General features: G+C 67.3%; 43 protein-coding genes (1 of these 43 running past the window's edge). 12 read left to right on the forward strand and 31 right to left on the reverse strand.

From position 1 onward, the window contains the following. The 4 genes from ACSFBL_RS27095 to gtdA all read right to left on the reverse strand — a co-directional run. Window positions 1–279, reverse strand: the beginning of a protein-coding gene (locus ACSFBL_RS27095; protein ID WP_435518918.1) for a Bug family tripartite tricarboxylate transporter substrate binding protein. It extends 705 nt beyond the left edge of the window; 279 of the gene's 984 nt are visible here — the first part of the coding sequence; the start codon lies at window positions 277–279; its stop codon lies beyond the left edge, outside the window. Between the two features lie 48 nt (window positions 280–327). Then, window positions 328–1548: a 3-hydroxybenzoate 6-monooxygenase gene (locus tag ACSFBL_RS27100; protein ID WP_435518919.1), complete on the reverse strand. Its 1221-nt coding sequence runs from the start codon at window positions 1546–1548 to the stop codon at window positions 328–330. A 25-nt stretch (window positions 1549–1573) separates the two neighbouring features. Next, entirely contained in the window at window positions 1574–2278 is a 705-nt protein-coding gene (locus ACSFBL_RS27105) for a fumarylacetoacetate hydrolase family protein (protein ID WP_435518920.1), read from the reverse strand. Window positions 2279–2357: 79 nt separating this feature from the next. Further along, complete coding sequence (gene gtdA / locus ACSFBL_RS27110; protein WP_435518921.1) at window positions 2358–3428, reverse strand: gentisate 1,2-dioxygenase; 1071 nt, start codon at window positions 3426–3428, stop codon at window positions 2358–2360. Window positions 3429–3561: 133 nt separating this feature from the next. Between gtdA and ACSFBL_RS27115 the strand changes: the two genes are divergently transcribed. Together ACSFBL_RS27115 and ACSFBL_RS27120 are read left to right on the forward strand one after the other, a co-directional pair. Next, entirely contained in the window at window positions 3562–4476 is a 915-nt protein-coding gene (locus ACSFBL_RS27115; RefSeq protein WP_435518922.1) for a LysR family transcriptional regulator, read from the forward strand. A 44-nt stretch (window positions 4477–4520) separates the two neighbouring features. Further along, window positions 4521–4967 carry an acyl-CoA thioesterase gene (locus tag ACSFBL_RS27120; protein ID WP_435518923.1) on the forward strand — a complete coding sequence of 149 codons (447 nt, stop codon included), beginning with the start codon at window positions 4521–4523 and terminating at the stop codon, window positions 4965–4967. Between the two features lie 153 nt (window positions 4968–5120). On the opposite strand, the gene ACSFBL_RS27125 is transcribed toward ACSFBL_RS27120, so the two are convergent. From ACSFBL_RS27125 to ACSFBL_RS27155, 7 genes are all read right to left on the reverse strand, one after another. Next, window positions 5121–5597 (reverse strand): type II toxin-antitoxin system VapC family toxin, encoded by a 477-nt coding sequence (locus tag ACSFBL_RS27125; RefSeq protein WP_435518924.1) that lies wholly within the window; start codon window positions 5595–5597, stop codon window positions 5121–5123. Next, window positions 5594–6367 (reverse strand): hypothetical protein, encoded by a 774-nt coding sequence (locus ACSFBL_RS27130; protein WP_435518925.1) that lies wholly within the window; start codon window positions 6365–6367, stop codon window positions 5594–5596. Before ACSFBL_RS27130 ends, ACSFBL_RS27125 begins: the two co-directional genes overlap by 4 nt. A 78-nt stretch (window positions 6368–6445) precedes the next feature. Beyond that, window positions 6446–7720, reverse strand: coding sequence for a fumarylacetoacetase (gene fahA / locus ACSFBL_RS27135; protein WP_435518926.1), 1275 nt, complete (start codon window positions 7718–7720; stop codon window positions 6446–6448). Further along, window positions 7717–9018 carry a homogentisate 1,2-dioxygenase gene (hmgA, locus tag ACSFBL_RS27140; protein WP_435518927.1) on the reverse strand — a complete coding sequence of 434 codons (1302 nt, stop codon included), beginning with the start codon at window positions 9016–9018 and terminating at the stop codon, window positions 7717–7719. Before hmgA ends, fahA begins: the two co-directional genes overlap by 4 nt. An 18-nt stretch (window positions 9019–9036) precedes the next feature. Further along, window positions 9037–9228: a DUF2783 domain-containing protein gene (locus ACSFBL_RS27145; protein WP_435518928.1), complete on the reverse strand. Its 192-nt coding sequence runs from the start codon at window positions 9226–9228 to the stop codon at window positions 9037–9039. Window positions 9229–9232: 4 nt separating this feature from the next. Further along, a complete protein-coding gene (locus tag ACSFBL_RS27150; RefSeq protein WP_435518929.1) occupies window positions 9233–10915 on the reverse strand; it encodes an FAD-dependent oxidoreductase in 1683 nt (560 codons plus the stop codon). A 125-nt stretch (window positions 10916–11040) separates the two neighbouring features. Further along, window positions 11041–12000, reverse strand: coding sequence for an MBL fold metallo-hydrolase (locus tag ACSFBL_RS27155; RefSeq protein ID WP_435518930.1), 960 nt, complete (start codon window positions 11998–12000; stop codon window positions 11041–11043). Between the two features lie 119 nt (window positions 12001–12119). On the opposite strand from ACSFBL_RS27155, the gene ACSFBL_RS27160 reads away from it, so the two are divergent. Next, window positions 12120–12947 (forward strand): IclR family transcriptional regulator, encoded by an 828-nt coding sequence (locus tag ACSFBL_RS27160; protein ID WP_435518931.1) that lies wholly within the window; start codon window positions 12120–12122, stop codon window positions 12945–12947. Here the strand turns inward: ACSFBL_RS27160 and ACSFBL_RS27165 are convergent. The 10 genes from ACSFBL_RS27165 to ACSFBL_RS27210 all read right to left on the reverse strand — a co-directional run bounded on the left by ACSFBL_RS27165 (window position 12889) and on the right by ACSFBL_RS27210 (window position 22065). Further along, on the reverse strand, window positions 12889–13395 hold the full coding sequence (locus tag ACSFBL_RS27165; protein WP_435518932.1) for a GFA family protein: 507 nt from the start codon (window positions 13393–13395) through the stop codon (window positions 12889–12891). The genes ACSFBL_RS27160 and ACSFBL_RS27165 overlap by 59 nt on opposite strands. After that, window positions 13395–13745 (reverse strand): GFA family protein, encoded by a 351-nt coding sequence (locus tag ACSFBL_RS27170; protein WP_435518933.1) that lies wholly within the window; start codon window positions 13743–13745, stop codon window positions 13395–13397. The genes ACSFBL_RS27165 and ACSFBL_RS27170 overlap by 1 nt, the downstream gene beginning before the upstream one ends. Window positions 13746–13757: 12 nt before the next feature. Further along, a complete protein-coding gene (locus tag ACSFBL_RS27175) occupies window positions 13758–14399 on the reverse strand; it encodes a LysE family translocator (RefSeq protein ID WP_435518934.1) in 642 nt (213 codons plus the stop codon). Window positions 14400–14457: 58 nt separating this feature from the next. Further along, on the reverse strand, window positions 14458–15930 hold the full coding sequence (locus ACSFBL_RS27180) for a DUF1501 domain-containing protein (RefSeq protein ID WP_435518935.1): 1473 nt from the start codon (window positions 15928–15930) through the stop codon (window positions 14458–14460). Window positions 15931–15941: 11 nt separating this feature from the next. Then, a complete protein-coding gene (locus tag ACSFBL_RS27185) occupies window positions 15942–17795 on the reverse strand; it encodes a DUF1800 domain-containing protein (protein WP_435518936.1) in 1854 nt (617 codons plus the stop codon). A gap of 187 nt (window positions 17796–17982) precedes the next feature. Then, window positions 17983–18807 carry an orotidine-5'-phosphate decarboxylase gene (gene pyrF, locus ACSFBL_RS27190; RefSeq protein WP_435518937.1) on the reverse strand — a complete coding sequence of 275 codons (825 nt, stop codon included), beginning with the start codon at window positions 18805–18807 and terminating at the stop codon, window positions 17983–17985. A gap of 32 nt (window positions 18808–18839) precedes the next feature. Beyond that, window positions 18840–19643, reverse strand: a complete 804-nt coding sequence (locus tag ACSFBL_RS27195; RefSeq protein ID WP_435518938.1) for a uracil-DNA glycosylase — start codon at window positions 19641–19643, stop codon at window positions 18840–18842. A gap of 142 nt (window positions 19644–19785) precedes the next feature. Next, window positions 19786–20370: a ribosomal protein S18-alanine N-acetyltransferase gene (gene rimI / locus ACSFBL_RS27200; protein ID WP_435518939.1), complete on the reverse strand. Its 585-nt coding sequence runs from the start codon at window positions 20368–20370 to the stop codon at window positions 19786–19788. Beyond that, a complete protein-coding gene (gene tsaB, locus ACSFBL_RS27205) occupies window positions 20367–21056 on the reverse strand; it encodes a tRNA (adenosine(37)-N6)-threonylcarbamoyltransferase complex dimerization subunit type 1 TsaB (protein WP_435518940.1) in 690 nt (229 codons plus the stop codon). The genes rimI and tsaB overlap by 4 nt, the downstream gene beginning before the upstream one ends. Continuing rightward, entirely contained in the window at window positions 21049–22065 is a 1017-nt protein-coding gene (locus tag ACSFBL_RS27210; protein WP_435518941.1) for a DMT family transporter, read from the reverse strand. Before ACSFBL_RS27210 ends, tsaB begins: the two co-directional genes overlap by 8 nt. Before the next feature lie 225 nt (window positions 22066–22290). On the opposite strand from ACSFBL_RS27210, the gene dacB reads away from it, so the two are divergent. Both dacB and ACSFBL_RS27220 read left to right on the forward strand, forming a co-directional pair. Beyond that, window positions 22291–23721, forward strand: coding sequence for a D-alanyl-D-alanine carboxypeptidase/D-alanyl-D-alanine endopeptidase (gene dacB, locus ACSFBL_RS27215; RefSeq protein WP_435518942.1), 1431 nt, complete (start codon window positions 22291–22293; stop codon window positions 23719–23721). 108 nt (window positions 23722–23829) lie between these two features. Next, window positions 23830–25374 (forward strand): alpha/beta hydrolase family protein, encoded by a 1545-nt coding sequence (locus tag ACSFBL_RS27220; RefSeq protein WP_435518943.1) that lies wholly within the window; start codon window positions 23830–23832, stop codon window positions 25372–25374. A 9-nt stretch (window positions 25375–25383) separates the two neighbouring features. Here ACSFBL_RS27220 and ACSFBL_RS27225 read toward each other — a convergent pair whose 3' ends face one another. Genes ACSFBL_RS27225 through purE form a run of 3 tightly spaced genes read right to left on the reverse strand, consistent with a single transcriptional unit; the run spans window position 25384 to window position 28096 of the window. After that, entirely contained in the window at window positions 25384–26385 is a 1002-nt protein-coding gene (locus ACSFBL_RS27225; RefSeq protein WP_435518944.1) for an L-threonylcarbamoyladenylate synthase, read from the reverse strand. 5 nt (window positions 26386–26390) lie between these two features. Beyond that, window positions 26391–27557, reverse strand: coding sequence for a 5-(carboxyamino)imidazole ribonucleotide synthase (locus ACSFBL_RS27230; protein ID WP_435518945.1), 1167 nt, complete (start codon window positions 27555–27557; stop codon window positions 26391–26393). Beyond that, window positions 27554–28096, reverse strand: a complete 543-nt coding sequence (gene purE, locus ACSFBL_RS27235) for a 5-(carboxyamino)imidazole ribonucleotide mutase (protein ID WP_435518946.1) — start codon at window positions 28094–28096, stop codon at window positions 27554–27556. The genes ACSFBL_RS27230 and purE overlap by 4 nt, the downstream gene beginning before the upstream one ends. 36 nt (window positions 28097–28132) lie before the next feature. Between purE and ACSFBL_RS27240 the strand changes: the two genes are divergently transcribed. Both ACSFBL_RS27240 and ACSFBL_RS27245 read left to right on the forward strand, forming a co-directional pair. Further along, complete coding sequence (locus ACSFBL_RS27240) at window positions 28133–29053, forward strand: tetratricopeptide repeat protein (protein WP_435518947.1); 921 nt, start codon at window positions 28133–28135, stop codon at window positions 29051–29053. A 22-nt stretch (window positions 29054–29075) separates the two neighbouring features. Continuing rightward, window positions 29076–29573: an META domain-containing protein gene (locus ACSFBL_RS27245; RefSeq protein WP_435518948.1), complete on the forward strand. Its 498-nt coding sequence runs from the start codon at window positions 29076–29078 to the stop codon at window positions 29571–29573. Window positions 29574–29606: 33 nt separating this feature from the next. Here ACSFBL_RS27245 and ACSFBL_RS27250 read toward each other — a convergent pair whose 3' ends face one another. The 7 genes from ACSFBL_RS27250 to ACSFBL_RS27280 form a co-directional block, all read right to left on the reverse strand. After that, a complete protein-coding gene (locus tag ACSFBL_RS27250) occupies window positions 29607–30182 on the reverse strand; it encodes a Crp/Fnr family transcriptional regulator (RefSeq protein WP_435518949.1) in 576 nt (191 codons plus the stop codon). A 120-nt stretch (window positions 30183–30302) separates the two neighbouring features. After that, a complete protein-coding gene (locus tag ACSFBL_RS27255) occupies window positions 30303–30974 on the reverse strand; it encodes a helix-turn-helix transcriptional regulator (protein ID WP_435518950.1) in 672 nt (223 codons plus the stop codon). Window positions 30975–31090: 116 nt separating this feature from the next. Then, window positions 31091–31996: a phosphoribosylaminoimidazolesuccinocarboxamide synthase gene (locus ACSFBL_RS27260; RefSeq protein WP_435518951.1), complete on the reverse strand. Its 906-nt coding sequence runs from the start codon at window positions 31994–31996 to the stop codon at window positions 31091–31093. A gap of 102 nt (window positions 31997–32098) precedes the next feature. Further along, window positions 32099–33163, reverse strand: coding sequence for a class II fructose-bisphosphate aldolase (gene fba, locus ACSFBL_RS27265; protein WP_435518952.1), 1065 nt, complete (start codon window positions 33161–33163; stop codon window positions 32099–32101). Between the two features lie 391 nt (window positions 33164–33554). Next, window positions 33555–35003: a pyruvate kinase gene (gene pyk / locus ACSFBL_RS27270; protein ID WP_435518953.1), complete on the reverse strand. Its 1449-nt coding sequence runs from the start codon at window positions 35001–35003 to the stop codon at window positions 33555–33557. A gap of 177 nt (window positions 35004–35180) precedes the next feature. Further along, a complete protein-coding gene (locus ACSFBL_RS27275; RefSeq protein WP_435518954.1) occupies window positions 35181–36371 on the reverse strand; it encodes a phosphoglycerate kinase in 1191 nt (396 codons plus the stop codon). A gap of 84 nt (window positions 36372–36455) precedes the next feature. Next, on the reverse strand, window positions 36456–37364 hold the full coding sequence (locus ACSFBL_RS27280) for a LysR family transcriptional regulator (RefSeq protein WP_435518955.1): 909 nt from the start codon (window positions 37362–37364) through the stop codon (window positions 36456–36458). A 91-nt stretch (window positions 37365–37455) separates the two neighbouring features. On the opposite strand from ACSFBL_RS27280, the gene ACSFBL_RS27285 reads away from it, so the two are divergent. The 5 genes from ACSFBL_RS27285 to ACSFBL_RS27305 are packed head-to-tail and all read left to right on the forward strand — an operon-like array spanning window position 37456 to window position 41899. Next, window positions 37456–38016 carry a VOC family protein gene (locus tag ACSFBL_RS27285; protein WP_435518956.1) on the forward strand — a complete coding sequence of 187 codons (561 nt, stop codon included), beginning with the start codon at window positions 37456–37458 and terminating at the stop codon, window positions 38014–38016. Further along, window positions 38009–39130: an alpha/beta hydrolase family protein gene (locus ACSFBL_RS27290; protein WP_435518957.1), complete on the forward strand. Its 1122-nt coding sequence runs from the start codon at window positions 38009–38011 to the stop codon at window positions 39128–39130. The genes ACSFBL_RS27285 and ACSFBL_RS27290 overlap by 8 nt, the downstream gene beginning before the upstream one ends. A gap of 17 nt (window positions 39131–39147) precedes the next feature. After that, window positions 39148–40806, forward strand: coding sequence for an FAD-dependent oxidoreductase (locus ACSFBL_RS27295; RefSeq protein WP_435518962.1), 1659 nt, complete (start codon window positions 39148–39150; stop codon window positions 40804–40806). Further along, the gene (locus tag ACSFBL_RS27300; protein ID WP_435518958.1) at window positions 40803–41021 is read left to right on the forward strand and encodes a DUF2783 domain-containing protein; all 219 of its coding nucleotides are present in this window, start codon (window positions 40803–40805) and stop codon (window positions 41019–41021) included. The genes ACSFBL_RS27295 and ACSFBL_RS27300 overlap by 4 nt, the downstream gene beginning before the upstream one ends. After that, window positions 41018–41899 carry an MBL fold metallo-hydrolase gene (locus ACSFBL_RS27305; protein WP_435518959.1) on the forward strand — a complete coding sequence of 294 codons (882 nt, stop codon included), beginning with the start codon at window positions 41018–41020 and terminating at the stop codon, window positions 41897–41899. Before ACSFBL_RS27300 ends, ACSFBL_RS27305 begins: the two co-directional genes overlap by 4 nt. The last annotated feature ends 81 nt before the right edge of the window (window positions 41900–41980 follow it).

Consider the following 41980-nt stretch of genomic DNA (forward strand, 5'->3'; position numbering starts at 1 on the left):
GAGCAGCGTGTAGCCGTCCGGTGCTGCGCGGCGCACCTGCTCGATGGCGATGAAGCCGCCGCCGCCCGGCTTGTTGTCCACCAGCACGCGCTGATTCCACAGCCGGCCGAGCTTGTCCGAGATCAGGCGCAGCACCGCATCGGGCCCGCTGCCTGCGGCAAAGGGCGTGACGATGGTGACGGGCTTGCTCGGAAAGTCCGAGGCCGGCGACTGCGCGGAAGCGGTCACGGCAAGGAGCGCCGCGGCGGTGCCGGCAATCAGCGAGAGGATGGATTTCATGACGGGATGTCTCCAGGATCGGGATGGGAAAGCTGCGCAGTATCGCGGTCAGGCGCCTGCGAGGCGGGCGTCGGCGAGACACTGCGCTGGATTCCACGCATACAGCCACTCGACCGCGTCGTAGAAGCGCTCCGGCGAGCGGCCGGTCCAGAGGCCGTTGCGAACGAGCCGCTCGACACCCTTCGCATGGTAGAGACGCCCCATCTCTCGCACCGACAGCACGACGCGCGCCGTGCGGGGAATGCGGGCCGCCGCATAGAGACGGAAGGCGGCCGGCAGGTCGAAGTCGCAGGCTTCGACGGCCTTGCCGAGCGTCACCGCATCCTCCAGCGCCATGCAGGCGCCTTGCGCGAGGTACTGCATCATCGGATGCGCCGCATCGCCCAGCAGCGTGGCGGGACCTTCGCTCCAGTTCGCCACCGGGTCGCGGTCGGCGGTGCTCCAGCGGCGCCAGGACGTGGGCCGGTCCAGCAACTGCCGCGGCCTTTCGTGAACGCCGTCGAAGTACGACAGCACCTCCTGCTTGCTGCCATCGCTCACGCCCCACTGCTCGCGCTCGCGGCTGTGGAAGGTCACGACCAGGTTGTACTGCTCGCCGTGGCGCAGGGGGTAGTGCACCAGGTGGCAGTTGGGTCCGGCCCACACCACAGGCGCATTCCAGCGCAGGTCCTCCGGCATGTCGGCTGCCGGCACGACGGCGCGGTAGACCACATGGCCCGACACCCGCGGCGTATCGCCGATGAGCTTGGCGCGAACCACTGACTTGACGCCGTCGCAGCCGACGATCGCATCCGCGCCGAAGCGCCGGCCGTCGCGCGTGACGGCCGTCACGCCGCGGGCGCCGATGTCCAGTGCCTCCACGTGCGCCGACGTGTGGAAGCGGATCATCGGATGCGCCTTGACTGCGTCGTGGATCGCCCCATGCAGGTCGGCGCGGTGGCTGACCGCGTAGGGGTTGCCGAAGCGCGCCCTGAAAGCCTCGCCGACGGGCACCGAAGCGACCTCGCTGCAATCGACCGCATCCATCATCACGAGCCGGTCGGTGAACACGGACCCGCGCCGCACCGCCTCCCCGACGCCTAGGGCATCGAGCGCGGCGAAGGCGTTGGGCCCGAGCTGCAGGCCGGCGCCGATCTCGCCGATGGCGGCGCTCTGCTCCAGCAGGTCGATCGACATGCCGAGCCGCGCGAGCGCGAGCGCGGCAGCCATGCCGCCGATGCCCCCGCCGACGAGCAGCACGGTGGGTCTTGCGTTGGATGTCGAGCGCATGATGCAGGCCTCCGATGGAGAGAGATCAGTCGACGCGGACGGCGATGGACTCGAGCCCATCGATGCGCACGCGCAAGGTCTGCCCCGGCTTCACCGCGCCGACCCCTTCGGGCGTGCCCGTGAAGATCAGGTCGCCAGGCTGCAGCGCGAACAGGGTCGACAGGTTGGCGATGACTTCTCTCACCGACCAGATCAGGTTGCGGATGTTGCTCTTCTGGCGGACTTCGCCGTCGACTTCGAGCACGATCTCGCCGTCCTTCAACTCGCCCATCGCCGCACGCGGACGCACCACGCCCACCGGCGCCGAAAAGTCGAAGGCCTTGCCGATCTCCCACGGCCTGCCCTGCTCGCGCATCTTCATCTGAAGGTCGCGGCGCGTCATGTCGAGGCCGACCGCGTAGCCGTAGATGTGGTTCACCGCATCGTCAACGGCGATGTCGCGGCCGCCCTGCCCGATCAGCACGACCAGTTCGGCCTCATAGTGGTAGTTGGCGGTCTGGCCCGGGTAGGGAATGCCCACGGCCTCGCCGGCAGGCACCGGCACGATCGAGGCGTCGTCGTTCGGCTTGCAGAAGAAGAAGGGCGGCTCGCGGTCGGGATCGAAGCCCATCTCGCGGGCATGCGCCGCATAGTTGCGGCCGACGCAGTAGACGCGACGGACGGGAAACCGATCGGACGAACCGGCGACGGGCAGGCCGACGATGGCCGGAGGGGAAATGACGAAAGACATGGAGGCTCCTGCCGCGGCGTGCGGCACGTTGATCAGGAAAGGCAGGGCGAAAGGCAGGCCGCCGACGGCGGGCCGCGCTTCACCCCTCGTCGAGAAAGGCTTCGCGCAACACGCCCATCGCCTGCTGGACGGGTCGGTCCGAAAAACTGAACAGGACGGTCTCTTCGCTCGCCGAGAGGCGCAGCGGCGCCCACGACGGGACGACGAAGGTGTCGCGCGGACCGAAGTCGAAGCGCTGCCCGCCGATCTCCGCGACGCCGCGGCCTTCGACCACGCTGTGGATGGCGCCGTCGGTCGCGCGATGCGTCCTGCCGGCAAAGCCCGACGGCAGCAGCTGCAGGTTGGTCGCGATGGTCGGCATCGGAGAACCACCGGTCAGCGGGTTGATGTAGCGCAGCTTGTGGCCCAGCCAGGCGTCGGGCGCCTCCTGCTTCTGCAACTGGGCGAGGGCCTCGCGGCTGCGCGCATAGGGGTAGTTGAAGATCGGCGACGTCGGCGCGTGGTGGTCGTGGCGCACCGGCACCATGTTGTGGCCGAAGCGCGCCAGGCTGTGGCCTTCGGGCCGCGCGACGTGCTGCACCTTGGCGTCGTCGTTCTCGGCGAAGCCGGCGTCGAAGAAGCGAATCATCGGGATGTCGAGGCCGTCGAGCCAGACGACGGGTTCGGTCACGCCTTCGATGCCCTCGTTGCCGTGGTCATGCCAGGCCCAGGACGGCGTGATGATGAAGTCGCCCGGGTACATGGTGGTGCGCTCGCCGCCCACCGTGGTGTAGGCGCCCTTGCCGTCGACGATGAAGCGCAGCGCGGACTGCACATGGCGGTGCGAGGGCGCCACCTCGCCCGGCATGATGAGCTGGAGTCCGGCATAGAGCGACTGCGTGATCGACGAGCGGCCCGGGATGGCCGGGTTCTCCAGCACCAGCACACGGCGAACCGCTTCCTCGGCGGTGATGAGTTCGGCCGATTCCATCAGGAGCGGGCGGATCGCGTCGTAGCGCCACAGCGCGGGCACGCACGGCGTCTGGGGTTCGCGCGGCACCAGGGCGTGAAGCGACTCCCATAGGGGCGTGAGGTTCAGCGGACGAATCCGGTCGTAGTAGGCAAGGCGTTCGGCGGCGTCGGTGCGTACGGCCTGCGAGGCGGTCTTCATGGGGCTTGTCTCCTGGCGGTGGGCCGCCGATGAGGGTGATTGTTGGACGCCCCCACTATTTGTTCAAGACCCGCAGCCAATACCCGGAATATCGTTTTTCGATAATGGGCGTCGTAGTCCCCAAGGAAATCCGATGTCCAAGCTCGATCTCGAATGGCTCGCCGTGTTCGACGAGGTCTACAAGACCGGCAGCGTCTCGAAGGCGGCCGACCGGCTCGGCATGGCCCAGGCGGCGGCAAGCACCATGCTGAACAAGCTGCGCGCGCACTTCGACGACCGCCTGTTCGCGCGCACGGCGCAGGGCATGCAGCCCACGCCCTACGCCCAGCGGCTGGTCGTCCATGTGCGCGAGGTGCTTTCGCAGCTCGACCAGGCGCGCGGCAGCCGCAGCGCCTTCGATCCGGGCGAGGCGAGGCGCAACTTCCGCATCTGCATGACCGACATCAGCGAGGTGGTGCTGCTGCCGGGCCTGCTCGACCACCTCCGGCGCGTCGCGCCGGGCGTGCACCTCGAGACCGAGATAATTTCCACCGAGAGCGGCCGCCGGCTGGAGGATGGCGAGGTCGACCTGGCGGTGGGCTTCATGCCGCAGCTCGACGCGGGCTTCTACCAGCAGACGCTCTTCATGCAGAACTTCGTGTGCCTGGTGGCGCGGAACCACCCCCGCATCGGCGCGCGCCTCACGCGCAAGCGTTTCGAGGGCGAGGCGCATGCGGTGATCTCGTCCTCCGGGACCGGCCATGCCATCGTCGACAAGACGATCGCCCGCCTGGGGCTGCAACGCAACGTGGTGGCGCGACTGTCGAGCTTCCTGAGCGTGGCGCGTATCGTCGCGCACACGGAGCTGGTGGTGATCGTGCCGCGCATCCTCGGCGAGGTGCTGGCCACGCAGGAGCCTGTCCGGCTGCTCGACCTGCCCTTCTCGCTGCCGCCCTACGCCGTCAAGCAGCACTGGCACGAGCGCTTCCATGCCGACGCCGGCAACGTGTGGTTGCGGCGCACCGTGGCGCAACTCTTTGGGCCAAAGACCGGTCCCGCGCTCGCATAATTGCCACGGGCGCCCCACCGACCAACTCCTCGCCCAGGCAACTCATGTCTTCGATCACATTGCGCTTCCTTGCCGAGCCCAGCACCGTCAATTTCGGCGGCAAGGTCCATGGCGGCACCGTCATGAAGTGGATCGACGAGGCCGGGTACGCGTGCGCCACCAGTTGGTCCAAGCGCTACTGCGTCACCGTTTTCATCGGCAGCATCCGGTTCCACCGCCCGATCATGATCGGCGACCTGGTCGAGGTCGAGGCGCGGCTGGCCTACACGGGCAACAGCAGCATGAACATCTCCGTCGAGGTGCGCAGCGGCGACATGAAGGGCGGCGAGATGCAGAAGACGACCGAGTGCCTGGTCGTCTTCGTCTCGGTCGATTCGCATGGCCGCACCCTGCCCGTCGACGCCTTCACGCCCGGCACGCCGGGTGAAATGGCGCTGGCCGAAAGGGCCAGGGCGCACCTGGAGGCCTCGCGCGCGGCGGCCGGGAACTAGTGAAGCTCGACCTGACCGGGGGTGAAAGGCTGGCCGCGCCCCCGCAGCGGCCATTCGGCCCAAGCAGTGTCGGAGAAGCTTTCGCGCCAAGACCAGCCTGACGAACCTGCGCGCCTTCGGGCGAGCCGCAGATCCTTTTGGCAACGAAAGACGCTACGGTATCAAGCGGCTCTGTCCGTTTTCGAACCAACTGGCGTCAAAACCGTCCTTCAACAAGACGACGCTGGTCCATCCAGGGCCCGGTCGGCTTGTTCTGCTCATGTACTTTGCGAGGGTCCCTGCGTCCTCGCTCAGCAAATGCGTAATGCCCTCGCACTGGCATTGCGCAATCAGCTTGAAATCGTCTTTCACCCGGGCTCGATCGTCGGCCGCGTCCCGCGAATTGGCTCGCAACAACAATCCGCAAGCCATCGCATGGTCAACGTTGAAAGGGAGCACGACGAAGTTTCGCAAAGGCAGATCGTTGATCGCCTGGCGAACCTGAAACTCTGAAATTGCGATGGTCGACAGGAATAGCGGCACTTCGCGCTGAACGCATTCCCTGTAGTAGCGCTGCGCGGTAGCGTGATGTGTTCGAGTGGGGTCGCTGAACGAAATAAGAAAGCTGGTATCCAGCAGAACACTGTTCAATCTGTCCCTCCGCGCAATTCATCGACCCACGAAGTCGCGTCGGGAATATCCTTCCACGCCTGAGCACCTCGCTTGGTCAATCGCGCCAGCTCTTCTTCGTCAATGCTGGGGGCGTACTCAACGAACTCGACAAGTCTGGCGTCGCGCAACTCCCGAGTAAGCACGTTGTACTGCGCTCTCACGCGCAGCATCGCCATCTTGTAGAGCCGGTTCACCTTGTCGTTGCGGAGCAGGTCTCGATCTGTAGAAACCTTGAGGGAGCTGCCATCAGGAAGGCGAATGTGCGCATTCGCCTTTGTCACGCCACCAAGATCCTGAATCTCTCCGCGGACATAGCGTTCCACCTGCACCCATTGATCGGCGTCATCCGCCCGGTAGTCGCTTTCGAGGCTGACCACCACGGGCTTCGGAAGAAAAGGTGCAGTGATTCGGAATGCAATGTCGCCTGCGCCGCGGGCCACCTTTTGCCAGCGTTCAATCACTTCACGGCGCCTGCGGTCCACCGTGTCGAGCAACTCTGAACTCAACAGGGCGCTCAAATCCGCGAACAGGATCGGAGCCGAGGGAATGGGCGCCGTCTGTATGGCGATCGAGCCGGCAACAACGGACACATCCAATTGGCCCGGATCAACCTCTCGGGCTTCCCCGCGGAGAAACGCTTCCACGTCCGCCGCGAAATTCGCCAAGGTACTCAGCTTGACCCGATCCGGGGTCGCCTCAAATCCCGCCGAACGGTCGACTAAAGCAACGGTAATTCGCTGAGCTTCCATGATCCGAATGATTGTAGAGACGCCGGCTTTCGTCTGCCCATCTTTCACAAAGCGGCCCGTGGCGATGCCGTCATCGCTTCAATTCGAAGCCAACACCGTCCCGCTCACCTCGCCCAAGCCGATGCGCACGGCCCCGTCGCGCTCGCAATACCCGCGCAGGCTCAGCGTGTCGCCGTCTTCCAGGAAGGTGCGGCGCTCGCCGTTCGGCAAGGTGATCGGCTGCTTGCCGCCCATCGTGAGTTCGAGCAACGATCCTGCTTCGTCGGCCTTCGGTCCCGACAGCGTGCCGGAGCCGAGCAGGTCGCCCGGCTGCAGGTTGCAACCGTTCACGGTGTGGTGCGTGATGAGCTGGCCGGCGGTCCAGTACGCCGCCTGCGTGGTATTGCCACGCGTGAGCCGCACCGCGCCCTCCCCGGCCTCGCGCATCTTCGCGGTCTGCAGCCAGACTTCGAGCGTGATGTCGAGCGCCCCGGCTTCGCGGTTGGCGGGCGAATCGAGATAGGGCAGGGGTTGGGGATCGCCGGCGGCGCGCTCGAACTTGGCGCGGAAAGGCGCAAGCGCCTCCATCGTCACGATCCAGGGCGACAGCGTGCTCGCGAAGTTCTTCGACAGGAAGGGGCCGAGCGGCTGGTACTCCCAGGCCTGCAGGTCGCGGGCGGACCAGTCGTTGAGCAAGGTCACGCCGAACAGGTGCCGTTCGGCATCGCCGATCGCGATCGGCTCGCCGAGCGCATTGCCCTGGCCGACGACGAAGCCGAGTTCCAGCTCATAGTCCAGCCGCTTCGACGGTCCGAAGCTCGGCGATTCGGCCTCGGGCGCCTTGGTCTGGCCCTGCGGGCGCTTGAAGCGCTGGCCGCTCACGGCGATCGACGACGCGCGGCCGTGGTAGCCGATGGGCACCCACTTGTAGTTGGGCATCAGCGGCTGGTCCGGACGGAACAGCTTGCCGACGGTGGTGGCGTGATGAATGCCGGTATAGAAGTCGGTGTAGTCGCCGATGCGGCAGGGCACGGTCATTTCGACGGCCGATTGCGCAAACAGCGCCTTGCTCCAGGCGGCCTGCTTCGCGCTGCCTTCGCGCAGGCCTTCGGAAAGGGCCGAGCGCAGCGCCTGCCGCTCGCCGGCGCCTTGGGCCAGCAGCACGTTCATGTCATCGGTGTCGACGACTCCCGCGGCCTTCAGGTCGAGCACCTGTTCACCGATGGCGACGCCGATGCGGAAGCCCTCACCGCTGCCGGCAGGACGAAAGCGCCCGAAGGGCAGGTTCTGGATCGGGAAGTCGCTGCCGACTTCGTTGGCCGAGGCCACCCAGCTGCGCAGCTTCGGATCGTGGGTTGCGTTCAATGTGTTCATGGCTTGTATTTGTCTTGCAGGCCGGCCCAGCAGTCGGCGTAGTTCTGGTCGAGCGCGGGGCTTTGCATCGCGAACTCGGTGGGGATGAAGCGGTAGCGGCTCTCGAACATGAAGGCCAGGGTGTTGTCCAGCTTCTGCGGCGCGAGCTTGGCGTTGCTGGCCTTGTCGAAGGCTTCCTCGTCGGGCCCGTGCGGCACCATGCAGTTGTGCAGGCTGGCACCACCGGGCTTGAACCCGCCGGGCTTGGCGTCGTATTCGCCGTAGACCAGCCCCATGAATTCGCTCATGAGGTTGCGGTGGTACCAGGGCGGACGGAAGGTGTCTTCCATCACCAGCCAGCGCGGCGGGAAGATCACGAAGTCGCAGTTCGCCGTGCCGGGGGTGTCGCTCGGCGAGGTGAGCACGGTGAAGATCGACGGGTCCGGATGGTCGAAGCTGATCGAGCCGATGGTCATGAAGTGCGCCGTGTCGTACTTCACCGGCGACAGGTTGCCGTGCCAGGCGACGACGTTGAAGGGCGAATGCCGGGTCGGTGCCGACCAGAAGCGGCCGCTTGCCTTCTTGATCAACTCGTAGCCAACGCTCGCATCCTCGAAGGCCGCGACCGGCGCCTGGAAGTCGCGTGAATTCGCAAGGCCATTGGAGCCGATCGGCCCCAGTTCGGGCAGGCGGAACTGCGCGCCGTAGTTCTCGCAGAGGTAGCCGCGCGACAGGCCATCGGGCAGCCCCACCTTGAACACGACGCCGCGCGGGACCAGCGCGATCTCGCCGGGCTTGACTTCGAGCACGCCCATCTCGGTGGTAATGACCAACCGCCCCTGCTGCGGCACGAAGAGCATCTCGCCATCGGCGTTGACGACGGCGCGGCGCTGCATCGAGCGGCTCGCGAGGTAGACGTGCGCGGCCAGACCGGTCTGCGCCTCGGCATCGCCATTGGCCGCCAGCGTATGAACGCCGTCGATGAAATCGACGTCGGCGTTGTCCAGCGGGATGGGTGCCCAACGCAAGGGCTCGGGGGGTAGCGCGATCTCGCGGTCGGCGCCGGTCTTCCAGCTCGACTGCGCGTAAGCCTTGTAGCGGCCGGAGACCACCGAAGGCTGGCGCCGGTACATCCACGTGCGGCGGTTCTCGTGGCGCGGCGCAGTGAAGGCGGTGCCCGAGATCAGCTCCGGATACAGGTCAAAGGGCGCGCGCTGCGGGCTGTTGCGGCCCTGCGGCAAGGCACCGGGGACGGCCTCGGTGGCGTACTCGTTGCCGAAGCCGCTCTGGTAGCGGAGGTCGGCGGATGCATTCTTCATGGTGTCCTCTCTTGAATTTCAGCGTGATGGCGCAGCGGCTTCGAAAGCCTGGCGCAGCACGGCGGTCGAGCCGATGTGATTCGCCAGTACGAGCACGAGGCGCGCGTTGAAGGCGTGGCTCTCTTCGGTCGAAAGGCCCTGGTGCGCTTCGATCAGCGCCTCGTAGAAGTCGTCCGGCGCTTCGAGGTTGGGCGTGGTGATCAGGTCCATCGCTCTATGCCTTTGCCAACGCACGGTCGTACGCGGCGCGCACGGCCTCCGGAGTGGGTTGCCGCCAGCGAGCGCACACGTGCTGGTCGGGGCGCAGGAGGTAGACGGTGCCGGGCTGCGCGTCGTAACGCTTCGCCGCGAGTTCGCCCTCGCCGGTGGCCGCGACACGCACGATGTGCAGCGGCACGTCGGCTTGCGCCAGCATGCGCAGACTTCGCTCCGCGGCGTTGCCTTCGCCGAAGACGGCGGCCGTGAAGCGCGTCTCGGGCTCGCCGGTCGACGCCGGGCAGAGTTCACGGAGCAGCCAGCCAGTGTTTCCGTCAGCCCGAACGACGGGCGCATCGGCCGCCGGTGCACCGGGCACCATCGCGCCGGCGAAGGCATCCACATCGACCGTGTTCAGCGCGGAGCGATGCAGCGTGCTCGGAACCGACAGGCGGCCGCTGTTCACCAGTGCGCGTGCGAAGGCGTGGCGCTTCGAGAGTTCGAGCACCGCGTTGCGGAAGACGCGGCTGATCTCGCTCTTGGGCGTGATGAAGTCGGTGGCACGGGTCGAGTGGCGGATGTTTTCGTCGGCCGCGTATTCGCGCTCGCTCGCATAGCTGTCGAGCAGCGCATCGGGCGCTTCGTGCCGTAGCACGGCGGCGAGCTTCCACGCGAGGTTGTCGGCATCCTGCACGCCGGAGTTCGCGCCGCGCGCGCCGAAGGGCGAGACGCCATGCGCCGAGTCGCCCGCAAACAGCACCCGCCCGTGGCGGAAATGTGCCATGCGCTGGCACGCAAAGGTGTAGACGCTGGCCCAGCCGATCGTGAACTGCACCTTCTCGTGGCCGATGCTGTCGAGCAGGGCCCGCACGCGCGGGATGATGTTCTCGTGCTTGCGCTCTTCCACCGGATCGGCGTCCCAGCCGAGCTGAAAGTCGACGCGCCACATGCCGTCGGCCTGCTTGTGCAGCAGCACGCTCTGGCCGGGATGGAAAGGCGGATCGAACCAGAAGCGGCGCTCGGTCGGCAGGTCTGCGTCCATGGTCACGTCGGCGATCAGGAAACGGTCGCGGAACACGCGGCCCTTCGCCTCCTGGCCGAGAAGCTGGCGCATGTTCGAGCGCGAGCCGTCGCAGGCGGCGACGTAGTCACCGGCAAGCCGGTAGTTGCCGTCCGGCGTCTCGATGGTCAGCAGCGCGTGGTCCGCGGCCTGCTCGACGCCGACCACCTTGTTGCTCCAGCGCAGGTCGATCAGCGGCAGCTCGGCCGCGCGCTCGGCCAGGTAGCCCTCGACGTAGTACTGCTGCAGGTTGACGAATGCCGGCCGCTCGTGCCCCGCCTCGGGCAGCAGGTCGAAGTTGTAGACCTGCTCGTCGCGGAAGAACACCCTGCCGACCTTCCACGAGACGCCCTTGGCCACGATGCGGTCGGCGCAGCCGAGGCGGTCGAAGACTTCCAGCGTGCGCTTGGCGAAGCAGATGGCGCGCGAGCCGGTCGAGAGCGTGCAGTCGTTGTCCAGAAGCACCACGGGGATCTGCCGCTGCGCGAGGTCGATCGCGAGGGCGAGGCCCACCGGGCCTGCGCCGACCACCACGACCGGACGGCGCGCCGGCGATGCGGCGTCCTGGTCCGCGTGGCGGCGGTAGTCGAAGCGCAGCGACTGGTAGTCGGTCTGCGCGGTGCCAGTTGCGAGTGCGTCCAAGGTCTTGTCTCCTGTCTTTCTCCTTCCCCCTCCGGGGGAAGGCCGGGAAGGGGGGCCGGCGGTCGATGTTGGCGCCGCGTGCCCCCACCCCAGCCCTCCCCCAGAGGGGGAGGGAGCAAATGGGGTCAGCCTTCGAGGGCCTTCCACATCTCGATGTCGCGCTCCGCCGTCCAGATGCGCGGGTCGGCATGGCCCGACGCTTCGTCGTAGGCGCGGCTCACGTCGAAGGGCATGCAGTGGTCGAAGATGACCCACTGGCTGTACTTGGGCTTGAGCCTGGCGTAGGTGTCGTTGTAGACGGCGTTCAGGTCGCGGCCTGCCTTCACGCCCTCCTGCACGCTGCTGTAGACATCGGCGATGAAGCTGCGCGTGCCTGCCAGTCCCTTGGCGACCTCGTCCGGCGTGGTGAGCGCGGCGCCGCGGCCGGGGACGAGCGCGGCCGGCTTCAGCGCGGCGATGTTGTCGAGCGTCTTCGGCCAATCCTGGAAGTAGGCGTCGCCGGCATAGGGCGTGGCGTCGAACTCCACCAGGTCGCCCGAGAGCAGCGTTCGCTCCTGCGGCAGCCAGACAACCGTGTCGCCCTTGGTGTGGCCGCGGCCCAGCTGGATGAGCTGCACTTCGAGCTTGCCGAGCCACAGCGTCATCTTGCCGGTGAAGGTCATGGTCGGCCAGGTGAGCCCCGGCGGCACGGTCTCGACGTTCTGGAACAGGCGCGGGAAGCGGCCGATCTCGCTGGCCTTGTCCTGCTCGCCGCGCTCGACGATGAGGTCGCGCGTGTCCTGGCTCGCGATGATGTGCTCGGGCTTGTAGCCGGCGGCGCCCAGCACCCGCACGGCGTGGTAATGCGTGAGCACGACGTACTTGATGGGCTTGTCGGTCACTTCGCGGATGCGGCGCACGACGTCGGCCGCCATGGCCGGCGTGGCCTGGGTGTCGGCAACGAGCACGCAGTCGTCGCCGATCACGATGCCGGTGTTGGGGTCGCCTTCGGCCGTGTAGGCCCACGCGTGCTCCGAAATCTGGCTGAAGGTGATCTTCTTTTCTTCCAGGTCGGCTTGGCTGGCGAACTTCTTGGTCTCTGACATCGTGGGTCTCCTTGATTCGTCTAACGTGAATTGATTTGCATGGAACGAATGTGCGAAGTGTAATTCGGCAATCAGTTAATGTCTAATGTCTTCTGCATGAACGAACGACGGGCACGGCCATGAACACTGAAACCGATCGCGCCCAGCGCGGCATCCAGAGCATCGAGGTGGGCGGCCAGCTGCTGCGCGCGCTGGTGCACCACGGCCGGCCGATGGCCCTGAAGGACCTCGCCCGCGAGGCCGAGATGTCCCCCGCCAAGGCGCATCCCTACATGGTCAGCTTCGGCCGCCTCGGGCTGATCGAGCAGGACCGCACCAGCGGCCACTATCTGCTCGGACCGCTCGCGTTGCAACTGGGGTTGATCAGCCTGCAGCAGGCGAATCCCGTGCACGTCGCGACGCCGCTGATCGCGGAACTGGCGCAGCAGATCGGACAGACCGTGGCGATCGCGGTGTGGGGCGACCGGGGCGCCACCATCGTGCGCATCGCCGAATCGCCGGCGCCGCTGCACGTGAACATGCGGCACGGCACGGTGTTCTCCCTGACCAACACCGCGTCGGGCCGGCTGTTCGGCGCCTACCTGGACGCCTCGGTGGTGAAGCAACTCCTGGAAGAGGAGCGCCTGCGCGAGCAGAAAGGCGCCGCCGTGGCGCCGCGACGTGGCATGCCCCCGGTGCAGCCCCTACCGAGCTGGAAGGCCTTCGAGGCGCAGTTGCACGAGGTTCGCACCCACGGCCTCAGCCGGTCCGAAGGCGAGATCCTTCCCGGCGTGAGCGCGATGTCGGCGCCGGCCTTCGATCACACGGGCGCCATCGTGCTGGCCATCACCGCCATCGGGCCATCCGCCATCTTCGATACGCAATGGGACGGCGAGGTCGCGGTGCCGCTCAAGGCCTGCGCTGCCCAGGTGTCGGAGCGGCTGGGGGCCGGCCCTTCAAGGCCTTGAGCCGTTCGATGCTCTCGGCCGGCCAGTAGTCGGAGCGGCTGTAGTACGCGTCCACCGCCGGGGTGCCCGGTGGCAGCACCACCCAGGCCTGCTTCGACGCCGTGAAGATGTGGATGTCCGGCGGCAGCGAATCCGGTGTGTCTAGCGTGCCGACACGGACGAACTTCACCGATTCACCGGCGCCGGCATAGTGGCTCCAGAGTGCGACGTGGCAGCGGGGGCAGCGCGCGATCTTCTGGCCCTTGCCGCTGAGCGACGGCGTATCGACCAGTTCGACCTCGCCCTGCAGGAGTTCCACGCGGTCGCTCTCGATCATCGCGTTAAGCGCGAACGAAGCGCCGGTTTCGCGCTGGCACCAGCGGCAGTGGCAGCAGTTCACGAATAGCGGCTTCGTCGCCATCCGATAGCGCACCGCGCGGCAGGTACAGCCGCCGTCCAGCGGGAACATCAGTGCGATCGCCCGTCGTAGTGCTTCACCGGCACGGCATCGAGGTCGATGCCCTCCAGGCAGCGGATGTTGACCGCGATGGTCGGCACGCCCTTCGGGTCGGTGGCCTCGGCAAACGGCTGGATGCCGCAGGTCTTGCAGAAGCGGTGCCTGATCGCATGCTTGTTGAAGAGATAGGTCCCCATGTTGTCGTCCTCCGGCGTGAGCAGCGTGAACTGCGTGCGCGGAACGAACCACAGCAGAGAGCCCTTCCGCTGGCACATGGAGCAGTTGCAGGCCAGTGCGCCCTGTATCTCGCCCTCCGCCTCGAAGGCGATCTTTCCGCAATGACAGCTACCTTCGTATTTCATGCAAGTCCCCTTTCATGCGCGATGGGCCGAAGCCAGTAACCGAAGGCCCAAGGACACCATGACCGCACCCGCCAGTCTGTCGGCCCACGCCTTGTATCGCAGGTAGGTCTTTTGCGGTCCCTTGGCGGAAAGGGCAAGGGCGACCAATGCGTACCAGCTGGTCTCGAGCACGAACACCACGGCGACGATGCCCAGCCCGAAGGCCAGTGAGGGCGAAGGCGGCAGGAAGGCCGCGAACACGCTGGCATAGACGATGGCCGTCTTGGGATTGCTCACCTGCGTGGCCAGCCCGAGGAGGAACGCCCGGCCCGCGTGGCGCCGTGCGCCGCTCGCATCGGCCACCGGCGCCGCCATCGACAACGGCTGCCGCGCCCCCAGCCAGATCCGCACGCCAAGGTAGGCCAGGTAGAGGCCGCCGGCGACCTTGAGAACGATGAAGAGCGTCGGGATGGCAAGCAACAGCGCCTGCAGGCCGGCCAGCGCCGCGAGTGCGAAGCAAGCACCGCCGAGCCCCATGCCGAAAGCAGCGGCCACGCCCTCCGGGCGCGACTGCGACACCGCGGTGCGCGCGACCATCACGAAGCTGGGGCCGGGACTGACCACGCCCACGGCCAGCGCGCCGGCAATGCCCAGCAGCGGAAGCAACTGATTCAACTTCGTCTCCTTGCCCTTGTCGCCCTCGGAACGGGGCTCGGAGATTACTCCAACGGCCTCAGGCCATGAAGCCCACGTTCTTGGGGTAGTCGATCCCGTTGACGTTGCCGCCGAAGTTCTTGAGGTTGGGCAGGATGCCCGGCAGGTCGGCATCGGGCACGCCGAACCACTTGGCGAGCGTGGCGCCGTACTGGTCGACCGAGGTCGAGGGAATCAGTCGCCCCTGCCCCACGTGGCCGTCGTAGCCGTCGAGCTTCGCGTCGTTGTTGATGCTGACGACCTGCGGCGTGCCGTAGAGCTGCTTGCCCTTGACCGCGCCGCCGACGACGAAGTGATGGCTGCCCCAGCCATGGTCGGAGCCGTCGCCGTTGCTGGCCAGCGTGCGGCCGAAGTCCGATGCCGTGAAGGCCGTGACCTTGTCGGCGATGCCCAGCGCGGCGGTCTGGCGGTAGAACGCGGTCATGGCGTCGCTGAGCTGCTGCATCAGGCCGGGCTGATTGGCGATGAGGTTGTCGTGCAGGTCGAAGCCGCCCATCGACACGAAGAACACTTGCCGCTTGACGCCCAGCGCTGCACGGCCGTTGATGAGACGGGCCACCATCTTCAATTGCTTGGCCAGGCCCGTGCTCAGGGTGCCGAAGGAATCGACAGGCAGCGCGGGCGACAGCGCACCGGTCACGGTCGTCTCGGCTTCCACCGCACGCTTGGTCACCCGGTTGTATTCGTTCTCCAGCACGTGGCTGCGTGCTTCCTGGACGAGCTGGCCCATCGCGGACTTGACCGAGGCCGACACGAAGCCGCCGGTGCTCTTCACGCTGTTGATGCCGACCGCGCCGTTGGTGCTCACCTGGTATTGCAGCGCCTGGTCGCCCGAGAGAAAGACCGCATTGCCCGCGACGGACATGCAGGTGAAGAGCGAATTGGTGTTCTGCGACAGCGCCAGGTCGCCGAGATTGCCGCCCCAGCCGACGGTCGAGCCTTCGGGCGAGGACGACTGCCAGGTCGATTGCTGGTCGTTGTGCGAGAAGAGCTTGGGCGGCTGCGGATAGAGCTTCTTGTTGCTGTTGTTGTACTGCGCCCGGTTGAGCGGCACGACCAACGGGCCGACGTTGAGCTGCACCGCCATCTTGCCGTCGACATTGAACAGATTCGCCAGCTGGCCCATTGCCGGATGCAAGGCGTACTGGCGTCCGTTGGGCAGCGGGATCGTGGGTGCCAGCACCGTCTTCGCGACATCCATGTCGTTCTTGGCGATGGCGATGCCGCCGGTGGCCTGGGGAAGGCGGATGCCGCTGTAGAGGTTGTAGCTGGGGTCGTCGTAGGTGATGACGGTGTTGGCGTAGTCGTTGCCGCCGAAGAGGAACACGCACACCAGCGCCTTGTAGTCGTCGCTCGGCGCGGCCTGCGCGGCGGCTTCGCCCATCGCGGCGAGGTTGAGCGCGAAAGGCAAGGCGGTGCCGGCCATCGCGAGCTGGCCGGAGCGGCGCAGGAAGGCGCGTCGGGTGTGGGCTGCAGGATCGATCAGGTACATCGCGCGGTCCCTTATTTCTGGATCAGGTAGGAGGGCGAAGCCATCGCCATCAGCACCGCGGCGTACACGCGGTTGAGCTTGACGGCGTCGGTGCTGGTGGCGGTCACGGCCGGCGTGCCGAGTGCGTTGGTGATCAACGCCTGCGTGGCCGCCGAAAGCTGGTTGCCGGTGAGCAGCAGGTTCAGCCGTCGCACGAGGGCCGCGGGGTCGAGCACCAGCGCGAGCTCGCTCGCATAGCTCGCGTTCACGTCCTTGGTGTTCTTCGGCAGCGTGTTCTGCATGTAGTTCAGGTAGCCGCCGACGCTCGTTTCGTTGACCACCTGGAACTCGGGCGCGACCATCTTCGCGGTCGCGATCGCCGTCGAGGGCGGGACGTAGCCGGGGCGGAAATAGTTGAAGACCGAGGGCGAGCGCAATGGGCTCTGGCCCAGCTGGTCGTTGGGACGGGAGAGGTCGCCGATCTTCCAGTTGCCGGACGTCGAGCCGACGCCGAAGGTGCGCCCCCATTGCACGAAGCGCAGCATCGGCTCGCGCAGGCGGCCGAAGTTGGGATCGCCCAGGCCGGCCGGGCTGCGGGCCTCGTTGTCGAGCAGCACGGCGGCGAAGACGCTTTTCATGTCGCCGCGCACGCCGGAGCCGTTGTCCGCGAACACATCCGATACGCGCTTCACGTAGGCCGGGCTCGGGTTGCTGGTCACCAGGCGCTGGATCAGCTGCTTGCAGATGAAGGGGCCGACGTTCGGATGGTTGAACAGCGTGTCGAGCGCGATCTTGAGCGCTGCCTTGCCCTCGGTGCCTGAGGGCACGGTCGCGCCGAGGAACTTCGCTTCGAGCGTGGAATGGCGCGAGGCGGTGAGCGCCATCGGCCGCGTGGTCCACCCGTTGCCTTCGACGGTGTAGGTGGCACCCGGCGGGGTGAAGGCGCCGGCGGTTCCCGTCTTCTCGTCGGCGCGGATGTCCAGGTCGTAGCCGGTAAAGACGCGCGCGAGGTTGGTCACGTCGTCCAGGGTGTAGGTGTCGAGCGGCGCGCCGTCCGCGCCCGTCTTGAGGGTGCCGTCGGGGTTGAGCTGGTAGAGCCCGATGGTCATGAGCTGCATGACCTCGCGCGCATAGTTCTCGTCCGGCTGGCGGCCCTGCGCGTTTTCCTTCTGGTTGCCCTTGGTGTTGAGGTAGTAGCCCATCGCCGGGTTGAGGGTCACGTCTTCCAGCAGCTTGCGGAAGTTGCCGGTGACGCCCCCGACCAGCGTGTCCCAGTACTGGGCCATCATGTGGTTGGTCCAGTTCGAGCCGATGTCGTTGGCCGACACCACAAAGATCTCGGTGAACGCCAGCGCCATGCGCTTGCGGAAACCGTCCGGCGCCGTCATGAGCTGGTTCCAGATCATGTCGTCGGCGTTGACGGTGTTGTAGGGCTTGCTCGAGATCCAGTCCCAGCCCGTCTGCGTGGCTTGACGGTCGACCTGCTCTCCCAGCCAGGGCAGATAGCCTTTGCTGCGAACGTCTGCGATCTCGGCATCGGATGCGGAGAACTGCGACTGCAGGAGGAAGCGCGCCGCCTCGTCGTCGGACTTCGCCTCCGTGTAGACGTAGGTCTGGGCGGTCGGCGTGGCGGCCAGCGGGGTCAGGGACCCGGCCTGCACGCCGGTACTGGTTCCAGTGCCGGTTCCCAGGCCTGGGAAGGCTCCGCCGCCTCCACCACCTCCACCGCCGCAGGCTGCGAGCGCAGCCGCCGCGGCCGCGGTCAGGGAAAGCGCGAGCGTGCGCGGGATGTGCGGCTCGGTTGCCGCAGCTGGCAGGGATGCCGGCGCAACGCGCACGAGTTCCTCTGTCGCCTCGGCGCGACCGGTTGCGATGTCTTCCACCATGGACTCCTCACTCCTCGGCGCTCAGGCGCCGGTGTGTTCAGGCAAATGCCATGCCCGAGCCTTTGCAGTTTTTTGCAGTAGCAGAAAGACTACAACCGAGGAGTCGGCGAGACACAAATGCTAAAAAGTGTGACTTTTTCCGTCACTTCACCATCGCGCCGGCTGGCCGGATGGCGAGAAATGTCGCTCAGGACTTGGCCGCTTCGAGCCCGTCGCGCGTCCGGATCGCCTCCCGCCGGGCGACTTCGGCGAAGTCATCGCCAGACGAGGCGTAGCAGATGGCGCGCGAGGAATTGACCACGATCGGCGCGTCCGGACGCCAGCCCGCGCGAACGGTCGCGACCGCATCGCCGCCTTGTGCGCCGACGCCGGGGATCAGCAAGGGGACGGTGGGCGCCAGCGTCCTGACCCGTTCGATCTCGGCCGGATAGGTCGCGCCGACGACCAGCCCCAACTGGCCGTTCAGGTTCCAGGGGCCCTGCGCGAGGCGGGCCACGTGCTCATACAGGAAGGGCTCGCCTTCAAGACCGGCCAGACGCTGCCCCTGCAGATCCGAGCCGCCCGGATTGCTGGTGCGGCAGAGCAGGAAGGCCCCCTTACCCTCGTGGCGCAGGTAAGGCTCGACCGAATCGAAGCCCATGAAGGGCGAGAGCGTGACGGCGTCGGCGCCGTAGCGCTCGAAGGCCTCGCGCGCGTACTGCTCGGCCGTGGATCCGATGTCCCCGCGCTTGGCGTCGAGGATTGTCGGAACGTGCGGGGCGTTGCGGCGCATGTGCTCCATGAGCTGCTCCAGCTGCCCTTCGGCCCGGTGCGCGGCGAAGTAGGCGATCTGCGGCTTGAAGGCGATCACCAGGTCGGCCGTGGCGTCGACGATGCGGGCGCAGAAGTCGTAGATCTTGCTGGCGTCGCCCTTGAGGCGGGCGGGGAATTTCGTCGGTTCGGGGTCGAGGCCGACACACAGCAGCGAGCCGTTTTGGCGCTCGGCGGCGCGCAGCTTGTCCAGGAAGGTCATGGGGCCGAATTTTAGGCCGGCGCGCCGCGGGCTCAGTTCGCCCTGGAAGCCTCCTCGGCCGCCAGGCAGAGGTCGGCCCACGCGCGGCCCTTGTCGGCAGGATTGCGCAGCAGGTAGGCCGGGTGGTAGGTGGCGACGACCGGCGGACCGTCCTGCATGCCCGGCAGGATCGCCACCGGCATCGCGCGGCCGCGCAGCTTGCCGAGCGGATCGCCACTCTGCAGAAGGCTCTGGGCCGCGAGCGGGCCCATGGCCAGCACCAGGCGTGGCGCCAGCGCGGCCGCATGCTCCGCGAAGACATCGACGATGGGCCGAGGGCTCTCCGGCTGGCCCGATGCCACACCGCGATGCGTGCGCATCAGGTGCACGGGCGTTTCGCCGGCATCCAGTTGGAGGGCCCGCAACATGTTGTCGAGCAGCCGGCCTGCGTCGCCCGCAAAAGGTTCGCCGTGACGCCCGTCGAGCTCGGGCGGCACGTCCGCGACGATCAGCCAGCCGCCTTGCGGCGCGGCCGCGTCGCCGTAGAGGCGGCGTGGCGCATCGACGAGGATCGAGGCGCCGTGGGTCACTGCCACAGGCGCGCGAGGCGCCATCGCGGGTGACCCCGACGGTTCGGGCGTCGCAGGACGCACCGGCGCCGAGGGCGCGCGCTGCACCACGGGTGCTTCGGCCGCAGGCCGGGATTCCATGGTCGTGTCGCCCGCAACGGAAGCGCGCGAGGCCGGAACCGCTTCCGGTTCGGCCGCTTCGTCCTTGGGCCACCAGAAGAGCTTGACGCCCATCTCATCCAGCATCGCGCGCTGCCGCGCATCCAGCATCAATCCGCCAGTCGTCATATCAAAAGACCCAAAACCCGCAGGCCGGCGAAGCCAGGCCCACTCGTGAAACACCGCGGATCCGGCTTCGCCGGTCCGCCGGTGTTGCCCCCTGCAAGGGGGTAGGAGAAGCGACACGAAGTGCGCGAAGCCTGGGGATGCTTCACCTGAGTCCTCCCCAGGCGCTGCTGGATTCCTGCAATCGCAGGCTCATCACCACGGCATCCTCGCGCCGGCCGCCGTGTGCCGGGTAGTACCCCTTGCGCATGCCGACACGGCGAAAGCCGTTGCGTTCATAGACCGCGAGCGCGCGCGCATTGCTTGCCCGCACCTCGAGCCACAGCCACTGCGCGTTCTGGCCGCGCGACCAGCCTGCCAGCGCCTCCAGCATCAGCGGCGCCCATCCCTGCCGCTGGAAAGCCGGCGCGACCGTGATGTTGAGCAGATGGACTTCATCGACGCCCTTCATGGCGACGAAATAACCGATCAGCGTTTCGCCTTCGGTGCGGCTCACCGCCCGGCTCCACAGGGAGCGGATGCCGCTGGGCGCGGGCGCTGCGCTCTCGGCTTCGGCGGCTGGCGCGACGAGGCATTGGCAGTGGTAGCCGGCCGCCAGCGAATCGGTGAAGTTGGCCTGCGTCCAGGGATGCGTGAACGCCGTCTGCTCGATCGCGCAGACGGCGGGAATTCGCTCGATCGTGATCGCTTCGAGACGGGCTTCACGCGGCTGTTGCAGGACTGCGCTCATGATGGCTGGGTGCCCGCCGCCTTGATGGCGGCGCGCTCTTCGGTTGTCTGCGCCACTTTATCGCGAACGTAGAGCGGCCATGCATCGGCCGGCGCAACGGTGCGGCCGGCGGCCAGCAGCGCGGGCGCGAGGCGCAGCATCGCCGAGGCGGTGGGAAGCACCTCGTGGCGCGCCGCCGCTCGCGGCAGGCGCTCGCCGTACGCGGCGAAGGCATTGCCCGCCAGCGCCCAGCCGGCCGGGACGGCGACGGCTTCGGGCGCCAGCAATTCCGCTTCGCTGGCCATGACCTCGACGCCGAAGTCGTAGCTCGCCGTGTAGACCTGTTCCATGCGCGCATCGAGCACGGCGACCACCTTCTGGACGCCGAAGCGATGGCGGGCCTCCTCGGCGACGGCAAGCAGCGTGTCGATCGGCAGCAAGCGCACGCCGGCGCCGTAGCCCAGCCCCTGCGCGACGGAGCAGGCGGTGCGCAATCCGGTGAACGAGCCGGGGCCCCGACCGAAAGCGATCGCATCGAGTTCGCGGAGCGTCAGGCCGGCTTCGGCCAGCAGTTGCTGGATCAGCGGGATCAGCGTCGACGACGACTGCGCGCCGCCGATGCCGCTGTGCTCGAACTGCACGTCGCCGTGGCGGACGGCGATAGACAAGGCCTCGGTGCTGGTGTCGAAGGCGAGCAGCCTAGACATCGGCGCCTCCTCTCGCCGCCGCGGGCATCACGGGGGCCGCCGCTTTCACGACGGCGCCACGGTTGCGCTGGACGCCGAACAGGATGCCCGCCGTGACGAGCAGCAGGCCCGCGATCAGGTTCCAGTACAGCGGCTCGTCGAGGAAGATCACCGCGCCAAGCGCCGAGAGCCCCGGCACCAGTGCCGTGATCATGGCCGTACGGACCGGGCCGAAATACTGGACCATTCGCGTGAAGGTGATGCCCGAGATGACGACCGAGCCGATGCCCTGGAAGAACATCTGGAAGGCGATTTCTCCGACAGGCGCACTGTCGAGCCGGCTTGCCAGCACGCCGAACGCCGCCAGCAGCGCATAGGCCGGCACGTAGGTCATGAAGGCGAACACCGTGATCGCGATGGTCGCGCGCACGGCCTCGAGCCCGTGCTTGCGGACCACCACGCTGTAGCAGGCCCAGCAGAAGGCCGCGCTCATGAAGAACAGGTCACCCTTCCAGATCGAGCCGCCTTCGAGGGCATGAAGCAGGCTGGCGCCGCCGACGAAGAGATCGCCCAGGACGATCAGCGCCAATCCCAGGGCGCGTCCCGGCGTGATGCGGTCGCGAAGCACGAGGGCGGCAAGCAGCGCGGTCCACAGCGGCAGGCTGCCTGGCATCAGCACGGAGGCGTGCGTGGCCGGTGCGAAGACGAAGCCGCTGTAGGCCAGCAGTGCATAGGCCAGGCCGCCGAAGACGCCGGCGATCGCGGTGAGGCGCAGTGGGACCGGCGACAGGCCGAAGAACGAGCTTAGGGCCGAAGGATCGCTGGCGCGCGCGCGCATCACCAGCCACGCGCCCCATGGCATCAGCACCAGGCTGGCACCGCAGATGCGGGCGAAAGCGATGTCGAAGGGCGTGAGGGACCGCCCGGCAGTGGCCCGTGCGATGACGATGAAGGCCGTCCACACGAGGACTGTGACGATGGCCGCGCCGATGCCAATGGTGCGAGGGGAGAAGCGGGGGGCGACGGGCATAAAGGATTATTGCTCGCCCCCAGGCTTGCTCACTTCGTGTAGCCGCCTCCCCCCTGCCGGGGGCAATACCAGCGGCCCGGCAAAGCCGGTTCCGCGGTATTTTCTGACTCGCCCCCAGGCTTGCTCACTTCGTGTAGCCGCCTCCCCCCTGCCGGGGGCAATACCAGCGGCCCGGCAAAGCCGGTTCCGCGGTATTCCTGGCATGGGGGCCGGGATAATCTGTCGATGTCCTCTTTGCTTCCTGTCTTGTGCCGCGTCAGCCGGCTCTTTCCGATCGTCTTCACCCTGGCACTGGCACCGCTCGCTGCGAGCGCCCAAGGCCTTCCCACTGAAGTCGATGCTGCGCTGGCCCGCGCCAAAGTTCCGCGAGACGCCGTGACGATGTTGGTGGTCGACGCCGAAGGGAATCGCAATCCCCGACTCGCTTGGCGCACGCAGGCGCAGGTGAATCCCGCGTCGATCATGAAGCTGGTCACTACCTATGCGGCGCTCGACCTTCTGGGGCCGGCCTTCACATGGACTACGCCGGTGTATGTGGACGGGCCGGTGCGCAATGGTGTGCTGGAGGGCAATCTCTACATCAAGGGGCAGGGCGACCCGAAGCTGGTACTGGAGCGGCTGTGGCTGCTGTTGCGCCGCGTCCAGGGGCTGGGGATCCAGGGCATCAACGGCGACATCGTGCTGGACCGCAGCGCATTCGAGGTGGCCGACACCGATCCGTCCGCGTTCGACGGCGAGGGGCTGCGCCCCTACAACGCGGCGCCCGATGCGCTGCTCATCAACTTCAAGTCGGTCGTCATGACCTTCGTGCCCAACCGCGCCACGCAGACGGCGCAGGTGAGCTTCGAGCCGGCATTGGCCGGCGTGAGCACGCAGGCCACGGTGCCGCTGTCGGCGGGCGAGTGCGGCGACTGGCGCGGCGCGCTGGCCGCCGACTTCGCCGATCCGGCACGCATCGGTTTCGCGGGCAGCTACCCCGCCGCATGCGGCGAGAAGGTGTGGCCCGTGGCCTATGCGGACCCCCGCAGCTACGCGGCGCGCGCGGTTGGGGGACTCTGGATCGAGATGGGCGGACGCATCAAGGGTGTGGTGCGCGAAGGGCGCGTGCCCGCTGAACTCCGACCCGCTTTCGAAATGCCCTCTCCGCCGCTGGCAGAGGTGATCCGCGACATCAACAAGTACAGCAACAACGTGATGGCGCAGCAGCTCTTCCTCACGCTGGGCCTGCAGCAGAAGAAGCGCGGCTCGCTGGACGGCGCACGCACGACGCTGCGCCAGTGGTGGAACGACCGCGTCGGCACCGGCGAGGGCCAGCCGGTCTTCGACAACGGCTCGGGGCTCTCGCGCGAGGAGCGCATCACTGCCGCTGCGCTCGCCAAGATGCTGCAGGTGGCCTGGCGCTCGCCGGTGATGCCCGAGCTGGTGTCGTCGCTGCCCGCGTCGGGTGTCGACGGCACGCTGCGCAAGCGCGGCCTGCGCTCGGGAGGAGCCGCCCACCTCAAGACCGGCACACTGCGCGATGCGGCCGGCGTGGCAGGATTCGTCCACGGTGCCAGCGGACGTCGCTACGTCGTGATCGCGATCGCGAATCACGCGAACGCCGTCGCGGCACGGCCGGCCTTCGACGCCCTGGTCGACTGGGCCGCGCAGGACTGACCGACAGCTGACATCCGTCGCATGTAGGCGAACACCGATTGCGCCGCAAGCGGCCGCTGCCCAGAATCGAACGCCAATCGCGTTCCGATCACAGCAGGAGACAAGACCATGACCCGACTGCCGGCCTTCGCCCTCACGGGCATCGCATTGATCCTGTCAGGCTGTGGCGGCGGCGGCGGTGGTGGTTTCAACGTCCCGGTCGTGATCGACTCCGGCCGCGGCTCGGTCGTGACTTTTCCGCCCGAGCGGACGAAGCAGTTGACGGTGAACGAGCTCACGGCCCTGATGGCGTCGACGCCGCAGGGCACGCAATTGCAGCAGGTCACCGGGGCGCCCAAGTGCGGGGTGGACATTCGCTATCTGGAGTACCGCACCATCGGCGGCCAGGGAGAGGACACCAATGCCACGGCCGCCATCATGGTGCCCACGGGCGGCGATCCCGCGTGTACCGGACAGCGACCGACGGTGCTGTATGCCCATGCCACCACCCCGGCGCGCGACTACAACATCGCACGCTGGACCGATGCCGGCCAGCCGGCCGCCGGCGAAGGCATGGCGGTCGCGGCCATGTTCGCCGCGCAGGGCTTCAACGTGGTGGCACCCAACTACGCGGGGTACGACAAATCGACACTGACCTACCACCCCTACCTCAACGGAAACCAGCAGGGCAAGGACATGGTCGATGCGCTGACGGCGGCGCGCAAGACCTTCACCGTGATCGGCGCGTCCGACTCGAACGCGTTGTTCATCACCGGCTATTCACAAGGCGGCTACGTCGCAATGGCGGCGCACCGCGAGATGCAGGCCACCGGCAAGACGGTGTCGGCCTCGGCGCCCCTGTCGGCGCCGTCGGCCATCAGCCTGCTGACCGACTACAGCTTCAGCGGCTGGCCGGCCTTGTCCTCCACGGTGTTCACGCCGTTGCTCTCGACCAGCTGGCAGAAACAGTTCGGCAACGTCTACACCGCCACGAGCGACATCTATGAAGCCCAATACGCACCAGGCATCGACACCCTGCTGCCGAGCCTGACGCCGATCAACACCCTGTTCCAGACCGGCAAGCTGCCACCGCTCGCTCTCTTTCCAGCCAATGCCGTGCCCGGGCCGATCAATCCGTCGGTGTCGATCTTTTACGGTCCTAACAACCTCATCAAGCAGAGCTACCTGACGCAGGCGGCCAACGACCTCCAGGCCACGCCCTGCCCCGGCAACGCCCTGCCGGCCACCGCGGCGTCGTTGAGCACCACGGCGCCGCTCAATTGCCAGCCGCTGCTCGGCTTCCGCAAGGCGGCCGTCGCGAACGACCTGCGCAACTGGCTGCCGACCCGACCGATGCTGATGTGCGGCGGCGCCAATGACCCGACGGTGAACTTCCTCAGCACGCGCGCCACGGCGGGCTACTTCCGCGCCAGCGGCGCGCCGGCGTCGGCATTGACGGTGGTGGACCTCGAAGATGCCGCGACCATCGATGCGTTCTCGCCCGCCCGGTCCGGCTTCGCCACCGCCAAGGCGAACCTGGCCGCGAGCACGCCGGGCACGCCCGCGGACCAGGCGCAAGCCGTCACGCTTGCCTACCACGGCACGCTGGTGTTTCCTTTCTGCCTGGTATCGGCGCGCGGCTTCTTCCAGGGCGTGCTGGCGTCGGGCCTCTGAGTCGGCCCGTCAGGCCGCGGCCGCGCGTTGGAGGCGGTCGCGAACGCCTTCCCAATCGGGTTCGGCCGGGGGCGTTTCCACCCAGATCAGCTTGACGCCTTCGGCGTCGAAGGCACGCAGCACTGCGAAGAGTTGCTGCGCGGTCGCCGCCGCGTCTTCCGGCATGCGACGCAGCAGCACCCGCTGCGACCGGCTCTTGAGTGCGGTGCGCGCCCACACGGCGATGTGCGCGGCGTTCGCGCCGAGCACGTCGAGGCCCGTCTGCAGCGCCTTGGCGTCCATCAGGCGCACCTTGGCGCTTGGCGCGTAGTGCGCCTCGAGCGTCCCGGAAGCGCGCGGATCCGGGGCGCCGAGATCGTCCTTGTCGCGCAGGGCTTCGCCGCAGGCCGCCTCGATCTGTGCTCGCGTGATGGCGCCGGGGCGCAGCAGCACCGGCGCGCCGCGGCTGCAGTCCACGATAGTGGACTCGATGCCGACCTCGCAGGGGCCGCCGTCGATCACGAGGAGCTCGTCGCCGAATTCCTCCTGCACGTGCAGCGCGGTGGTAGGACTGACGCGCCCGAAGCGGTTCGCACTCGGCCCTGCGACCCCGTAAACGCCATGCTTCGCGCAAGCCGCGAGCAGCGCCTGCGCCACGGGATGCGAAGGGCAGCGCAGCCCGATGGTGTCCTGTCCGCCGGCGGCCGCGGCACCGATGCCCGGCTGCCGCGCGACGATCAGCGTCAGCGGCCCCGGCCAGAAGGCGCGGACCAGTTTCTGCGCGAAGGGCGGCAACGGCCGGGCGAAATGCGCCAAGGCCTCGGTGCCGGTTTCGCCGGCCGCCACATGCACGATCAGGGGATGGTCGCTCGGCCGGCCCTTGGCAGCAAAAATGCCCGCGACGGCGGCATCGCTGCCCGCATCGGCGCCAAGGCCGTAGACGGTCTCCGTCGGAAAGGCCACCAGTCCGCCGGCCTGCAGCACCCGGGCGGCTTCTTCGATGGCATCGGGCGTGCGGCCGTCACGGATCATGCCGCTCACTCCGACAAGGGGATGGGCAGGCCCAGCAGCGCCGCGGCAAAGTCCGCCGTGCTGCGAACCGCCTCGATGTCATCCCCGGTGATGTTCAGATGGCCCATCTTGCGGCCGCGGCGCGCTTCGGTCTTGCCGTAAAGGTGCAGGTGCGTGCCAGGCAGGGCGAGTACGTCGGCCCAGCGCGGCTCCTCGGGAACGTCGCCGTCGGTGAACCACAGGTCGCCGAGCAGGTTCAGCATGATCGCGACGCTGTGCTGGCGGGGCGGATTCAGGGGCAGGCCCGCCATCGTGCGCACCTGCAGCTCGAATTGCGACACGTCCGAGGCGTCCACCGACCAGTGGCCGCTGTTGTGCGGGCGTGGCGCCATCTCGTTGACGACGAGCGAGTCGTCGGCGAGCACGAAGAATTCGACGCACAGCACGCCGACGTAGGCCAGGCCCTCGGCGATCGAACGCGCGGCCGCTACCGCGCGCCGCGCCGTGGATTCGGGCATGTTGTGTCCATGGACTTCCGTGACGGCGAGGATGCCGTCGCGATGCAGGTTGCGCTGCACCGGGAAGTTCACGATCTGCCCGTCTTCGCCGCGCGCGACGATCACGGAACACTCGAAGTCGAGCGGCAACAGCTTCTCGAGCACGCAGGGCACGCCGCCGGCGTCTTCCCAGGCAGCGGTCAGTTCGGCATGCGTCGCCACGCGCCGTTGCCCCTTGCCGTCGTAGCCGAGGCGCGCGGTCTTGAGGATGCCGGGAAGCAGGTCCGGCTGCACTGCGGCGAGGTGGTCCGCCGTTTCGATGACGGCATAAGGGGCGCAGTCGACGCCGCAGCGCACGAAGTGGGCCTTCTCGCGGATGCGGTCCTGCGCGATCGCCACGGCCGAGGCGGCCGGCGCGACCGGCCGCGCGATCGCGAGGTGTTCGAGCGAAGAGGCCGGCACGTTCTCGAACTCGGTCGTGATGGCGTCCGCCAGGCCGGCGAGACGCGCCAGGGCATCGACGTCGGTGTAGTCGGCGTGGATGTGGTGATGGCTCACTCGCCCGGCCGGGCTGTCGGCGTCAGGGTCGAGCACCGCGGTGAAGTAGCCCATGGTCTGCGCCGCGTGCACGAACATGCGGCCCAGCTGGCCGCCGCCGACCACGCCCAGCGTGGCGCCCGGCAGGATGGTGCTCACAGCGCGCCCCCGCCCTGCGGTGAAAAGGGCGAGACCTCGGTGGCATCTGCCGGCGGCAGCGTCATGGATTGCGCGGCCTGGGTCTGCTTCTCGCGGAACGCATCGAGCTGTGCTCTGAGCGCCGGGTTGCCCACCGCCAGCATCGCGACGGCGAACAGGGCCGCATTGGCCGCACCGGCATTGCCGATGGCGAAGGTGGCGACCGGCACGCCCTTGGGCATCTGCACGATGCTGTAGAGCGAGTCCACGCCCTGGAGATGCCGGCTGGCGACCGGCACGCCGAGCACCGGAACGGTCGTCTTCGCCGCCAGCATGCCGGGCAGGTGGGCGGCGCCCCCGGCGCCTGCGATGATCGCGGCCAGGCCGCGCGGCGCGGCGCTTTCGGCATAGGAAAACAATTCGTCGGGCATCCGATGGGCCGATACGACCCGGGCTTCGTGGACGATGCCGAATTGCTGGAGAATCTCGACGGCGTTGCGCATCGTCTCCCAGTCGGAGTTCGAGCCCATCACCACACCGACCTGAATTGCTTGCTTCATGGTTCGAATTTTACGTTTCACCCCCAACATCCCGCGATGATCGACATCACCCTCGAAAACTTCCAGACCGAGCTCATCGATGGCTCGTTGACCACGCCGGTGCTGCTGGACATCTGGGCCGAATGGTGCGGACCCTGCAAGCAGCTCGGCCCGGTGCTCGAAAAGCTCGAAGTCGAGTACGCCGGCCGCTTCACGCTGGCCAAGCTCGACGCCGACAAGGTGCCGCAGATTTCGCAGCAGCTCAGCCAGATGTTCGGCGTGCGCAGCATCCCCTTCTGCGTGATGTTCAAGGAAGGCCAGCCGGTCGACGGCTTCGTCGGCGCCATCCCGGCCGAACAGATCCGCGCCTTCCTCGACAAGCACGTGCCCGGTGCCGACGAGGCCGAGGCGCTGGAACAGGAAGAGTCCGCGCAAGCGGCCCTGGCCGAGGGCGACACCGAGGGCGCCCTCGAAAAGCTGCAACACGCGGTCGCGACCGATCCCGCCAACGACGACGCGCGCTTCGACTACGTCAAGCTGCTGCTGCAGGAGGGCCGCATCGACGACGCCAAGGTCGCGTTCGCGCCGGTGATCGCCAAGACTTCGCTGGTGCGCCGTTTCGATTCGCTCCAACGATGGATGGACGCCATCGATTTCGCGGTGCCGGCCACGGGCCCGGCGCCGGCGATGGCCGACGTGGACGCGCGCATTGCTTCCAACAAGCGCGATTTCGACGCCCGCTTCGACCGCGCCCGCCTGCTGATGAGCGCCCAGCGCTGGACCGACGCGATGGACGAGTTGCTCGACATCCTGATGCGCGACAAGAGCTGGAACGAGGATCTCGCGCGCAAGGCCTACATCGCCGTGCTCGACATCATCGAGCCGCCGAAGATCAAGGTGGCCGACGGGCAGATCCCGCCCGATGATCCGACCGTGGCGACCTACCGGCGCAGACTCAGCAGCGTGGTCCTGAGCTAGCGTCTCGCATACGATGGCGCCCGTGATCAACCTGCTCCAGAAGGAACAACAGGCCATGCGCTTTCGCCCCGCCGCCCGAGCCGGCGCCATCCCCTTTTACGCGGCCGCCCTGCTCGCCGCAGGCCTGCTGGCCGGTTGCGGCAGCGGCATCAGCCTCGACGAAGCGATCGAAGGCCCCGTCTGGCGCCTCGAGCAACTCGGCGGCGAGGCGGTCGCACCGACCGGCGATCCGCAGCGTGACCCGCAAGTGCAGTTCGACCGGCGCAACGGACGCCTGAGCGGTTCGGGCGGCTGCAACCGACTGACGGGGACTTTCGAGCGCAGCGGCAGCACGCTCAAGATGAGCCAGTTGGCCTCGACCCGCGTGGCATGCGCCGATCCGGCGCGCAGCGCCAGCGAAACCCAGTTCTTTGCGGCGTTGCAGGCGACGGCAAGCTATCGGATGCAGGGGCCCTCGCAACTGTCGCTGCTGGACGCGGGTGGGCGGACCGTGGCGACGCTGACCAGCGCGTCCCGCTGACCGCCTGAACGCACCGACGCCAGCCGCCGGCCCTTACCAGCGGGTCGGCAACGGGCCCTTGACGTTCATTCGTCCCTGAGCGACTTCCACGTATCCGCCAGCGGCCAGGTCTTTCAGCAAGCGGCTGACCATCTCCCGTGAACAGCCGATTTCGCGGGCGATGGCTTGGTGCGTCAGGCGTTCGACGATGCAGCGGGTTCCGTCGGCCTGCAGGGTGGCGCGCTCTTCGAGCAGCAGCTTCAGCCGACCATAGACATCCAGCAGGGCCATGCTGCGCGCGCTCTCGGTTGCCAGCCGCGCGCGGCGGATCAGCCGGACGATCAGCGCGAGCGCGAACTCCTTGTCTGCACCGATGTGCTGAAGCACCGTCTCACGCGTGACCACCGCACACACCGTCGGCTCGACCGCCTGCACGCTCGCCGAACGAGGACCGCCGTCCAGGGACATCTCGCCGACATATTCGCCGGGCCCGTGCAGGGCCAGGGTCACCTCACGGCCGCGGGCATCGGACAAGAAGGCGCGCAGTCGACCTGACAGCACGATGTAGACGGCGCCGCCGGTGTCGCCCTCCTCGATGAGCATCGCGTGCGTCCGGTAGCGGCGCTGCACGCCGTGTTCGGCCAGCTTTTGAAGGGGGGGTGGCAGGACGAGAGGGTCGGCACTGGATGCTTGGGGCATCCATTGAATATAAGCGCGCCCCCTCGGGGTGAAGGCCGCTTCGGGAAATCGCTACTCGACCAGGCGCAAGGCCGAAACGATCTGCGGCATGCGGGACACGCGATGCACGACTTCCCGGATGCTGCTGCTCCCCGTCTTCTGCCGCACATTCTTGATGTGAGTGCGCACTGTGGACATCCGGATGCCTTCCAGGCAGGCGATCTCCTCGGCACCGTGGCCTGCGCACAGGCGCGACAGCACGTTCTGTTCGGCCCGGGTCAGGTGGCGGGCGCGCGCAAACATCTGCATGGTGAGCGACTCGCAGCCGGGGCGGCGGCTGCACATGACGAGGACGGTGTCGATGGTGGCCCCGCCGTGCACGGCAGCAAGGGGGATGAAGGCGAGCGACAGTGTTTCACCAGCGTGATCGAGTTCGACGATGCCACGGCAGTCGCGCTCCGCGTCCTTGAGCGCCTGACGGACTTTCGCCTGGGCCGCGGCGTTGCCGGCGCACAACATGCCGTCGCCGTTGCGCAGCACCTGCCCGCTGGTCAGCTCTCGGCGTGCCGGGTAGTTGGCGTGCAGGATGCGGCCGGTGAGGTCGACGAGCAACAGGCCGTGGTCGATCTCGTCGAGGACCCTGGCGAGCATTCCCGGCTGCAATGAATCGGGCGGGCTCGCCGTGACGGAACTACGGTCCTGCACATAACGAATCTGGAAGTCTGCCGTTGCTGCCGTTTCCATGACGCTCTCCACATTTGTAGGGATGCGTGCAGTGTGGAATACGGCAAGGCTGCCGGGCGGTGAGTATTGCCAAGGGGTTTGTGACTTATTCACATCGCCCCCATGGAGGGCTTGACTCAGTCCGTGAGCCGTTGCAGCGCCTCGCGGTACTTCGCGGCGGTCTTCTCGATCACTTCAGCCGGGAGGCGCGGCGCCGGCGGCGTCTTGTCCCAGGGCTTGCCGTTGATCCGGGTGGCCTCGAGCCAGTCGCGCACGAACTGCTTGTCGTAGCTCGGCGGATTGATGCCGGCCGCAAGCGCGGCCTCGTAGCCTTCGACCGGCCAGTAGCGCGAGCTGTCGGGGGTCAGCACCTCGTCCATCAGCACCAGCGTGCCGGCTTCATCGAGTCCGAATTCGAACTTGGTGTCGGCGATGATCATGCCCTTGCCGAGCGCGATCTCGGCCGCCGTCTCGTAGATCGCGATGCTGGTCTCGCGAATCTGCTGGGCCAGCTTCGGGCCCACGATCTCGACCACCTTGTCGTAGCTGATGTTCTCGTCGTGCGCTCCCGCCTCCGCCTTGGCGGCCGGCGTGAAGATCGGCAGCGGCAGCTTGCTGGCGTTGGTGAGGCCTTCGGGCAGCGGCACGCCGCAGACGGCGCGGTTTTCCTGGTACTCCTTCCAGCCACTGCCCGCCAGGTAGCCGCGCACGACGGCCTCGACCGGAATCGGCTTGAGCCGCTTGACCAGCATGGAGCGGTCCTTCACCTGCGGCACTTCGTCAGGCGTCACCACGCTCTCGGGCGCTTCGCCGGTGAGGTGGTTGGGGCACAGGTGACCCAGCCGGTCGAACCACCACAGCGCCATCTGCGTGAGGATCACGCCCTTGCCGGGAATCGGCTCGCCCATGATCACGTCGAAGGCGGACAGCCGGTCGCTCGCGACCATCAGGATGCGGTCATTGCCGACGGCATAGTTGTCGCGCACCTTGCCGCGCGCAAGCAGCGGAAGGCTCTGGATGGTGGAGGTGTGGACGGTGGTCATGGGGCTGAGTCGGATGCGAAAGACGACAGAGATTGTGCGCGCAGAAAAAAGCCACCGCGAACGGTGGCCGGTGCGGACTGGGGGGTGCGCGGAGCCTGGGGGTTAAACGACCTCTTGAATGAGTTCGCCCTTGGCGTACTTCGCGGCGACCACCTGCAGGTTGTCGCCCTTGATCTTGGGGGCCTGGCCTTCGCAGCCGAACTCGATGTAGCGCTGCTTGCAGATCAGGCGGGCGGCTTCGCGCGCAGGCTTGAGCCATTCGCGGGCGTCGAACTTCTCGGGGTTCTCGGCGAGGAACTTGCGCACCGCACCGGTCATGGCCAGGCGGATGTCGGTGTCGATGTTGATCTTGCGCACGCCGTGCTTGATGGCTTCCTGGATTTCCTCGACCGGCACGCCGTAGGTTTCCTTCATGTTGCCGCCGTACTGGCGAATGAGCGCCAGAAGGTCCTGCGGGACGCTTGACGAGCCGTGCATCACCAGGTGGGTGTTGGGAATGCGGCGGTGGATTTCCTTGATGCGATCGATCGCGAGGATGTCGCCGGTGGGCTTGCGGGTGAATTTGTAGGCGCCGTGGCTGGTGCCGATCGCGATGGCCAGCGCATCGATCTGGGTGCGCTTGACGAAATCGGCGGCCTGCTCGGGGTCGGTCAGCAGCTGGTCGCGCGTCATCGTAGCGTCGGTGCCGTGGCCGTCTTCCTTGTCGCCCTTCATCGTCTCGAGCGAACCGAGGCAGCCGAGCTCGCCTTCGACGGTCACGCCGTACTTGTGCGCCATGTCGGCGACCTTCTTGGTCACGTCGACGTTGTAGTCGTAGCTGGCGATGGTCTTGCCGTCGGCTTCGAGGGAGCCGTCCATCATCACCGAGCTGAAGCCGAGGTCGATGGCGCCCTTGCAGACGTCCGGGCTCTGGCCGTGATCCTGGTGCATCACCAGCGGAATCGTCGGATAGGCCTCGATGGCCGCCTGGATCAGGTGCTTGATGAAGGCTTCGCCCGCGTATTTGCGGGCGCCGGCACTCGCTTGCAGGATGACGGGCGCGCCGACTTCCTTCGCGGCCTCCATCACGGCCTGGACCTGTTCGAGGTTGTTGACGTTGAACGCCGGGATGCCGTAGCCATTGGCGGCGGCGTGGTCGAGCAGTTCGCGCATCGAAACGAGTGCCATGGAATTACCTCGCGGGAAATCTAGGGATGGATCGGAAAAACTGCAACGATTCTACTTACCGCCCCCGCCAATCACCCCCAAGGCCCCAAACTCAGCGCCCCGCCATTCGGAAAACCACGCGGAACCGGCTCAGCCGGGCCGCAGGGGTTGCCCCCGGCAGGGGGTAGGCGGCCACACGAAGTAGCCAAGCCTGGGGGCGAGTCCAGAAACCCCGCGGAACCGGCTCAGCCGGGCCGCAGGGGTTGCCCCCGGCAGGGGGTAGGCGGCCACACGAAGTGGGCAAGCCTGGGGGCGAGCTCAGGAACCCCGCGGAACCGGCTCCGCCGGGCCGCTGGTGTTGCCCCCGGTAGGGGGTAGGCGGCCACACGAAGTGGGCAAGCCTGGGGGCGAGTCAGTTAACCCTGCAGATCTTGAGCATGTTCGTGCCCCCCGGCGCGCCCATCGGCTCGCCGCACGTGATTGCATAGACATCGCCCGTCTGCACGATGCCCCGCTTCTTCAGATGCGCCTCGGCCTGTTCGAGCGCCGTGTCGCGATCGCTCTCGGAATCCATCAGCAGCGGGCGCACGTTGCGATACAGCGCCATCTTGCGCTGCGTCGACAGCCGGGACGTCAGCGCATACATGGGGATGTGCGCGCGATGGCGGCTCATCCACAGCGGCGTGGAGCCCGATTCCGTCAACGCGACGATCGCCTTGGCGCCCAGATGGTGGGCAGTGAAGAGCGCACCCATCGCGATCGACTGGTCGATGCGGCTGTACTTCTGGCCGCTGAAATCGGCGTCAAGGTGCAGGTCTTCGGCTGCTTCGGCGGCCTCGCAGATTCGGCTCATCTCCTGCACGGTTTCGAGAGGGTAGCGCCCGGAAGCCGTCTCGGCCGAGAGCATCACGGCGTCAGTACCGTCGAGCACCGCATTGGCCACGTCGCTGACCTCGGCGCGCGTGGGCACGGGGTTGGTGATCATCGACTCCATCATCTGCGTCGCGGTGATGACGACCTTGTCCATCTCCCGCGCCATGCGGATCATCTTCTTCTGCAGCGCCGGAACCGCGGCATTGCCGACCTCCACGGCCAGATCGCCGCGCGCGACCATGATGCCGTCGCTGGCGCGCAGGATTTCGTCGAGCTTGGGGATGGCCTCGGCGCGCTCGATCTTGGCGATCATGCCGGGCTTGTGACCAAATTCAGCCGCCGCCACATTGCACAGCTGCCGCGCCATTTCCATGTCGGTCGCGTTCTTCGGGAAGCTCACAGCCACGTAGTCCGCCTGGAAGCTCATCGCCGTCTTGATGTCTTCCATGTCCTTGGCCGTCAGCGCCGGCGCCGTGAGGCCGCCACCCTGCTTGTTGATGCCCTTGTTGTTGGACAGTTCGCCGCCCAGCCGCACGGTGGTGTGGACCGCATCGCCCTTCACCGCATCGACGGTGAGCACGATGAGCCCATCGTTCAGCAGCAGGCTGTCGCCGGGCTTCACGTCGCGCGGAAGGTCCTTGTAGTCGAGACCGACGGCGTCGATGTCGCCCAGTTCGGTCCGCGAAGCGTCCAGCACGAACTTCGCGCCCGGCTCCAGCCAGATCTTGCCGTCGGCAAACTTGCCAACCCGGATCTTCGGCCCCTGCAGGTCCGCCATGATCGCCACCTCCCGCCCCGTGCGGCGGGCCGCCTCGCGCACCATCGCCGCGCGATTGATGTGGTCCTGCGCGGTCCCATGACTGAAGTTCAGCCGCACCACACTGACCTTGTGGTTGATCATCTGCTCCAGCAGCTCCGGCGAATTCGACGCCGGACCCAGCGTCGCGACGATCTTGGTGGCATGTCGGGGAAGGCGGGTCGTGCTCATTCAAGTCTCCGGTTTGTATTCCACACTGTATACACTTTACCCAACCACCGCCAGCGTTTTATCCCCGCCCCCTTCAGCCCGGAAACACCGCGGATCCGGCTCAGCCGGTCCGCCGGTGTTGCCCCCGGCAGGGGGAAGTCGAAGCGACACGAAGTGTGCGCAGCCTGGGGGCGAGCCCTATCCCGCGCGCTTGGACAGGATCTCGAAGGCCGGCAGCGTCTTGCCCTCGAGTACTTCCAGGAAGGCACCGCCGCCGGTCGAGATGTAGCCGATCTTGTCCTCGATGCCGTATTTCGCGATCGCGGCCAGCGTGTCGCCGCCCCCGGCGATCGAGAAGGCCTTGCTGCCGGCGATGGCATCGGCGATCGTTTTCGTTCCATTGGCGAAGGCATCGAACTCGAAAACGCCCACCGGACCGTTCCACACCACGGTGCCTGCCTCGCGCAGCTGCGCGGCCAGCAGGTCGGCGGTCTTCGGTCCGATGTCGAGGATCAGGTCGTCATCCGCCACGTCGCTCGCGTCCTTCACCGTCGCAGGCGCATCGGCAGCGAAGGCCTTCGCCGTAACGACGTCCACCGGGATCGGCACCGCGGCGCCGCGCGCACGCATGGCCTCGATCACGGCCTTGGCCTCGTCGAGCAGGTCCGGCTCGGCCAGCGACTTGCCGATCTTCAGGCCGGAAGCCAGCATGAACGTGTTCGCGATGCCGCCACCGACGATCAGCTGATCGACCTTGTCGGCCAGGCTCTTGAGAATGGTGAGCTTGGTGCTGACCTTGGAGCCCGCGACGATCGCGACCAGTGGCCGCTGCGGATGGGCCAGCGCCTTGGTGATGGCATCGATCTCCGCGGCCAGCAGCGGGCCTGCGCAGGCCACCTTGGCGAACTGCGCGATGCCATAGGTGGTGGCCTCGGCACGGTGCGCGGTGCCGAAGGCGTCGTTGACGTAGATGTCCGTCAGCGCGGCGAGCTTTCGCGCGAGCGCTTCGTCGTTCTTCTTCTCGCCCTTGTTGAGACGGCAGTTCTCGAGCAGCACGATCTGGCCGGGCGCCACCTGCACGCCATCCACCCAGTCGGACACCAGCGGCACTTCGCGGCCGAGCAGTTCACCGAGGCGGACCGCAACAGGCGCCAGCGAATCCTCGGGCTTGAACTGGCCTTCGGTCGGGCGGCCGAGGTGCGATGTCACCATCACCGCCGCGCCCGCATCGAGGGCCAGCCTGATGCACGGCACCGAGGCGCGGATGCGCGTGTCTTCGGTGATGCGGCCCGTGTCGTCCTGCGGCACGTTGAGGTCGGCTCGGATGAACACGCGCTGGCCGGAGACTTTGCCTTGCGCACAGAGGTCGGTGAATCGAAGAACGTTCATGGGATTGGGCAGGTTGGATGCGAATGAAAGTGCCTCGACGGGCAGCAGCGGACATTGTAGGTTTGGGCCGCTTGCAGGCGAATGTCAGCCGGCGAGCCCCGGCTTCTGCACGAAGCCTTCCAGCAGTTGCACGAAACTGGCCGCCGCCGGCGAGAGCGAACGCCTCGACGCTCCATACACGCAGACCTCGCGGTGGAAGTCCGGCTGGTCGAGCCGAACCATCTGGAGCCCGTGGGCACGCACCAGCGACGCCGAGTAGGTCGGGCAGACCGTGACACCCAGGCCGGAAGCGACCATGCCGAGCGCGGTCGTCATGTACGACACCTCCTGCGTGGTCGCACGCAGCATGAATTCGCGCGCATCCGCTTCCAGCTCGGGCAGCACGCGCTGGCGAAAGTCACGCGTCGGTGCAATGAAGGTGTAGGGCCCGAGTTCGCTCCAGCGCACCTTTCGACGACGCGCGAAGGCGTGGTCCGGCGGGCAGATCAGCCAGTGACGGTCGCGGAACAGCGTGCGTCGCTCGATGCTGGCTTCCACCGCCACGTCCTGGCCCACCGCCAGCTCGACCTCGCCCGAATGCAAGCCGTCCAGCAAGTGTTCGGGCAGCGTGTCGGCCAGTCGAACGTCAACATCCGGGTGGCGCTCGCGGTAGGCCGCGATCACGCGCGGCATCAGGGTGCAGGCCATGAGCTGTGGTGCAGCCAGGCGCAGCACGCCCTTCTTCTTGTCGCGCAGGTCGGTCACGCCGGCCACCGCGCCTGCGAGGTCTGCCAGCAGCCGCTGCACGGAAGGCTGGAATTCGCGCCCGGCCTCGGAAAGCAGCACGCGCCGCGTGTGGCGATCGAAGAGCTGCACACCCATCTCGCGCTCCAGTTCACGCACCAGCACGCTCAACGCCGACTGCGTGAGATGCAGGGTCGCAGCCGCCGCCGTGAAGCTGCCGGTCTCGGCGACCGCGGCAAAGGCGCGCAACTGGCGCAGGGTCAGATTCATGGTCTCTCTTCATCAATCAATGAATTTATTTCGATTGAATCATAGGAAGAACCACGGCCCAATCCCTGCAAGCCCCTGATGGAGACAAACCATGCCCGCCGAGAACGCGCCTCTCGCCACATCGTCCGTGCCCGTGCCTGTGCAAGGCCTGCACCACTTCGCCTGGCGCTGCCGCGACAGTGAAGAAACCCGGCGCTTCTACGAAGACCTGCTGGGCCTGCCGCTGACCCACGTGATCAAGAGCGACCACGTCCCCAGCACCGGCGAGTTCTGCCCTTACGTCCACATCTTCTTCCAGATGCGCGACGGCTCGCACATCGCCTTCTTCGACCTGGGGGACGACGTCGCCGCGCTGCCTTCGCCCAATACGCCCGCGTGGGTCAACCACATCGCACTGCGCGTCGATTCGGTCGATGAACTGATGGCCGCGAAGGCCCGGCTCGAAGCGGCCGGCGTCGAAGTGCTGGGTCCGACGGACCATCACATCATCGAGTCGATCTACTTCTTCGACCCGAATGGCATCCGCCTCGAACTCACCACACCCACGGTGTCCAAAGCCGAGATGGACGCCCACGCCCGGCGGGCCCGCGCTGACCTGGACGCCTGGACGCTCCGAAAGGCCGAACTGCGGAAGGCTGCGAACCATGGCTGATATGCACCTGGCGGTCATCGACGTCAAGCCCGGCGCCTCGCTGGAAAGCCAGTCGGGCCTGCAGATGCTGCGCCCGCGCATCTATGGCGCGTACCGCGCGCCGGGCGGCCCGAAGAAGGTCGCGGCCATCGTGATGCATCCCACCAGCAATTTCATGGGCCATTACCTGATCGGCCCGCTGGCCGAGCGCGGCATCTGCTGCATGGGCCTCAACTCGCGCTACATGGGCAACGACACGGTGCTGCTGATGGAGCGCGCCATCCAGGACCTGGGCGCCGGCGTGCAGTTCCTGCGGGCAGCCGGGTACGAGAAGGTGGTGCTGATCGGCAACTCGGGCGGCGCCGCGCTGGCGAGCTTCTACCAGTCGCAGGCCGAGCAGCTCACGGCACACCACTTTCCGGATGGCGATCCGACGCACCTGCATCCCGACGACCTGCCACCGGTCGATGGCATCGCGCTGTGCGCCGCGCACCAGGGCCGATCGAAGCTGATGCGTGACTGGATCGATCCCTCCGTCACCGACGAGCACGATTCGATGTCGGTGGACCCCGAGCTGGACATGTACGACGCGCGCCACGAAGTGCCCTACAGCGCCGAATTCCTCGCGCGATTCAGCGCGGCCCAGAAGTCTCGCCTCTACCGCATCGAGAACTGGGCCGTAGAGCGGCTTCGGATGCTGCGCAGTACGCCCGGCGCGCCACGCGACCAGGCCTTCATCCTCTATCGCACGCATGCGGACCCGCGCTGCGTCGACCTGTCGATCGATGCGAACGATCGCTCGCCCGGCAGCGTCTGGGGCGATGCGCGGCAAGTCAACTATTCGGCCAATGCGATGGGCCGCACCACCTCGCTGACCGCTTTCCTGTCGCAATGGTCCTCGCGGTCACAGGCTGACGGCCCGTCGAATCTCGCGCGCACGACAGTGCCCAAGCTGCTGCTGACGTACACCGGCGACCAGTCGACCTTCCCGAGCACGCGCGATGCGTGGATGGCCGCGGGCGGCGCGCGCATCCGCAACGTCGACATCGTCGGCGGCAACCACTATCTCGCCGGGCAGCCAGGGCTGGTGCTCGAGGCCGCCGATGCGGTCGCCGATTGGGCGCACGCGCTGTGAGCACGCCCGACACACCGATGGAAAGCTACACCTTCGCTCCCGCGTACGAGCTGCCGCACTGGCCCTTCGTCCCGCCGCCCGAACTGGAAGGCGAAGCCATCACCCGCCATCCGATCGTGATCGTCGGCGCCGGCCCGGCCGGGCTGACGCTGGCTTGCGACCTCGCACGCCGCGGCGTGCGCGCGGTGCTGCTGGACGAGGACGACACCGTAGGCGTGCGCGGCGCCTCGTCGCGGGGCATCTGCTACGCGCAGAAAAGCCTGGAGATCTTCGCGCGCCTCGGCATCTACGAGCGCATCGCGCGACAAGGCATCACATGGTCCTTCGGCCGCACCTTCTCCGGCGAGCAGGAGGTCTACAACTTCAACCTGAAGACCGACAGCGTGTCGGTGCAGCCGCCCTTCATCAACCTGCAGCAGTTCTACGTCGAGTGGTTCCTGGTCGACCGCATTCTGGAACTCGGGCTGACCGACCTGCGGTGGAAAAGCCGCGTGACGCAGGTGACGCAGCTCGAGGACGGCGTCCGGGTGCAGGTCGAAACCCCGGCAGGCAACTACACGATCGAGGCCGACCACCTCATCGACGCCACCGGCGCCAACAGCCCGATCCGCACACAGCTCGGCATCGATGCGCATCCGTCGCGCAGCACCGATCGCTGGTGCATCAGCGACGTGCGCTTCAGGAAGCCGCTGCCGACCGAGCGCTGGACCTGGGTCGACGCACCCTTCAACGAAGGTCGCGCGGTCTGGCAGCACCTGATGGGAGACGGCGTCTGGCGCATCGACTACCAGATGCCCGAGGATTGCGACACGGCGCACATCAGCAAGCCGGAAGTGGCCGGTGCGCGCCTGCGCGAGCAGCTCGGCCCGGGTGTGGAGTTCGAGTTCGTCTGGATCGGGCCCTACGGCTATCGCGATCACCTGCTCGACAAATTTCGCCATGGCCGCATCCTCTTCATCGGCGACTCGGCGCACGTCGTGAGTCCTTTCGGCGCGCGCGGCGGCAACAGTGGCATCCAGGACGCGGCCAATCTCGGCTGGAAGCTTGCACTGCTCGCGCAAGGAGAGGCGGGCGATGCGCTGCTCGACACCTACGATGCCGAGCGGCGCCCGGCTGCGGCAGAGAACCTCCGCGTCACGAGTCGGTCGGCGCGCTTCCTCGCGCCGCGATCGCCGGCCGAGCACACGCTGCGGCGTGCGGTGGTCGCGCTCGCTTCGCGTCACGCCTTCGCCCGTGCGCTCGTGAACACAGGTCGCATGTCGGTCGCCAACGACTACCCCGTCGCGCCTCACTTGCCCGAGGGCGCGCGGACGATGCAGAACCTGCCGCTGCGTCACGCGGACGGAACGCCGACCACGCTGATGGACCTGCTGGCCGACGGCACGCAATGCCTCGGCCTCTGGTTCGCGCCGACGCGCGCGGAGGCTGCGGCCGTCTCCGATGCTGTGGCGTCGTTGCCGGTTCGCCTCGTGGCGGTGGGCGGCGACAGCGGCCTGCCCACGCTGCAGCCTGATGAAGTGCTCGCGCGGCATCTCGGACATCCAGCGGCCGGCAGCCTGTGCCTGGTGCGCCCTGACGCCTATCGCGCTGCTGTGCTGCGCCATCCCGCGCCCGCTTCGATTTCAGTCGCGCTTCGTGCCGCGCTGGCCATCGCCGAGGAAAGCAGGACGCCATGATCACCGAGCCCCACATTCCCGATCCAGACGGCTTTTACGCGGCCTGGATCGGCGCGGTCGAAGGACTGACCGAATCCCAAAGCGCCGACTTCAACGCGCGTCTCGTGCTCCTGCTCGCCAACCAGTGCGGCGACCAGGCCGTGCTGCTGGACTGCATCTCAGCTGCACGCGAGAGCGGTGAATTCACGCATCACGACCCTCAAAGCCCAGCATGAACACGACCGTCTCCTTCGCCTCCGCGTCCGACACCCGCGAGCAGAAGCCGCAGGTGCGCGAACTCGCGCCCGACGTGTACGGCTACATCAGCGACTTCGACCCCAACTGCGGCTTCATCGTCGGCGACGAGCACGTCGTGCTGATCGACACCCGGCCCACGCCGCGCATGGCGCGCGATTTCCTCGCCGACATCCGCACCGTCACCGACAAGCCGATCAAGTTCATCGTGCTCACGCACTATCACGCGGTGCGGGTGATGGGCGCAAGCGCCTTCGACGACGTGCAGGCCATCATCGCCAGCCAGGGCACGCTGGACTGGGTGCGCGAGCGCGGGCAGGCCGATTTCGATTGGGAAGTCGGGCGCTTTCCGCGCCTCTTCGCCGGCGTCGAGGAAATCCCGGGCCTCACCATCCCGACCATGGCTTTCGAACGCGAGATGAGCCTGTGGCTCGGCAAGCGCGAAGTTCGATTGATGTGCCTCGGCCGTGGCCACTCGGGTGGCGACACCGTCGCGTGGCTGCCGGATTGCGGCGTGCTGTTCTCCGGCGATGTCGTCGAGAACCGCTGCGGGGTCTATGCCGGGGACGCCTACATCCAGGACTGGGCCGGGACGCTCGATGCCGTCGCCGCGCTCGAGCCCCGGGTGCTCGTGCCCGGCCGCGGCGCCGTGCTCGAGGGCCAGGGCGCGTGCGCCGAAGCGATCGCGCTCACGAAAGGCTTTCTCTCGACACTGATCACCAGCGTGCGTTTGGGCATCGACGCGGGCGACAGCCTGCGCGGCTGTTTCGAACGCGCCGAGCTGGCGATGAAGCCGCGCTTCGGCGACTGGCCCGTCTTCCAGTGCGGATTCAACCGGTCGATGCAACACATTCGCTGAACATCTCAGCGGGTGTATGGAAGCCGAGCGTCTTGCGCGGCCTCTCGTTCAATTGTCTCGCGATCGCGTTGAGTTGAAGCT

Origin of the sequence: Variovorax glacialis (assembly GCF_051216375.1) — a bacterium.
Lineage (GTDB): Bacteria > Pseudomonadota > Gammaproteobacteria > Burkholderiales > Burkholderiaceae_C > Variovorax.

Bases quoted from the DNA above. Each gene is read 5' to 3' on its own strand.
- ACSFBL_RS27100 (WP_435518919.1), bottom strand. From the start codon at position 1,548: ATGCGCTCGACATCCAACGCAAGACCCACCGTGCTGCTCGTCGGCGGG.
- ACSFBL_RS27105 (WP_435518920.1), bottom strand. From the start codon at position 2,278: ATGTCTTTCGTCATTTCCCCTCCGGCCATCGTCGGCCTGCCCGTCGCC.
- gtdA (WP_435518921.1), bottom strand. From the start codon at position 3,428: ATGAAGACCGCCTCGCAGGCCGTACGCACCGACGCCGCCGAACGCCTT.
- ACSFBL_RS27115 (WP_435518922.1), top strand. From the start codon at position 3,562: ATGTCCAAGCTCGATCTCGAATGGCTCGCCGTGTTCGACGAGGTCTAC.
- ACSFBL_RS27120 (WP_435518923.1), top strand. From the start codon at position 4,521: ATGTCTTCGATCACATTGCGCTTCCTTGCCGAGCCCAGCACCGTCAAT.
- ACSFBL_RS27130 (WP_435518925.1), bottom strand. From the start codon at position 6,367: ATGGAAGCTCAGCGAATTACCGTTGCTTTAGTCGACCGTTCGGCGGGA.
- fahA (WP_435518926.1), bottom strand. From the start codon at position 7,720: ATGAACACATTGAACGCAACCCACGATCCGAAGCTGCGCAGCTGGGTG.
- hmgA (WP_435518927.1), bottom strand. From the start codon at position 9,018: ATGAAGAATGCATCCGCCGACCTCCGCTACCAGAGCGGCTTCGGCAAC.
- ACSFBL_RS27145 (WP_435518928.1), bottom strand. From the start codon at position 9,228: ATGGACCTGATCACCACGCCCAACCTCGAAGCGCCGGACGACTTCTAC.
- ACSFBL_RS27155 (WP_435518930.1), bottom strand. From the start codon at position 12,000: ATGTCAGAGACCAAGAAGTTCGCCAGCCAAGCCGACCTGGAAGAAAAG.
- ACSFBL_RS27160 (WP_435518931.1), top strand. From the start codon at position 12,120: ATGAACACTGAAACCGATCGCGCCCAGCGCGGCATCCAGAGCATCGAG.
- ACSFBL_RS27165 (WP_435518932.1), bottom strand. From the start codon at position 13,395: ATGTTCCCGCTGGACGGCGGCTGTACCTGCCGCGCGGTGCGCTATCGG.
- ACSFBL_RS27170 (WP_435518933.1), bottom strand. From the start codon at position 13,745: ATGAAATACGAAGGTAGCTGTCATTGCGGAAAGATCGCCTTCGAGGCG.
- ACSFBL_RS27180 (WP_435518935.1), bottom strand. From the start codon at position 15,930: ATGTACCTGATCGATCCTGCAGCCCACACCCGACGCGCCTTCCTGCGC.
- ACSFBL_RS27185 (WP_435518936.1), bottom strand. From the start codon at position 17,795: ATGGTGGAAGACATCGCAACCGGTCGCGCCGAGGCGACAGAGGAACTC.
- pyrF (WP_435518937.1), bottom strand. From the start codon at position 18,807: ATGACCTTCCTGGACAAGCTGCGCGCCGCCGAGCGCCAAAACGGCTCG.
- ACSFBL_RS27195 (WP_435518938.1), bottom strand. From the start codon at position 19,643: ATGACGACTGGCGGATTGATGCTGGATGCGCGGCAGCGCGCGATGCTG.
- rimI (WP_435518939.1), bottom strand. From the start codon at position 20,370: ATGAGCGCAGTCCTGCAACAGCCGCGTGAAGCCCGTCTCGAAGCGATC.
- tsaB (WP_435518940.1), bottom strand. From the start codon at position 21,056: ATGTCTAGGCTGCTCGCCTTCGACACCAGCACCGAGGCCTTGTCTATC.
- ACSFBL_RS27210 (WP_435518941.1), bottom strand. From the start codon at position 22,065: ATGCCCGTCGCCCCCCGCTTCTCCCCTCGCACCATTGGCATCGGCGCG.
- dacB (WP_435518942.1), top strand. From the start codon at position 22,291: ATGTCCTCTTTGCTTCCTGTCTTGTGCCGCGTCAGCCGGCTCTTTCCG.
- ACSFBL_RS27220 (WP_435518943.1), top strand. From the start codon at position 23,830: ATGACCCGACTGCCGGCCTTCGCCCTCACGGGCATCGCATTGATCCTG.
- ACSFBL_RS27225 (WP_435518944.1), bottom strand. From the start codon at position 26,385: ATGATCCGTGACGGCCGCACGCCCGATGCCATCGAAGAAGCCGCCCGG.
- purE (WP_435518946.1), bottom strand. From the start codon at position 28,096: ATGAAGCAAGCAATTCAGGTCGGTGTGGTGATGGGCTCGAACTCCGAC.
- ACSFBL_RS27240 (WP_435518947.1), top strand. From the start codon at position 28,133: ATGATCGACATCACCCTCGAAAACTTCCAGACCGAGCTCATCGATGGC.
- ACSFBL_RS27255 (WP_435518950.1), bottom strand. From the start codon at position 30,974: ATGGAAACGGCAGCAACGGCAGACTTCCAGATTCGTTATGTGCAGGAC.
- ACSFBL_RS27260 (WP_435518951.1), bottom strand. From the start codon at position 31,996: ATGACCACCGTCCACACCTCCACCATCCAGAGCCTTCCGCTGCTTGCG.
- fba (WP_435518952.1), bottom strand. From the start codon at position 33,163: ATGGCACTCGTTTCGATGCGCGAACTGCTCGACCACGCCGCCGCCAAT.
- pyk (WP_435518953.1), bottom strand. From the start codon at position 35,003: ATGAGCACGACCCGCCTTCCCCGACATGCCACCAAGATCGTCGCGACG.
- ACSFBL_RS27275 (WP_435518954.1), bottom strand. From the start codon at position 36,371: ATGAACGTTCTTCGATTCACCGACCTCTGTGCGCAAGGCAAAGTCTCC.
- ACSFBL_RS27280 (WP_435518955.1), bottom strand. From the start codon at position 37,364: ATGAATCTGACCCTGCGCCAGTTGCGCGCCTTTGCCGCGGTCGCCGAG.
- ACSFBL_RS27285 (WP_435518956.1), top strand. From the start codon at position 37,456: ATGCCCGCCGAGAACGCGCCTCTCGCCACATCGTCCGTGCCCGTGCCT.
- ACSFBL_RS27290 (WP_435518957.1), top strand. From the start codon at position 38,009: ATGGCTGATATGCACCTGGCGGTCATCGACGTCAAGCCCGGCGCCTCG.
- ACSFBL_RS27295 (WP_435518962.1), top strand. From the start codon at position 39,148: ATGGAAAGCTACACCTTCGCTCCCGCGTACGAGCTGCCGCACTGGCCC.
- ACSFBL_RS27300 (WP_435518958.1), top strand. From the start codon at position 40,803: ATGATCACCGAGCCCCACATTCCCGATCCAGACGGCTTTTACGCGGCC.
- ACSFBL_RS27305 (WP_435518959.1), top strand. From the start codon at position 41,018: ATGAACACGACCGTCTCCTTCGCCTCCGCGTCCGACACCCGCGAGCAG.